The 54,695-nt window shown below is 60.0% G+C and carries 45 protein-coding genes and 11 pseudogenes; 16 read left to right on the forward strand and 40 right to left on the reverse strand.

Features of this window, described 5'->3' with window-relative positions; genetic code table 11:
- Together AC070A_RS32765 and AC070A_RS32770 are read left to right on the forward strand one after the other, a co-directional pair.
- A partial coding sequence (locus tag AC070A_RS32765) for an IS30 family transposase (RefSeq protein WP_494773629.1) occupies positions 1-297 on the forward strand: 297 nt, incomplete at its 5' end.
- A gap of 131 nt (positions 298-428) precedes the next feature.
- Positions 429-1,123 (forward strand): annotated as a pseudogene (locus AC070A_RS32770) (ISNCY family transposase); the annotation flags it as partial.
- Positions 1,124-1,164: 41 nt separating this feature from the next.
- Here AC070A_RS32770 and AC070A_RS32775 read toward each other — a convergent pair.
- Both AC070A_RS32775 and AC070A_RS32780 read right to left on the reverse strand, forming a co-directional pair.
- Entirely contained in the window at positions 1,165-1,530 is a 366-nt protein-coding gene (locus AC070A_RS32775; protein WP_093235778.1) for an HVO_A0114 family putative DNA-binding protein, read from the reverse strand.
- Positions 1,527-1,808, reverse strand: coding sequence for a toxin-antitoxin system TumE family protein (locus AC070A_RS32780; protein ID WP_492383972.1), 282 nt, complete (start codon positions 1,806-1,808; stop codon positions 1,527-1,529). The genes AC070A_RS32775 and AC070A_RS32780 overlap by 4 nt, the downstream gene beginning before the upstream one ends.
- A gap of 466 nt (positions 1,809-2,274) precedes the next feature.
- Between AC070A_RS32780 and AC070A_RS32785 the strand changes: the two are divergent.
- Positions 2,275-2,719, forward strand: a pseudogene (locus tag AC070A_RS32785) (helix-turn-helix domain-containing protein); the annotation flags it as partial.
- A gap of 143 nt (positions 2,720-2,862) precedes the next feature.
- Here the strand turns inward: AC070A_RS32785 and AC070A_RS32790 are convergent.
- From AC070A_RS32790 to AC070A_RS32805, 4 genes and pseudogenes are all read right to left on the reverse strand, one after another.
- Entirely contained in the window at positions 2,863-3,600 is a 738-nt protein-coding gene (locus tag AC070A_RS32790; RefSeq protein ID WP_492383971.1) for a hypothetical protein, read from the reverse strand.
- Positions 3,601-4,034: 434 nt separating this feature from the next.
- Complete coding sequence (locus tag AC070A_RS32795) at positions 4,035-4,343, reverse strand: HigA family addiction module antitoxin (RefSeq protein ID WP_492383970.1); 309 nt, start codon at positions 4,341-4,343, stop codon at positions 4,035-4,037.
- Between the two features lie 8 nt (positions 4,344-4,351).
- Positions 4,352-4,648, reverse strand: a pseudogene (locus AC070A_RS32800) (type II toxin-antitoxin system RelE/ParE family toxin).
- A gap of 446 nt (positions 4,649-5,094) precedes the next feature.
- Positions 5,095-5,793, reverse strand: coding sequence for a TetR/AcrR family transcriptional regulator (locus AC070A_RS32805; protein ID WP_492384404.1), 699 nt, complete (start codon positions 5,791-5,793; stop codon positions 5,095-5,097).
- A gap of 184 nt (positions 5,794-5,977) precedes the next feature.
- On the opposite strand from AC070A_RS32805, the gene AC070A_RS32810 reads away from it, so the two are divergent.
- The gene (locus AC070A_RS32810; protein ID WP_112994731.1) at positions 5,978-6,460 is read left to right on the forward strand and encodes a RidA family protein; all 483 of its coding nucleotides are present in this window, start codon (positions 5,978-5,980) and stop codon (positions 6,458-6,460) included.
- 122 nt (positions 6,461-6,582) lie between these two features.
- Here the strand turns inward: AC070A_RS32810 and AC070A_RS32815 are convergent, their stop codons facing one another.
- The 9 genes from AC070A_RS32815 to AC070A_RS32855 form a co-directional block, all read right to left on the reverse strand.
- A complete protein-coding gene (locus AC070A_RS32815) occupies positions 6,583-7,941 on the reverse strand; it encodes an MATE family efflux transporter (RefSeq protein ID WP_492383969.1) in 1,359 nt (452 codons plus the stop codon).
- Positions 7,942-8,520: a peroxidase-related enzyme gene (locus tag AC070A_RS32820; RefSeq protein ID WP_492383968.1), complete on the reverse strand. Its 579-nt coding sequence runs from the start codon at positions 8,518-8,520 to the stop codon at positions 7,942-7,944.
- A gap of 1 nt (position 8,521) precedes the next feature.
- Positions 8,522-9,028 (reverse strand): CMD domain-containing protein, encoded by a 507-nt coding sequence (locus AC070A_RS32825; RefSeq protein WP_112994733.1) that lies wholly within the window; start codon positions 9,026-9,028, stop codon positions 8,522-8,524.
- A gap of 33 nt (positions 9,029-9,061) precedes the next feature.
- Entirely contained in the window at positions 9,062-10,534 is a 1,473-nt protein-coding gene (locus AC070A_RS32830; protein WP_057251142.1) for an NAD(P)-binding domain-containing protein, read from the reverse strand.
- Between the two features lie 13 nt (positions 10,535-10,547).
- Entirely contained in the window at positions 10,548-11,618 is a 1,071-nt protein-coding gene (locus AC070A_RS32835) for an ABC transporter ATP-binding protein (protein WP_112994734.1), read from the reverse strand.
- A gap of 5 nt (positions 11,619-11,623) precedes the next feature.
- Positions 11,624-12,415: an ABC transporter permease gene (locus AC070A_RS32840; protein ID WP_113737847.1), complete on the reverse strand. Its 792-nt coding sequence runs from the start codon at positions 12,413-12,415 to the stop codon at positions 11,624-11,626.
- A 10-nt stretch (positions 12,416-12,425) separates the two neighbouring features.
- Positions 12,426-13,406, reverse strand: a complete 981-nt coding sequence (locus AC070A_RS32845) for an ABC transporter permease (RefSeq protein WP_082615841.1) — start codon at positions 13,404-13,406, stop codon at positions 12,426-12,428.
- 77 nt (positions 13,407-13,483) lie between these two features.
- Positions 13,484-14,584 carry an extracellular solute-binding protein gene (locus AC070A_RS32850; protein ID WP_057251145.1) on the reverse strand — a complete coding sequence of 367 codons (1,101 nt, stop codon included), beginning with the start codon at positions 14,582-14,584 and terminating at the stop codon, positions 13,484-13,486.
- A 23-nt stretch (positions 14,585-14,607) separates the two neighbouring features.
- Positions 14,608-15,642 (reverse strand): LysR family transcriptional regulator, encoded by a 1,035-nt coding sequence (locus tag AC070A_RS32855; RefSeq protein ID WP_110881189.1) that lies wholly within the window; start codon positions 15,640-15,642, stop codon positions 14,608-14,610.
- A gap of 260 nt (positions 15,643-15,902) precedes the next feature.
- On the opposite strand from AC070A_RS32855, the pseudogene AC070A_RS32860 reads away from it, so the two are divergent.
- Positions 15,903-16,057: pseudogene (locus AC070A_RS32860) on the forward strand (NAD/NADP octopine/nopaline dehydrogenase); the annotation flags it as partial.
- A 253-nt stretch (positions 16,058-16,310) separates the two neighbouring features.
- Here AC070A_RS32860 and AC070A_RS32865 read toward each other — a convergent pair.
- The 12 genes from AC070A_RS32865 to AC070A_RS32920 all read right to left on the reverse strand — a co-directional run bounded on the left by AC070A_RS32865 (position 16,311) and on the right by AC070A_RS32920 (position 26,366).
- Positions 16,311-17,354 (reverse strand): alpha/beta hydrolase family protein, encoded by a 1,044-nt coding sequence (locus AC070A_RS32865; protein ID WP_492383967.1) that lies wholly within the window; start codon positions 17,352-17,354, stop codon positions 16,311-16,313.
- Positions 17,355-17,524: 170 nt separating this feature from the next.
- Positions 17,525-17,857, reverse strand: a complete 333-nt coding sequence (locus AC070A_RS32870; protein ID WP_057251147.1) for a cupin domain-containing protein — start codon at positions 17,855-17,857, stop codon at positions 17,525-17,527.
- A gap of 10 nt (positions 17,858-17,867) precedes the next feature.
- Positions 17,868-18,872 carry a quinone oxidoreductase family protein gene (locus AC070A_RS32875; RefSeq protein WP_057251148.1) on the reverse strand — a complete coding sequence of 335 codons (1,005 nt, stop codon included), beginning with the start codon at positions 18,870-18,872 and terminating at the stop codon, positions 17,868-17,870.
- Positions 18,873-18,899: 27 nt separating this feature from the next.
- Complete coding sequence (locus AC070A_RS32880) at positions 18,900-19,778, reverse strand: beta-keto acid cleavage family enzyme (protein WP_057251149.1); 879 nt, start codon at positions 19,776-19,778, stop codon at positions 18,900-18,902.
- A gap of 39 nt (positions 19,779-19,817) precedes the next feature.
- Complete coding sequence (locus AC070A_RS32885) at positions 19,818-20,522, reverse strand: dioxygenase family protein (RefSeq protein WP_210334677.1); 705 nt, start codon at positions 20,520-20,522, stop codon at positions 19,818-19,820.
- Positions 20,477-20,686, reverse strand: coding sequence for a dioxygenase (locus AC070A_RS32890; RefSeq protein ID WP_200964178.1), 210 nt, complete (start codon positions 20,684-20,686; stop codon positions 20,477-20,479). The genes AC070A_RS32885 and AC070A_RS32890 overlap by 46 nt, the downstream gene beginning before the upstream one ends.
- Before the next feature lie 106 nt (positions 20,687-20,792).
- Entirely contained in the window at positions 20,793-21,566 is a 774-nt protein-coding gene (locus AC070A_RS32895) for a glutathione S-transferase family protein (protein ID WP_492383966.1), read from the reverse strand.
- Positions 21,567-21,577: 11 nt separating this feature from the next.
- Complete coding sequence (locus AC070A_RS32900; RefSeq protein ID WP_218374318.1) at positions 21,578-22,621, reverse strand: branched-chain amino acid ABC transporter permease; 1,044 nt, start codon at positions 22,619-22,621, stop codon at positions 21,578-21,580.
- Positions 22,621-23,499: a branched-chain amino acid ABC transporter permease gene (locus AC070A_RS32905; protein ID WP_057251151.1), complete on the reverse strand. Its 879-nt coding sequence runs from the start codon at positions 23,497-23,499 to the stop codon at positions 22,621-22,623. Before AC070A_RS32905 ends, AC070A_RS32900 begins: the two co-directional genes overlap by 1 nt.
- Before the next feature lie 11 nt (positions 23,500-23,510).
- Entirely contained in the window at positions 23,511-24,239 is a 729-nt protein-coding gene (locus tag AC070A_RS32910) for an ABC transporter ATP-binding protein (RefSeq protein WP_112994741.1), read from the reverse strand.
- Entirely contained in the window at positions 24,239-24,985 is a 747-nt protein-coding gene (locus tag AC070A_RS32915) for an ABC transporter ATP-binding protein (protein ID WP_492383965.1), read from the reverse strand. The genes AC070A_RS32910 and AC070A_RS32915 overlap by 1 nt, the downstream gene beginning before the upstream one ends.
- A gap of 97 nt (positions 24,986-25,082) precedes the next feature.
- On the reverse strand, positions 25,083-26,366 hold the full coding sequence (locus tag AC070A_RS32920) for an amino acid ABC transporter substrate-binding protein (RefSeq protein ID WP_492383964.1): 1,284 nt from the start codon (positions 26,364-26,366) through the stop codon (positions 25,083-25,085).
- A gap of 252 nt (positions 26,367-26,618) precedes the next feature.
- On the opposite strand from AC070A_RS32920, the gene AC070A_RS32925 reads away from it, so the two are divergent.
- Positions 26,619-27,659, forward strand: coding sequence for a LacI family DNA-binding transcriptional regulator (locus tag AC070A_RS32925; RefSeq protein WP_492383963.1), 1,041 nt, complete (start codon positions 26,619-26,621; stop codon positions 27,657-27,659).
- Between the two features lie 107 nt (positions 27,660-27,766).
- Positions 27,767-28,513: an SDR family NAD(P)-dependent oxidoreductase gene (locus AC070A_RS32930; protein ID WP_255571610.1), complete on the forward strand. Its 747-nt coding sequence runs from the start codon at positions 27,767-27,769 to the stop codon at positions 28,511-28,513.
- Between the two features lie 288 nt (positions 28,514-28,801).
- Here AC070A_RS32930 and AC070A_RS32935 read toward each other — a convergent pair.
- Positions 28,802-29,433: pseudogene (locus AC070A_RS32935) on the reverse strand (aldehyde dehydrogenase family protein); the annotation flags it as partial.
- Positions 29,434-29,691: 258 nt separating this feature from the next.
- Between AC070A_RS32935 and AC070A_RS32940 the strand changes: the two are divergent.
- A pseudogene (locus AC070A_RS32940) lies at positions 29,692-30,021 on the forward strand (hypothetical protein); the annotation flags it as partial.
- On the opposite strand, the pseudogene AC070A_RS32945 reads toward AC070A_RS32940, so the two are convergent.
- Both AC070A_RS32945 and AC070A_RS32950 read right to left on the reverse strand, forming a co-directional pair.
- Positions 29,905-30,222, reverse strand: a pseudogene (locus AC070A_RS32945) (hypothetical protein); the annotation flags it as partial. The pseudogenes AC070A_RS32940 and AC070A_RS32945 overlap by 117 nt on opposite strands.
- A complete protein-coding gene (locus AC070A_RS32950; RefSeq protein WP_082615845.1) occupies positions 30,141-30,998 on the reverse strand; it encodes a response regulator transcription factor in 858 nt (285 codons plus the stop codon). The gene AC070A_RS32950 and the pseudogene AC070A_RS32945, both read right to left, overlap by 82 nt.
- Before the next feature lie 423 nt (positions 30,999-31,421).
- Between AC070A_RS32950 and AC070A_RS32955 the strand changes: the two are divergent.
- Positions 31,422-31,821, forward strand: a pseudogene (locus AC070A_RS32955) (transposase family protein); the annotation flags it as partial.
- Positions 31,822-32,411: 590 nt separating this feature from the next.
- On the opposite strand, the gene AC070A_RS32960 reads toward AC070A_RS32955, so the two are convergent.
- Together AC070A_RS32960 and AC070A_RS32965 are read right to left on the reverse strand one after the other, a co-directional pair.
- On the reverse strand, positions 32,412-33,911 hold the full coding sequence (locus AC070A_RS32960; protein ID WP_246806133.1) for a lipopolysaccharide biosynthesis protein: 1,500 nt from the start codon (positions 33,909-33,911) through the stop codon (positions 32,412-32,414).
- Positions 33,901-35,196 carry a hypothetical protein gene (locus AC070A_RS32965; protein ID WP_492383961.1) on the reverse strand — a complete coding sequence of 432 codons (1,296 nt, stop codon included), beginning with the start codon at positions 35,194-35,196 and terminating at the stop codon, positions 33,901-33,903. Before AC070A_RS32965 ends, AC070A_RS32960 begins: the two co-directional genes overlap by 11 nt.
- A gap of 250 nt (positions 35,197-35,446) precedes the next feature.
- Between AC070A_RS32965 and AC070A_RS32970 the strand changes: the two genes are divergently transcribed.
- From AC070A_RS32970 to AC070A_RS32985, 4 genes are all read left to right on the forward strand, one after another.
- Positions 35,447-36,709, forward strand: coding sequence for an O-antigen ligase family protein (locus tag AC070A_RS32970; protein ID WP_113480111.1), 1,263 nt, complete (start codon positions 35,447-35,449; stop codon positions 36,707-36,709).
- 574 nt (positions 36,710-37,283) lie between these two features.
- Complete coding sequence (locus tag AC070A_RS32975; protein WP_162733751.1) at positions 37,284-38,825, forward strand: dTMP kinase; 1,542 nt, start codon at positions 37,284-37,286, stop codon at positions 38,823-38,825.
- Between the two features lie 24 nt (positions 38,826-38,849).
- Positions 38,850-40,007 (forward strand): glycosyltransferase family 4 protein, encoded by a 1,158-nt coding sequence (locus AC070A_RS32980; protein WP_113133835.1) that lies wholly within the window; start codon positions 38,850-38,852, stop codon positions 40,005-40,007.
- A gap of 110 nt (positions 40,008-40,117) precedes the next feature.
- Entirely contained in the window at positions 40,118-41,140 is a 1,023-nt protein-coding gene (locus AC070A_RS32985) for an SDR family NAD(P)-dependent oxidoreductase (RefSeq protein ID WP_057251161.1), read from the forward strand.
- 406 nt (positions 41,141-41,546) lie between these two features.
- Here the strand turns inward: AC070A_RS32985 and AC070A_RS32990 are convergent, their stop codons facing one another.
- The 5 genes from AC070A_RS32990 to AC070A_RS33010 form a co-directional block, all read right to left on the reverse strand.
- Complete coding sequence (locus AC070A_RS32990) at positions 41,547-43,517, reverse strand: Calx-beta domain-containing protein (RefSeq protein WP_494773630.1); 1,971 nt, start codon at positions 43,515-43,517, stop codon at positions 41,547-41,549.
- A gap of 199 nt (positions 43,518-43,716) precedes the next feature.
- Complete coding sequence (locus tag AC070A_RS32995; protein ID WP_057251164.1) at positions 43,717-44,283, reverse strand: hypothetical protein; 567 nt, start codon at positions 44,281-44,283, stop codon at positions 43,717-43,719.
- A gap of 392 nt (positions 44,284-44,675) precedes the next feature.
- Positions 44,676-45,428 carry a sugar transferase gene (locus tag AC070A_RS33000; protein ID WP_113133833.1) on the reverse strand — a complete coding sequence of 251 codons (753 nt, stop codon included), beginning with the start codon at positions 45,426-45,428 and terminating at the stop codon, positions 44,676-44,678.
- A 34-nt stretch (positions 45,429-45,462) separates the two neighbouring features.
- Positions 45,463-46,692 (reverse strand): DegT/DnrJ/EryC1/StrS family aminotransferase, encoded by a 1,230-nt coding sequence (locus AC070A_RS33005; RefSeq protein ID WP_113133832.1) that lies wholly within the window; start codon positions 46,690-46,692, stop codon positions 45,463-45,465.
- Positions 46,652-47,371: a nucleotidyltransferase family protein gene (locus tag AC070A_RS33010; protein ID WP_057251165.1), complete on the reverse strand. Its 720-nt coding sequence runs from the start codon at positions 47,369-47,371 to the stop codon at positions 46,652-46,654. The genes AC070A_RS33005 and AC070A_RS33010 overlap by 41 nt, the downstream gene beginning before the upstream one ends.
- A gap of 284 nt (positions 47,372-47,655) precedes the next feature.
- On the opposite strand from AC070A_RS33010, the pseudogene AC070A_RS33015 reads away from it, so the two are divergent.
- Positions 47,656-48,326, forward strand: a pseudogene (locus AC070A_RS33015) (IS5 family transposase).
- Between the two features lie 26 nt (positions 48,327-48,352).
- Here the strand turns inward: AC070A_RS33015 and AC070A_RS33020 are convergent.
- Positions 48,353-49,063 carry a response regulator transcription factor gene (locus AC070A_RS33020; protein WP_057251166.1) on the reverse strand — a complete coding sequence of 237 codons (711 nt, stop codon included), beginning with the start codon at positions 49,061-49,063 and terminating at the stop codon, positions 48,353-48,355.
- 583 nt (positions 49,064-49,646) lie between these two features.
- On the reverse strand, positions 49,647-50,978 hold the full coding sequence (locus tag AC070A_RS33025) for a polysaccharide biosynthesis/export family protein (protein WP_057251168.1): 1,332 nt from the start codon (positions 50,976-50,978) through the stop codon (positions 49,647-49,649).
- A 537-nt stretch (positions 50,979-51,515) separates the two neighbouring features.
- Between AC070A_RS33025 and AC070A_RS33030 the strand changes: the two genes are divergently transcribed.
- On the forward strand, positions 51,516-53,681 hold the full coding sequence (locus tag AC070A_RS33030) for a GumC family protein (RefSeq protein ID WP_494773631.1): 2,166 nt from the start codon (positions 51,516-51,518) through the stop codon (positions 53,679-53,681).
- Between the two features lie 251 nt (positions 53,682-53,932).
- On the opposite strand, the pseudogene AC070A_RS33035 reads toward AC070A_RS33030, so the two are convergent.
- A pseudogene (locus tag AC070A_RS33035) lies at positions 53,933-54,369 on the reverse strand (transposase); the annotation flags it as partial.
- A 9-nt stretch (positions 54,370-54,378) separates the two neighbouring features.
- Here AC070A_RS33035 and AC070A_RS33040 point away from each other — a divergent pair.
- Positions 54,379-54,549: pseudogene (locus tag AC070A_RS33040) on the forward strand (IS3 family transposase); the annotation flags it as partial.
- Positions 54,550-54,695 lie beyond the last annotated feature (146 nt).

Genomic DNA, 54,695 nt, shown 5'->3' on the forward strand with positions numbered 1-54,695 from the left:
GCCCGGCAGAGCTTCACCTTTGATCGCGGCACGGAGTTCGCCGGCTTCAGGGCTTTGGAAGATGGCATCGGCGCGCGGAGCTGGTTCTGCGACCCCAGCGCGCCTTGGCAGAAAGGTGCAGTAGAAAACACCAACAAGCGCATCCGCCGCTTCATGCCTGGCGATACCGATCTCTCCGCTGTCAGTCAGCAACAGCTCGTCGCCCTCGCCCACCATATGAATGCGCTCCCGCGCAAGTGCTTGGGCTATCGAACGCCCACCGAGGTCTTCATGGCGCATTTGCGCGAATGCGCGTAGTGCCCTACTCTTCACTCGTCAATGTTGCACTTGGATTAGATTCTCCCACCCCCCCGCAAAGTTAAAGTGTCCTGATCCTGCAAAGTTGGAATGTCACTCTCCCCGGGTTTTGATGACCTGGGAGATTGCGGATGGGATTGATTGCGATGAGCGAGCGTGACCTGCAGCGGATCGAGATTTTGTCGAAAGTGACCGCCGGGCGGATGACGTTGGCGTCGGCGGCGCATGTCCTGGGCTTAAGCACGCGCCAGGTGCGTCGTCTGCTGGAGCGGATCAGCACTGGCGGTGCAGCGTCGCTCCGGCACCAGGCGATCGGCCGGCCATCGAACAATCGGATTTGTGACGGCGTGCGCGATTATGCCATGGCGATCGTGCGCGAGCGCTATGTGGACTTTGGTCCGACGCTGGCGGCCGAGAAGCTTGCCGAGCGTGATGGTCTGACGGTGTCGCGCGAGACCTTGCGCCAATGGATGTCTGAGGCCGGCCTGTGGCTGTCGCGCAAGCAGCGGCGGACGTTTCATCAGCCACGGTTGCGGCGCGAGGCCTACGGTGAACTGGTGCAAATCGATGGATCCGAGCATCGCTGTTCGAAGATCGCGGTGATCCATGTTCATTGCTGGTGTTCATCGATGATGCGACCGGCAAGCTGATGCAGTTGCGGTTTGTACGATCGGAAAGTGCGTTCAGCTATTTCGAGGCGCTGGAACTCTATCTGAAGGCGCATGGTGCTCCAGTCGCCTTCTATTCCGACAAGCATTCGGTGTTCCGGGTTGCGAAGAAGGATGCCAAGGGCGGCCAGGGCATGACCCAATTCGGGCGTGCGCTTTAAGCTGGCGCCGATCGCTGCGGAAGGGGGTGGCGGCGCGATCAGGCCGCCTTTTCGGCCGTCACATCGAATTCGAAATGGATGCTGTCATACGGAAACTCGACCCCATTCTCATGCCGATCGATGACACCCGCATTGATAAGTGTTGTCACGTCGCGATGAACGGCCTGCACATCACGGTCCACGCGCCGGGCAACCTCGCGGATGGGAAGCGGGCCCTGTCCGGCCAGAGCCTTAACGATGGCGAGACGCAAGGGGGCTAGAATACGGTGCAAGTCATCATAGCTCGAAAACTCGACGGACGGTCTCGCTTCGACGGCTTTGCCGGACAGTGCGAGCTTGCCTGCCGCAACAAACCGGGCCCTGATGTCGTCGATCGTGCCCAAACGTACAGTCAATGTCGTCATCCCAGTATCCTTTCCATATCCGCCTGAAAGGCATCGAAGAGAGCCTCGAGGGTGGTGAACCCTATGGCTTCCTCGCGAGCACCGATGTGACGATGATCGCCTTTGCCGCGCTCGTTGTCATACCGGAGCACGCATTCTCCATTCACGACGAGCGCAAGCCTGTATTTGAACGGATGTGCGCTGCCCGGTACCGGTTCCGGCAGATGCCACAACACGACTTGGAAAAAGGTGGTGTCGTTGATGACCTTTCGGGATTTCTCGATCAGCACGGCTTTCATGTTGTTATCCATAGCAACACCTCGTCCTGTTGTCAATGTGAACAACAACGAAGGGATCAGTTGTTCAGTAACCGGTCGCGGCGGAGACGACCGCGACCGGTTAGCGGCTGATCACTCAGCTGCTTCAGCGCAGGCCTCGGCTTCGGTTTCTTCCTCGATGGGGTCGATTACCGTCCCATCGAACTGGTTCACCCGCCTCCCTTCCCTTGCAACCCGGTCCAGCCGGTCCGGTCGGGGGCTTGCCTCAGCGCCAGTGGAGATGTCGAGTGTCGCATGTCTAAATGGCTGACGACGCGCCGCCCAAAGTGACATTTCTACTTTGCGCCAACGTGGACAGTTCAACCTTGCTGCCACGCTGTGTGTATGCAGGTACATTTTAGAGGTGCGACAGTCGTCGCCTCTTGGGATGCTGGTCAAACGTCAACGTTTGGAAGGAAGACTGGCGACGTGAAGCGTGGTTGAGACCATGAGCGTTCGGAGTCGTCGAGGCGCAGAGTTGCTCGGCCTCTGCCGCAGTCAGGTCCACCGGCTGTTGCAAGCCTATGACCGGGCCGGCGCCGACGGTCTGGTGTCGAAGAAGCGCGGCCGTCCGAGCAACCGACGTCACAGCGAGGATTTCCGCAACCTGGTGCGTGAGCATTATGTCGATTTCGGTCCGACCTTGGCGGCCGAGAAGTTGATCGAACGCCACCGGATTGCCGTCAGCAAGGTGACGCTGCGTCAAATGGATGATGGAAGCCGGCATTTGGGTGTCGCGACGCGAGCGCAAGAAGCGGGTCTTCCAGCCGCGCGGCCGGCGCGATTGTTTCGGCGAACTCGTTCAGATCGACGGCTCGCTTCATTGGTGGTTCGAGAGCCGTGGTCCCAAATGCGCCCTGCTCGTCTATATTGACGATGCCACCGGCAAGCTAAGCCTGGCCGGCGGACGGATTTCATGAACGATCCGGCGGTGATTGCGCGACGAGAGACGGATCATATGTTCGGCATTCGCGATGGCAGCCAAGGGAATGGCTAGAAAGCGTTGATGAGGCAGCCAGCGGCGGAATAAAGAGCGTCAATGCACGCCGATGTCGCTCTGCGTATCCGATTCCAACTGCAGGCAAGCTGGCCAAAGTGGCGTCTTATGAAAGGCTCCATCCTGGAGGAGCGTGAGCCCCTCTCGCGCCTCATAGAGCACACCGAGCCAGCACAAGCGTCGAAAGACGCCGTATTGGAGATCGGATTTCAACTTCCAGGCTTCTATGGTCATTTCGGTGTCCGACAGAGGCGCCAAGTCTGGACAGAGGATCTTCACAACGTCCATTGGCGTGCACCCTTCTCTGGCCTTGATATTGAGAAGATTGAGGAACATGCGCCACCAGCGTAGCCGCGCTCGGACCTCCTCTTCCCGCTCGGTGGTGTGGACATACGAATAGAGATAATCCGTGGCGATCAGATCGAAGAAGGCTTTCGGGTTCACCAGGAACTCCCGGCCGCGTCTGGTTGGCAGCAGCACATCTTTTTTCCGGCGAAGAAGCTTCAGATGACGGGTCATGTCGCGCACGACCCAAAGCGGCGGCATGTCGTTTTCATTGAGCACCTTGTTCATGCTGTAGAGGTCTTCAGCTGTGAATCCTGGCCAGAGGAAGTGCACAGCGGCCCAATGCACGAACTTGCGGTTCATGGCGCCGGCCGCCGTCAATCCTATGCCGCCCTCACCGTCAGCATAGGCAACCGAAAGAAGCATACCGCGAAGAAGTGGGGACAGTGCGGCGACATCGACGTCACCATGCAGCTTGATTTCCGGAAGCATCGTGCGGCTGTGATCCCTACCTCGCCTTATGCAGGTGCAAGCGAGTATCAACCGGCGACAAAACAATTTCTACTGAGAAAGCTAAAGCCGAAGAGGCGGCCACCACCCGCCCCGATCTGATCTTGCAACCGGATCAGCCGGTCAGATCGGGCTGGTCGTCGTGCCGTAGGGCAGCTCAAATTGACATTTTTGCGCCAAAGCGGACAGTTCAACTGCCACACTGCATGTAGCGGGGCCCAGGTCGCACAATTGCGGGTGCCGCACAAGCTTCCTCAAACGCGGCCGCCGCTCCTTGCGGATATCGTCAGCAACCGTTGGGAAGTAGCCGCTATACAGACATTGCCCGACGAAAAAGGCGCTCTCTCGCCTCGATGCCGCGGAGATTTGCGTGCCATGGCGGTTTCGCTCAAGCAACCGGCCTAGAGGCGCTTCGGCTATGCCGCTGTCGCCAGCGGCTTCGCGCGCTCGATCCGCGCCAGTTCCTTGGGGCTGTGCATGGCATTCCATAAGTCGCTGCGCCGCTGCACGTTGAGCCAGAAGTCCGGGCTGTTACCAAACACGCGCGCCAGAATCAGCGCGGTTGCCGCCGTCACGTTGCGGCGGTCGTTGCACAATTCGTTCACATGCTTGCGCTGGACGCCCATTGCCTCGGCCAAGGCCGCCTGCGTCAGGTCAAGCGGCTGCATGAATTCTTCCGTCAGGATTTCGCCGACCGTCGCCGGCTTACGCTTGGTCATCAGCATCTGTCACCTCATCGATAGCTATGGTCGTCAAGATAGACCTCGGATGCCTCACCACGACTGCCATCCCATCGAAAGACCACCCGCCATTGCTTGTTGACGCGGATTGAATGCAAACCATCGAGATTACCGCGCAGTTTCTCGAAATGGTTGCTGGGCGGCACACGCAAGTCTTAATCTGTCGTCGCGTCGTCGATCATCTGCAGTTTGCGGAACAACCGGCTTTCGAGGTCGGCTGGAATGTTCCGGGAGTGGACATCCTCCACAAAGAAGCCCCGCAACCATTCGTCCCGAAAACCGACGATCATTCATGTCTCTAATTTCGAGTGAATGCACCACTCTATGGCTCATCCCGCAAGCGTGGAGAATAATCGTGTACGCTTTGCCGGAATTCTTAAGGAAGGTCAGTGATCTGAACTTCGCAATTTGCTCTCTCCTCTCTCTTTCTTTTTCTCGCGCGCGCCTGGGGAACGATCGACTGATCTGACATCCTAAAGCTTACGCCGAAGTGTGGGTCTCACCCGCCCCCTCCCTTGCAACCCGGCCCAGCCGGTCCGGTCGGGGCTCGCCTCAGCGCAAGCGGACATGTCGGCATTTCTAACTGGCTGAAGACGTGCCCAAAGTGACACTTTGCACAGAAACGGACAGCTCAACCTTGCCGCCACAGTCATGTAGCCCTCTTCCCCTCGCTTACAAGTGCTTGAGACGCCGCCGCTAACGGCACGTCGACAAGATTGCCTCGACGTGAACGTCCTCACTGTTTCGGGGTCAGGCCATCGAGCAGAAAATCGAGGCCCTTCCTGAATGTGCCGTCCCAATCGTTGTCCAGCAACAGCCGCGAGCGCTCGATCGTCGGATAGCGTTCACTGAGCTGCGTAAGGCGCTGCTGCGCGGCCGCTTTGTCTTCGTCCGATCGGTCGAAGCTCGCGAGCGTGACGGTGGCGCCCAGGACATGGTTCCAAAGCGACCAGATTGTCACGTTTAGATCCGCGTCTGCGACACCGGCTCTGGACAAGGTCGTGCCGAGCAGTTCCAGACGGCCGAGGACGTTTGCGCCAAGTGCCCGGCTCGGCAAAAGCAATGCCGACCAAGGATGACGCAGCATGCTGGCGCGCCAGTCTTCGAGCATATGGACGACTTCTGAACGCCAGTCCTGGGACTCACCTGTTTGCCAAGGGCCGCGATATTCGAGCACCGAGTCGAGCGCGAGATCGAAGACATCCTCCTTTGTGTCGACGTGCCAATAGAGGCTCATCACCCCCGAGCCGCAGCGATCGGCCAGCCGACGCATCGTCAACCCGTCGACGCCTTCAGCGTCAAGCAGTTCCACCGCGGTCGTTACGATACGTTCTAGAGAGAGCGAGGCGTCGCTACGCGGTTCCTGCCCGGGTTGGCGTTTCACATTTGCCCGTGGTGATCGTTTCGTCCGCGTGCCGCTACTTTTGGCCGCCATTCCGTCTTCCTCGTCAATCAGTCCATCGAATTTGGCCGGAAACACGATGAATGTCGACCCTCGCCCGTTGACTCGTACGCTGTACGATGCAAATAAATCGTACAGCGTACGAGTCATTCGTCAACTCATGGTCAAATCATGCCGGCGGGAGAGCCGTGCTCATGGCGTTGGGAGCGAGAAAATCATGTCACGCACAGTCAAGCATGTGCTTATCGGAGGGCTAATCATCATGAATATCGGAATCCCCAGTGCGGCAACGGCGAATGAGAGCAAGCTGACCATTGTCAATCCCAAGACCCTCTACGACCCCACGCCGAACGGCTATAGCACCGCGGTGGTCACGCCCCCCGGTGCTCGGGTGGCCTACATTTCCGGACAGGGCGGCCAAGACGGCACGGGCGCTTTGTCACCCGACTTCGCCGTTCAGGTTAAGCAAGCCTATGCGAATTTGCGCGCGGCCCTTGATGCGCTCGGCGCACGCCCGGATCAGGTCGCCAAGCTCACGATCTTCGTGGTTGACCACGACATGTCAAAGCTTGGCGTATTGACCGAGAACGTCAAGGAAATGTTCGGCACGGCGCTGCCGGCACAGACCCTGGTTCCCGTTCCCAAGCTTGCAATCGATCCTATGCTGTTCGAGGTCGAAGCCGTCGTCGTTCTGCAGTAGGAATGCGCGGACAAGGTCCGCGAGAAATTGTCTATAGAGCATCGCTTCCAGCGGGGCGTGAGATGCAACCCGCACCGCTGGAGTTGCGCCCTGCCCTGGAACGACGCACCCGAGCGACGCAATCAGCGAGGCGCTACCGTACCTGTCTGAAACGTACGGTCGGCCAACCGTGGCAGCATAAGTCGAAACGCAAGGCTGCGGGCACTTTGGAACAGGATCAGCGCGATCCATAGTCCGTCATTGCCGAAGACAGGCTGTAGGACCGCCCAGGCTGCAAAGTAGATGACCAGCGACGCCACCATCAGGTTTCGCATCTGTCGCGACCAGGTGGCGCCAATGTAGACGCCGTCCATCTGAAAGGCGACGATGCCGAAGATCGGAAGTGCTGCGACATAGGGCAAATACCTATGCGCGAGCGCGGACACGCTCTCCGTTGGGGCGGTGATGCCGATCACCCAGTCGCCGGCGGCAAGCAGCGCGAGTGCCACAAGACCGGCGAAGACGAAGCCCCACAATGTCGTCAGTCCCACCGCACGATCAAAGGCCGGCCGATAGCGTGCGCCGACCGCGCGGCCGGCAAGCTGCTCCGCCGCTGTTGCCACCCCGTCGAGAAAAGCGACGCCGAAGAAGTAGAAGCGTAGAAGGATCGTATTCGCCGCAAGAATCTCGATACCGAGCATGCCGCTCTGGCGCGTGAAGAAGGACAGGCCGATCAGAAGCGCGAAGGAGCGGATCATCATGTCGCCATTGACCGAAAAGGCGCGACGGAAAGCAGCAAGGTTCGGCAGGTTCCATGCGGTTCGGTCGGTCTTCGCCCAGACGAGATAAAGTCCAGCCAGCGCAGTAACCGCCTCGGCCACCAGCGAGGCGGCCGCAACACCCGCCACGCCCCAGCCGAGGCCCAGGGCCCAGGAGATGCTCAACGCTGCATTCAGCGCATTCAGCAGGGTTTGCAGGATCATGCCCCAGAGCGCGTCGCCACGTCCGATGATCCAGCCGAAGACCACGAAATTGAACAGCACGAAGGGTGCCGACCAGACACGCCAGGCGAAATAGGTGGCGGCCGCCTCGGCGACCTTTCCTTCCGCTCCCATTGCGGCAAGGCCAAGCGCGCCGAGCGGCTTCTGCAGCGCGAGCAGCGCCAACCCCGCGACGAGCGCAATAATGAGACCGCTGGCGAGCATGCGCTGCTCTTCGCGCCGGTCACCCGCCCCTAGCGCCTGCGCGGTGAAACCTGTGGTCGCACCACGCAGGAAGTTGAAGGTGACGAAGATGACGTCGAAAATGACGGTGGAAAGCGCCACGCCCCCGATCAGGGCCTCATCGCGCAACTGACCAATGACGCCGGTCGCGACGAGCCCGACGAGTGGGCTCGACAGATAGGCGATCATCATCGGCAGCGCGATGCGGAGCACGTCGCGATGGGCGATGTCGAAGCGGCGGACTGCAAGGCCCGCGTTGTCGCAAGGCGCGTGTCCCACTCAATCCAGCCGGTGCGGTTCGCCGAGCGTATGCATCAGCCGGTTGGCCCAGCCGAAGATCGCGACCGCATGAATGAGATCGATAATCTGGAGGTCGTCGAGACCGATCTCGCGCAAATGGTAGAACTGGTAGGCACCGACATTGTCGGGATGGGCCGTAAGGTCAACACCGAAATTGAACAGCGCCTGCTCGAATTCCGGCAGGTTCGCGTCGAGGCCGCGGTCATAGACTTCGTCCACCACCTCCGGCCGCCTTTCGAGCTGGATGTAGCGAGCCGCGTGGACGGACGCGCAATAGATGCAGCGATTGACGAAGGAGGCGGCGAGCGCTCCGATCTCCCGCCCGCCGCGGGAGAGCCCGCCCTCGCTATACATGATGTCGTTGAAGAGCGGCGTGCGCTCCTTCAAGGTTTCCGGCTCGTTGGCGAGCACCAGGACATAGTCCGAGATCTTCTTGTTGGAGGGCGTGATCTTCAGCGCATCGAGCTGTTCGACCGTCGCCGTTTCGACATCGACCGGTTTGACATAGGGCATCCAGTCGAGGGGCTCGATGGTGAATTCGTGTACGGGTTGCGACATCTCAGTTGTCCCTCAGCATCTTGAGGCCGGCCACCACCAGCACCTGATAGTTCACGAAAGCGATGAGGCCGGCGAGCGTAACGATGTCCCGGTCGTCGAGCCCTGCGGCGGTGAGCTTTTCGATGTTGGCGCGCGTCGCCTCCTTCGGGGAAAGCGTGACAAGATCGACATGGGCGAGGATCGCAACAAGGCGCGTATCCGCACCTTCGGCCCCGTTGCCTGGATTGGCGATCGACACCAGGGCGGAGCCCCCCTCCTCACTCTCGAGCAATTCCCGGAAGTGGGCGGCGAGCTCCTGCGACTTCCACAGTGCCGCCATGCGTGCGGCAAGCGCTGCCCTCAGCGCATAGGAGAAGTTGCGCGGTTCGGCGGGACGAAGGGCCGCCTGGTAGCTCGTCTGGCTCAGGTGCTTCAGCTTTGCCCGCTGTTCGCGCAGCGCCTGAAGGTCGGGGAAGCGATCAAGGCCTAGTACGGTATCGATCACGTCGTTTGTCGATGGAGCGGTCATTGGCTTTTCCAGTCGTCTGAAATTCGGAGGGGTTCATGCCGTCTTCTGTGCCGGCGTTGGCGCATCGGCATCGACCCATTCGGTCCCGTCGAGTTCCGGCTTCTCGTAGGCGATGAGCGCTTCCCAATGGTAATCAACGTCACGAATGAAGAGCGAGGCGGCAACACCGCGCGCCAACCACAGGGCGCCCTCGCTAATGGCAGGGATATCGCCGCTGACCTTGCCGACGCTGACGGATGCGCCGTAGTTGAAGCAATGGATATCCATCAGCCAGGGTGCTGCACCCGGCTCCTTCTCGGTGAAGGAGAAGTCTCCGTTCAGCCAGGGGAAGCGCCCAAGTCCGGGGTTCTCCTCGCCTGCCGGCGGCGTATAGCGGTGCTCCCAGCAGGCGATCTGGTCCTGATAGGGCGCTAGCTCGCCGCGGCTCCATGGATCGATGGTGAAACCCGTGCCGAGAATGACGAAATCGGTGCGGAAGACGCGGCCGCTGGTGGTGGTGATGACGACCTCGCCGCCCTCCTCCTTCATCGACCGAATACCGCAGTCGAAGTGGAAATAGGCGTTCGCATGCCGACTGACGCGCAGCGTCGAGTTGTGCGGCGCCGGCGTCTGCTGCTTGGCCGCATAATCCATCAGGCGCCAGCGCCATTCCGGTGAAATCTCGGCAAAACCTGCGGTGACCCCGTAGGAGCCGATGCCCATCAGCTTGTTGACCGTCGGCATCTCCTTGCGGCGGGCGAGAAGGCGCACCTCCCCTGCCCCCTGCTCCAACGCTTCTGCCGCATTGTCGACCGCCGAAGCGCCGACGCCGATGACGACGACGCGTTTGCCCTTCAGTCGATCGAAGTCGATGTCGTCGGCCGAATGCGCCCAGGAGGTATGCCGCTCCATGCCCCTGACGAAGTCGGGAATAGTCGGCTCACCCAGACCGTCGCGGCCGGTGGCCATCACCAATTTGCGGGTGACGATCGCAGGCTTTGCCCCACCGGCGATTTCAAGTTCCAGCAGCCCGTCGGCGCGCGGCACGACGCGGGTGACGTGCGTGTCGTTCTCGACCGGAATGTCCATCACATCGCGATACCAGCGCAGATAGTCCATCCACATCGGGCGCGGAATCCGGAACAATTCCTCCCATTCCGCTTCGCCATGGAGTGCCGTGAACCAGGCACGGAAGCTGAGCGAGGCAACCCCGAGCGCCGGGCCAAGAAGGATCTTCGGCGAGCGCAGCGTTTCCATGCGTGCGTAGGTTACCCATGGCCCCTCGAAACCCCTGGGCGCACGGTCGACGATGCGCAGATTGGCGATGCCGGCGCGCGTCAGGGCATGCCAGGCGACAAGCCCGCACATGCCGCCACCAATGACGACTACATCGCTCACCGGGTCGCCGGCCGAGGTGGTGACGAGCTTCGACCAATTGGCTGGCGGGTAGTTGAGATAGCTGAGATCCTGCCTTACCCGCGCGTTCAGCTCCGCAAGCCGTTGCTGTTGTTGTAGATTGTTGATCATCCCGGTCTCCAATTCAATTCGCCAGCAGGACGGCGTCCCGGTCGCGCCAGCCCACCCACACGTCGTCACCCTCAATATGCGAAAGCGCGACGGGATCGATCTGGACAAGAAGGCTGCTGCCGTTTTCGAGAGCGACGGTCAGCGTGGTGTGCGCGCCCTTGAAGACACGCTGATCGACGCGTCCCTTGAGCGCCGGCCGTCCCTCGGGCTTGCTCGACAGGCAGTAAAGCGCCTCCGGCCGAAGCGCCAACGTGGCGCGTTCACCGGGCACGGGCGACGTCCCGTTCACGTCCGCGTGCACGACATTGCCGCGCCATTCGACAGCAGCGATTCCGTCCGAAACAGAGACGACGGCACCCTCGAGGAAATTGCTCTGGCCGATGAAATCCGCGACGAAGCGGCTGCGGGGCCGGGCATAGAGCTCATCGGGGCCGCCCATCTGCTCGATCCTGCCCTTGTTCATCACGACGATGACATCGGACATGGTCAGCGCCTCCTCCTGGTCGTGGGTGACGAAGATGAAGGTCTTGCCGGTCTTCTGCTGGATCGATTTCAGCTCGATCTGCATCTGCTGGCGCAGCTTCGCGTCGAGGGCCGAAAGCGGCTCATCGAGCAGCAGCACGTTCGGATCGGGCGCCAGCGCCCGCATCAGGGCCACGCGCTGGCGCTGTCCCCCGGAGAGCTGGGCGGGCATGCGCTCGGCATGGTCCTGGAGCGAGACAAGGGAGAGAAGCTCGGTGACCCGTTTGTGGATCGCCGCGTGCTGCATCCCCTTCAATTCCAGGCCGAAGGCGATGTTGCGGCCGACCGTCAGGTGCGGGAAAAGCGCGTAGTCCTGGAAGACGATATTGACGTTGCGCTTGTTGGGCGGCAGGTGCGAGATCGGCTTGCCTTCGAGATAGATCTCCCCTGAGGTCGGGCTATCGAAACCGCCGAGCATACGCAGGGTCGTCGACTTGCCGCAGCCGGACGGGCCGAGCAGCGTGACGAACTGGCCCGGCTCTATCGCCAGGTCGAGATCGTCGACGGCGGTAAGGGCCCCATAGGATTTGTTGACGTTCTTGAAATGGACGACAGGCTGCATTCGCGTCAGCTCCTGGAACGGCGGGTGAAATGCTCGGCATAGATGCCGATGGCGGTGGTGACGACGAGAACGATCGTTGCCATGGCGTTGATTTCCGGCGACATGCCCCCTTGCACCTTGGCGAAGATCAGCATGGGCAATGTCGGCTGGTAGCCGCCGAGGAAGAAGGTGCGGACGAAGTCGTCGATGCTGGTCAGCATGCAGAAGATCATGCCGCCGAAGAGCGCCGGCATCAGATAGGGGATGGTGACGCGGAGGAAGGCGATGAAGGGATCGGCACCGAGATCGCGCGCCGCATCCACGAGATTGGCCGGCATCGAGCGCAGCCGCGTCAGCACCATGATGACGACGAAGGGCACGGCATGGACCGTGTGAGCCAGGATGATCGCGAAGGTGCCGGTCGGAATGTCGACGGTGCGGATGAAGATGCGCATGGAAATGGCGTTGATCAGCCCCGGCACCACGGCGGGCAGACAGGCGAGCGCGAAAATGACCGCCTTGCCCCAAATGTTTTCCGCCGAAACGAGAAGCGCGATCCAAACGCCGATGATCGTTGCCGAAACGGTGGTGGCGAGCGCGATGCCGATCGAATAGAGCGAGGCTTCGAGGAACTGCTTATCCTGGACCACCTTGGCGTACCAGGAAAGGGTCCAGTTGCCGATCGGGAAAGCGATGAAGTTCGCGTCCTTGAAGCTCATCGCCGTCATCAGCGTCAGCGGCAAGACCAGATAGACGGCGAAGATCCAATAGGACGCGCCGAGCGCTGTTTTGGGGAGATCGTTGAAATAGGTTCGCATCGGCCCGCCCTTACATCAGCCGGACCGAGCGGCCGCCGACGATCCGCATGAAAAGTCCGACGGTCGTCAGCGACACCACGAGCATTATCATCGAGAACGCAGCGCCTTCCGGCCATTTGTCGTTCGACCCGTGGAACAGCGTCGCGATGACCTCGGGGAAAATGACTGAATTCGGGCCGCCCAGCAGCAGCGGCGCGGCGAAGACGCCGACGGCGGTCAGATAGACGAGGCTGCAGCCGGAGACGATGCCGTCCTTCGAGAGCGGCAAGATGACCCGGCGGAACCGTTGGAAGGGTCCGGCACCAAGATCGGCCGCCGCCTGGATCAGCGGCGTCGGGATCTTCTCGATCGCCGAATAGAGCGGCAGGAGCATGTAGAGCGCAAGCAGATAGATGACGCCGAAGCTCAGCGAAAAGAAGGTGTAGAGCATCGGGATGGGCCGGTCGATGAAGCCGAATTCCCTGAGGAGCACGTTCAGCGCTCCACGATTGGCAAGCAACATGATGACCGAAAAGGTACGGATCAGCTCGCCGGCCCAGAAGGGAATGAGCAACAGCAACAATGCCCGCATCCGGTTCTTCGGCTGCACCACCTTCGCGACGTAGTAGGCGACGGGATAGACGATCACCAGCGTCGAGATCGTGACCACCGCGGCAAAGACCAGGCTGCGGACGAAGGGCACGAAATAGAGCCGGTCGGAAAAGAAAAGCCCGTAATTTGCCAGCGTGTACTCGCTGCTCTTGTCGGGTTGCGGCGGATAGTTGGCGAGAAGGCTGATATTGGCCATCTGCAAGATCGGCCCGATGTGCAGCATGGCGATCCACAGAAGCGGCACGCCCGCAAGCACGGCGAGACGCACACGTCGGCTGTCGACGAGAAGCCCGATCGTGTTGCGATAGAGTCCCGAACTCGCCGCCCTGCCGATCCATCCGGCGTAGCGCGGTGCCGTCGGCAAACCGACGGATCGCGGTTGCGTTGTCGTATCCAGCATTCTTTTGTTCCCGGCTCTGGAAGAGTCCATTTTTTATGGGTGACCGGCCGGAAGACCGGTCACCCAGAAGGCCGCAGTCAGGCTGCCTTGATCTCCGCAGCGGCCTTGTCGATCATGTCGTTCTTCATGTCGCGGTTGATCGAGCTGAAGAACTGGATGCGTTCGACCTGCTCGGGCGGCAGCGACAGGGCCGCGCGCTCCTTGTCGTTCAGCACCTTGTCGACCCCGTCGAAGGCCGAAGAGAAGCCGGACTGACGGGTCATCGCCGCGCCGATTTCCGGCGAGGACAGGATCGCATCAAGGAAGGTGTAGGCGGCGTCCGCGTTCGGCGCGTTGTTGACGACGTTGAACGAATAGAGGAAGCCGAAGGTCCCTTCCTTGGGCACCGAGATCTCGATCGGATGGCCGTCCATGACGAGCTTGGCGGCCGGCCCGGACCAGGCCTGCGCCAGATAGATGTCCTCGTTGACGAACATCTGCTGCAGCTCGGAGCCCGCATCGTAGTATTTGCGCACCTTGTCCTTGTGCTGGATCAGGAAGTCACGCGCCTGGTTCGTTGCGGTCTGCGCTACATCGGGCTTGTCGCCATAGGTCACATAGTCGCCGTCATTGCCCTGGTAGCGCATGACGATGGAGAGGAAGTCGCTGACGATGTACGACGTCAGGTTCTTGTTCTCGTCATCGAACATGATGCCCCAGCTATCGGAGGCCTTGGCGTATTCCGTGTTGCGTACGAGACCCTCAAAGCCCGCAAGCAGCGGCACGCCGAAGGTCTTGCCGTCCACGGTGAGCTGCGGCGCACCCTTGTAGGCGGCGGCAAGCTTGTCCCAGTTCTTGAGCCGCGCGGTGTCGAGGGACGCCAGCAAGTTGGACTTCATGAACTGAGACAGGCGGTGGCCGGTAACGGTCACGATGTCCGTGGAAGGCGTGGCACCTTCGGCGGTCAGCAGGTTGTACTGCTTTCCCTGGTCGTCGGTCAGCCGGATGCGGACCTCGATGCCCGTATCCTTCTGGAACTGGTCGATGAAGGACTGCGGTACGAATTTGTCATAGGTCGTGATGTTGACGACCTTACTCTCAGCAAAGGCGGGACGGATGATCGATGGCGCGGCCAATACGCCTGCGCCCGTCGCCAGCAGTTTCAAAGTCGAGCGGCGGGTTACGTCCAAATTTTTCATGTCGTTCTCCTCATTTTACGAGCTCAGTTTTCGTTCTCGGGCGTGTCGAGCTTTTGCTCCCCTTTATTTCGCTGCCGGTTGTCCGACAGCGTGCCATCGCCGGCATTTCGGCCGGCGAAGGTCTTTTCGGCGATGCGCGCCATCTGTCGCGGATCGTGGACGGTGAAATCCGGCATGCGCTCCGATGCGATCCGCGCGATGCGTTGAACCAGTTCCTGGACGCCGGCCGAGAGCGGGCGCGAGGCCGCCGACAGGATCGCCCAAAGGAAGGGAATCTCGACATCAAGCGGGCGAACTGCGACGGGCGCCGATTGCAGGCCATAGGCCGTCGCTGGCTCGATGATCGCGACGCCGAGCCCGAGCGATGCGATCTGCACGGCATTGTTGGCCGCATTGGTCGCGATGACGCGATTGGGCCGCACGTTGGCCGCCTCCAGTGCTTCATCGACACGGCGGCGCAAACGAAACGGATTGGCCATGGTTATGAGGGTGCGTCCGGCGAGGTCCGCGATCGAAATCACGTCCTTCGCAGCCAGAGGATCATGCGGCGCTACCGCGGCCACGCAGCGCCCCTCGAAAAACCCCTGCACTTCCAGCCCCGGCTGATCGGCCGGCAGAGAGGTCACGCAGAAATCCGCAGTGCGCGCGAGCACCGACTGCACGGCCGCTTCCGCCGGCATGCTGCGAAGCTGGATTGTGTGCGGCAGAAAATGCTCGGGTAGTTCCGCAAGCGCGATCGGGATGATGCCACTCGCAAAAGCCGGCGTTGCGGCGATCTCGATCGGCTCGGGTTCCTTGCCGGCAATCGCCTTGGCTCGATTGCGCAGGTGGCCGATGCCGCTGAGAAAGCGTTCGGCATCTTCGTGGAAGGCAATCCCCTTGTCGGTCGGGGAGATCTTAGGTCCATTTCGCTCGAACAGCGCAAATCCAAGCGACGTTTCCAGATCCTGAATAAGCCGCGTCACCTGCGACTGCGATCGGTCAAGCATGCGGGCGGCGCCGGTGATGCTGCCTGTCGACATGACTGCGAGAAAGGCCTCGAGATCGCGAACTTCCATGGACTATCATGCGCCCCATGCATTGTGACTGACTCATACTGCATAAAACGCATTCTATGCGCTAGTGACAAAAGACAAGTTTCTTTGTTGGAGCCGTTCGTAGAAAATCCGCTCAGCCGGCTCCTAACGGGACACATCGGCTCTTGGTCCGTTTCAATGACCGTGAGGGCCGATGTGCGAGAGCGACGGAAGCGATTGCAGGGAGGGGTTTATGCGTCTCGGTGTTCTCGGCGCGGGTGCGATCGCTTGCGACATGGCGCCTTTCCTCGCCAAGGCCGGTCATTATCAGTTCGCACAGCTCCTTCGGTACGCTCTATCTGCCGCGGCGGCTGGCACGGAGGGCGTAAGCTTACCCATCAACGTCTGGGGCATGACGCTTCTGACCGGCCGTCAGCAAGCTGACCAGCCTTCTCTGCCGCATCGTCGGCCAACCCGCATCGTTGCTCGAGGCCAGCCTGTTCTCGGCGGCGATGGGCCGCAATCTCGTGGGCGACAACGACCTTTTGCCCGACCTCGCGCTCGACAAGCTTTCGCCGACGGCACTGATTGCGCTTTGTGAGGAATGGCCGTCCGCGTAAAGCGACCGCCCAAGCGGCGTGCTTTGGTCGGGCGCCCCGGCCGGGCCAGCCGAGACGGCCATAATAACAGACCTTGCGGCTATTGCCCGCTCAAACGCTCCGCCACCCAATCGGCGACGAGCGGGCGATAGAGCCAAGGGATGTTGTTGCAGACGTGGTTGCCCTCCTCGAATATGTGTAGCCCGGCTCCACGAGAGCAGATGTCGGCACACTTCGCCGCTTCGGAGGATGGGAAGATCCTGTCACGGCCGCCGTGAAGAATGAGAGCCGGCACAGTTGGCGGAGCGCAGCCCCTAAGCGTAAAGCAATCCGCGCGCTCGCGGACGTTCTCGCCGCCAAGTGAGAAGCGCATGTTGTCTCGATAGACTTGCGGGAGTTCGCCCCAGAACCGGCCGAGATCGAAGAAGCCGTTGATGGAGACGATGCCAGCCACGGTCGGGACCGACGCAGCCGCACGCAGGGCGAGAAAACCGCCGAGGCCATGCCGACGAGGGCGACCTTTCCCGAAAGTCTCGGATGCGCTTCTACCGACGTGATTGCCGCCTGAACGGCCGGACCGATATCCGGGCGCAACGCTCCCATCGAACGCCCCTCGCCCTGCCCGGGACCGTCGAGAGACATGGTGGCAACACCGCGGGCATGGAAATGCCGCTCGAATGCCGGAAACTCCTCCTTGGTCGAATCCGAGCCGGGGATGATCAGCGCCAGCGGATAGCGGCTTTCTCCCTTCGGGATCCGCAGGGACGCCTGCAGGACCCCGCCTTCGAACGGTACGGCGATCATCTCGGCCGGCGGATCGAGCAAGGGAGCGGCGAGGCGGTAGAGTTCCACCTTCCGAGCGGCTGCCCTCGCCTTGGCTTCAAGGTCTTCGAACGCCATGAACTGTCCGAAATGATAGAAAAGGCTCGCGCGGGCATAGGCCTCGCCCGCTGTTAAGTGGCGACCGACAGCAAGAGCCATATCGCCGAGTTCGGCCTGACGCTCGCCCTCTTCGCTCCAAGTCGAAAGCCATTTTTGCCATGCTCCGGCGCGCTCGATCACCGCGCGCGCCGTCACCGACGGTATCCCGGCAACCTCCATGCGCGGGAGCCAGTGCTCGACGACGCTGGCCAACCGGTTTTCACTCTGCACCATGCACGTCCTCCCGTATGCTGAAATCTTCATCGAGCCGAACGTCACCGATCACCATTGCTCCCGGCGCGATACAAAATCGACCGTCGCTGGGAATGCGTGGCTCACGCACCCCCAGCCTGTACCGACCCGATGACCCCATCAATGCTCTCCACCAGTCTTCGGCGACGCTCTCAGGTCGGCATGGCGAGCAGGATGGACGCCGGCGCATTGGTGCGGTTGACGAGCGCGCGCGCCTCGCCGGGTGCCAGCCGGCAACTGTCGAGAAAGCCGAGCGTGGCGCTCTCGGTGCCGGTTTCGACCGTCACCTCGCCCGCAACGACGATGTAGATCTTTTCGACCGTGGCGTCTTTCAGCGACGTATGGCCGCCAGGCAGGAGGTGCGACAGGCCGATCCAGATCGTATCGGTCGTCGTCGCCTCCTTTCCCTGAAGCCGCAGACAATGCATGCCGTAATGCTCTGCCGCCTCGTATGGCTTGGCGCCGCCATAGCGTGTCACCTGCATCGCCCGCTCCTTAAGGTACCAGCAGCACGCGCTCGGGCGTGCCGCGCAACACCGAAGCATAGGCCTTGGCGGCATCGGAGAGGCCGTAGACGGTCGCCGGATTGATGGGGAACGGCTTGAGCTTGCCCTCTTCGAACTTCGGTTTGAGCCTGTCGAAGATGCGCGCGCCCTCGACGGAAGACAGTGCCAGCGTGTCGATGCCGATATATTTGTGGCGGCCTCGGAAGAAGTTGAAGATATCGAAAGGCACTGCGCGATCGAAGGTGGAGATGAACACCTGTCGAGCCTGCTTCGCCATCGCGTTGTTGGCGATTTCGAAATAGGGGCTGCCGACCGTGTTGAAGACGATGTCGGCGCCGTGGCCGCCGGTCTTCTCGCGCACGATCGCGGCGACATCATCCTTGGCGCTGTTCAGCATCTCGACGGGCGCGTTGCTATGCGCCAGCAGCGGCTGCTCGTTGTATTCGACCGCAAAGACCTTGGCCCCCGCCATGGTCGCCAGCTGGATGACCGCCTGCCCGACCTTGCCATTGCCGCCGCAGACGAGCACGACATCCGTCGGCTGCACGCCGCCGGCTTCGCGCAGGCCCTCATGGGCCGTGATGAAGGGCACGCCGATCGAGCCTGCTTCCTGCATCGTGAAATTCGCGGGCTTGGCACGCACGGCCTTCTGATCGAGCACCATCCATTTGGCGTGGCTGCCGTCCTGGGTGATGCCGAGCTCGCCGCCGCCACCCCAGATCTCCATGCCAATCATCGACGACGGTCCTTCGCGCACTATGCCGCCGAAATCGCGACCGGGCGTGCGTGGCCAGACGGCGTGCGGCATATGTCCGAGGGATGCTTTCACGTCGCTGGGGTTTACCCCTGCCGCCATGATCTCCACCAGCACCTGGCCCGGTCCCGGTCGCGGGACTGCAACGTCGACGACGTCGATCTTGAGATTGTCGAGATCGGGGGATTTTTCCGTCACCCTCAATGCCCGGGCGATCTTGGCGTCCACCTGAATGTTCATTCTATGCCTCCTTGGAGATGTCGATGCTTATGCGCGCAGTCCGAGGATCTCACGGGCCTGGGAAGGCTCGGCGATCCTTCCGCCGAGCTTCTCGATCAGGTCTCTTGCCCGTTCGACCAGTTCGCCATTGCCTTTGGCGAGCACGCCCTTGGCGATGTAGGAGTTGTCCTCCAGGCCAACGCGAACGTGACCGCCGAGCAGATAGGCCTGGACGGCCATCGGGAACGACATTCGACCGACACCGAACCCGGTCCAGACGGCGTCGCCGGGCAGCATTCGGGCGGCGGTCGCCATGACGTCGGTGGTCGACGGGAAGCCGTACTTGACGCCGGTCACGATCGTGAACATCGCCGGCGACTTCAGCACGCCCGCTTTCAAAAGGTCCTGTGCGAGCTGGATATGCCCGGTATCGAAGACCTCGAGCTCCGGCTTGGAACCCGCCTCGTTGATGATGTCGGCCATGATCTTTACGTTGGCCGGCGTGTTGATCACGACTTCCGACCCGAAGGTCATGGTGTTGAGATCGAGCGTGGCGATGTCCGGTTTCAGCGCGACGATGTGCTCGACCCGCTTTTCCGGCCGCATCAGCGTGGTTCGTGGTCCGGCGACCGCCGGGTTCTCGTCGCTCGGGTGATAGCGTCCGCCCGGCCCGGTCGTCACGTTGAGGATCAGCGCCGTGTTTTTGGCCCGTATGCGCTCGACGACCTCGCGGTAGTATCCAAGCTCCATGGAGGGCTTCGCCGTAACCGGGTCCCGCACGTGAATATGCGCGATCGCCGCACCGGCATCGGCCGCTTCCAGGCAGGAATTGGCGATCTCCTCGGGCGTGACGGGAAGTGCGGGGGTGTTCTCCCGGGTCGTAAGGTTACCCGTGACCGCACAGGTAATGATGACGTTCTGCTGCATCACAGACTCTCCTTCCCAAGGAATGATCCATTTGATCCGTCAGCCATGATGCGCCACCACCTTCTTTCCGGAGATCGGAGGCACCGGCAGGATCGATTGGCCCTCCACCAGTTTGAAGTGATAGTTGCAGCTGTAGAATGGCGCCTGGGCGCCCGGAAATCCGGAGTCCGGACTGTCGTGCCGGAAGAATTTCCCGACAATCTGCTGTTTCGCGCCGAAAACAACGTCGGTTAGCAGGGCTTCGTGACTGTCGGAAAAGATCTGGGTGACGAGAGTCTTGTAGCTGGGTGCCGAGACGATGAAGTGGATGTGGGCCGGACGCATCGGCGCCCGCTTCTGTGCCCGCAGGAGGTCGCCGACCGGGCCACCGGTTGGAACCGGATAGCCTGCCGGTTTCACGGACACGAAATGAAAGTTTCCATCGCTATCCGTCGTGAGCCGGCCGCGAAGGTTGAAGTCGTCCTGCGTCTCGTCCTGGTTCTCGTAGAGCCCGACTGGGGACGCCTGCCAGACATCGAGGGTTGCCCCCTCGACGGGCCGACCGGCGGGATCCGTCACACGACCCGTGAAATAGAGCTTAGGCCCAGGCGTATCGGAGCGCGCGATGCAGTCGCCGTTCACACATTTCGGCGCGCCACCGCGATAGAAAGGCCCGAGAAGCGCCGACAGCGTCTCGCCCTGCGTCCCGTCGATGTTGATCAGATCGATGAGCGTCGATGCGCCGAGCACGTCGGCGGCAAGCACCGTTCGTTGTGGGCCTCGTTGGTCGCCTGTCCGAGCGCCGTGATCCAGCGCAGGGCGTATTCGAACTCTGCCTCTGTCGGACGCGTCTCCAGCAGAAATGCATGCAGATGGCTGACCATCGCATCCATGAGCTGTTTGAGCCGCGGATCGTCTCCGTGCGACATGGCGGCAAGCACCGTCGGCGCGACGTCGGTTTCCTTCGAGATCAGTTTTTACTTCGGGGCTGATATGGCTGTTCATCCTGTTCTCCTTTCCGCATCACTGGCCTGACTAGGAGACCCGAAGTTCGGGCTTCGCCGACCTCAGGTGCGGGTATTTTTCGGTCAGCAGCGACCCGTAGTAGTAGGTCTCGGTGAACGCATCGGTTGCGCGGATGGCTTCGAGCCAACGCTGGGTCGCCGGCGCATCCGCCCACATCGAGGAGAGACCGATATCGTCCATCCGGACGATCACCGGCATGATCGCGATATCCGCCAGCGTCATCTTATCGCCCATGATCCACGGTCCGCCATTGTCGGAAAGCCAGCTCGCCATGCGCTGAACACCGCGTTGCAGGCGGCCGAGCGCTTCGTTCATTTCCTGCTCCGGGAAGCCGGTGCGCCCCATCTTCATCAGGAACTCGCGACGAAGCGGCTTTGCGTCACAGACCGCCTGGAACTCCTCTGCCGTCATCGCCTGGTAGTGCGGCAGGAAGGCGAGGTTGTAGGAAGGCACCCGGATCGCCGGCGTCGGTACTTCGTCGATGAAGCGCATCATCGCCCGCATCTTCGCCGCTTCGAAGGCGTCCCATGGTCGAAACGCACCTGGGAGAATGTCCTCGAGATAATCCATGATGACGGCGGAGTCGGTGACCGCACGGCCCTGGTGAACGAGCGAAGGCACCACCCCGTTCGGATTGATCGCGAGGTATTCGGGTTTCAGCTGATCGCCGGTGAACAGATCGAGCTTGTGCTCCTCGAATGCGAGGCCCTTCGCGTGCAGAACGTATCGCACCCGTTGGCTGCACGTCGATTGAGGAGCGTTGTAGAGAATGAAGTCCTGCATAGTCGCCTCCATCAATCCCAGTTGAGGACGCGGGGCAGCTTGCCCTTGCGGGCCAGCGTCCCGATCACGCCGTTGGGGAAGAACATCAGTCCCAGGACCATGACGAAACCGGTCGCCATGATGTTGATCTCGGACGCGCCGAGCGTCGCCACGAAGATTTCGTTGAAGGCGACGATCAGAATCGCACCCACGACAGGCCCGGCAATCGTGCCCTTGCCGCCGAGGATGCACATCAGCACCAGGTTTGCCGAAACGAGGATAATCAGGAAGATGTTCGGCCGGAGATAGGTGAGGTATTCGCCCCAGACAGCACCCGCCATGCCGACGAAGAATGCCGACAACGCGAAGGCAAGGACCTTGTAGAATCGGGTGTTGATGCCGGCGCTCTCCGCCTTGACCTCGTCCTTGGAGAGCGCGCGCAGGCCGAGCCCGAACTTGGAATGCTTGATGCGATAGGTCGCCCATACGGTGAAGGCAGCCATCAGCACAAAGGCATAGTAATAGGGCAATTTGGCAGTCTCGACCGGCAGGTCGGTAACCGGCAGCGACAAGCCATTGGCGCCGCCGATGAACTCCCAGTGATCGAACAGGATACGGGCGATCATCAGGAGCGCGATGGAGGAGATGATGAAGCTCGGGCCGCGAACCTTCAGCGTGATGAGGCCGATGAGATAACCGCAGACGGCAGCCACCAGCCCGGCGAGCGGTGCCATCAGCAGCGATGAGATCCCGTATCGCGCCAGGAGCACGCCTGAGAAATAGCCGCCGATCGCGAAGAAGACCGCGTGTCCGAGCGAGATGTAGCCGGCGAAGCCGCCGATGATGTTCCAGCCGCTGGCCATGACCGCATAGGAGGCGGTGAACAGCACGAGATGCAGCAGGTAGTTGTAGTTGCCGGTCAGCTGCAGGAGCGGCAGGGCGAGCAGGACACCGAGCACGGCCACGGGAAACCATGTGGCGCGGGTCTGGTCATGCTGGCGCGCAAGCTTCTGATTGTGAATGCGACGGGCCTCGAGCACCGAGCTCGCGTCGGCTTGTTGCAGGTTTGCGGCCATTATGCCAACTCCGGTTTTTCGCCGAACAGCCCCTGGGGACGGATCAGCAGGATGACGAAGAGTGCGAGAAAGAAGGTCATTGTCGACCAGGTGGCGCCCACCCAGGTGCCGACGAAGGCGGCGACGACCGAAAGAAGGAGCGAGGCGACGACGGTGCCGAGCACGCTGCCCATGCCGCCGAGGACGACGACCGACATCAGCATCGCGATCCATTCCCACTGCTTGGCGGGGAAGAAGCTGAAGACGAAGCTCACCAAAGAGCCTGCAGCGCCGGCAAGCCCGATCCCGATCGCGAAGGCCACCATGCTGATCAGGTTGACATTGACGCCGAGAAGCTCGGCAGCCTCACGGTTCTGGGTCGTTGCGCGGATGGCGTAGCCAAGCCGCGAGTAGTTGAGGAACAGCGTCAGCGCACCGATGATCGCCAGCGACACTACCCCGGCATAGAACTGCCCCTTCGGAATGAACAGGCTGCCGATGAAGAAGGCATCCGTCGCGTAATCGGGCGAAGTCACGCGCTGGGTGTTGGTGAAGGCGGCACCGAGGAAACCTTCGACGATCATGGCCAGTGCGAAGGTCAAAAGCACTGTCATTTCCGAGTAGCGCGCGCTTTTTGCCTGGCTTTCGAACATGAGGCGGTAGAGAAGCACGCCGATTGCAGCCATGATCAGTGCCGCGATTGGCAACGTCGCGATCGGGTCGAGACCCCAAAGCTTGAATGCCCAGTAACTAACATAGGCGCCGCAGATGATCAGTGAGGGGTGTGCCAGGTTGACGATGCGCATGACGCCAAAGACCAGCGAAAGACCGGATCCCATCAGCGCGATCACGCCGCCAAGGGCGAGGCCGAGTATCAGTATCTGAAGAATGTCTGTCATCATGTCCTCCGCTACGCGACCTTGCGGCCGCCGAGGTAAAGTTCCTGGATGCGCGGGTCCGCCAGTACCGCTTCGGCCGGCCCTTCGAAGAGGGTGCGGCCGAGGTCGAGGACAACGCCCCAGTCGGAATTCTTGAGGCCCATCATCGCGTTCTGCTCGACGAGCAGCACCGTGACGCCCTCCTTCGACATCATCTTCATGATGTCGAACATCTCCTGGACCACCTTCGGCGCGAGTCCGAGGGAGGGTTCATCCAGCATGACGATGTCCGGCTTGACGATCAGCGTCCGCGCCATGGCAAGCGTCTGCTGCTGGCCACCCGACATGGTTCCGGCATGCTGATCGGCCCGTTCGCGCAAGACCGGGAAGCGCTCGAGGATTTCGTCGATGCGGCGGTCGCGCAGTTTCGTGTCGTCGAGCACGTATCCGCCCATGCGCAGGTTTTCGCGCACCGTCATCTTCGGAAACAGCGCGCGTTCCTGCGGCACAAAACAGATGCCCTTGCGAAGGATCTGGTCCGGGCGCAGCCCGTTCAGACGCTCGCCCTTGAAGACGACATCACCCTTGCGGATCGTCAGCATGCCGCAGATTGCCTTCAACAGCGTGGACTTGCCGGCGCCGTTTGGGCCGATGATGCAGTGGACCTTGCCAGGCTCGACCGTCAGACGGGCGCCATCAAGGATGGCAGGGCCGTCGCCGTAGCCGGCAGTGATGTTGGTGACTTGCAAAAGATCGTTCATCAGGCCGCTTCCTCTTCCAGTATGCCGCCCAGATAGGCTTCGAGCACATGCGGATCGCGACGCGCCACATCGGGCGTGCCGTCGCAGATCACCCGCCCATGCGCCATGACGACGACGCGGTGCGAAAGCCGCATGATCAGGTCCATGTTGTGTTCGACGATGAGGACCGTCAGCCCCTTGGCGTTCAGCGCCTTGATGTGCCCGACGATCTCCTCGAGCAGCGTCGGATTGACGCCGCCGGCCGGCTCGTCCAGCAGGATGATCTTCGGATCGGCCATCAGCAGCGCGGCCAGATCCATCAGCTTCTTCTGGCCGTAGGACAGGTTGTGCCCGTCCTCGTAGGCAATGCGGTTGATCCCGAGGAAATCGAGGATCGACATCGCCTTGTCCCGCTCCTCCGCCGAGATCGCGGGCCGAAACAGCTCCGTGAACCCGCGGCAGCGCGCCTGGACGATCACGTTTTCCAGCACCGTCATGTCGGCGAGATTGCGTGAGATCTGGAACGTCCGGCTAAGACCCTTTGCGGTGATCTTGTGCGGGCGCAGATTGTCGATCCGCTCTCCGTCCAGCCAGACCTCGCCGGAAGTCGGAACAACGGTGCGGCTGATGCAATTGAAGGCCGTGGTCTTGCCGGCGCCGTTCGGACCGATGAGTGCCGTGATCGAGCCTTTCTCGACCGTGAAGCTTGCGCCATCCACGGCGCGAATTCCGCCGTAGTGCTTGCACAGGTTCTTAACCTCGAGCATGCGCGCGATCTCCTTTCAGTAGATATCTCAGTAGTAGATGCCTGCCGATCGGGAGGGCGCGCCGCAGGCGGAACGCCCTCCCCTATCTGGCAAACGGTCAGAAACCGGACTTGGGATAGCGGAAGGGCACGGTACCCTCGAACTGACCGGTCGGGTAAACGAAGGTCAGCTTGCCGTCCTGCCACTGCGTCATGATGTGCGCCTTGTCGACGGGTAGGCCGAGATCGTTCCAGCTGAAATTACCGAGAACCGTCTGAACCGGCTGCTCCTTGGTGCGGGCGTGCAGCCATTCGCCCATCTTGGCGTTATCCGTGGTACCGGCCCCGACGATCGCCTGCTCGATGCCCTGGCAGACGGCGAAGGGAATGGCGCTGTCCTCATCCGGCTCGACGCCGTATTCGGCTTCGAATGCCTTCACGAAATCCGCATTGTCGAACGGCCTTCCGGCGAGCGTACTCTTGAAGGGAACATCCTTGTGCCAGGTGGTGTGGATGACGACACCTTCGGCCGCATCCTTGCCGACACCCTCGATGAATTCCGTCTGCGCGCCCTGGCTGAGATAGACGAGCTTCGCTGATGCACCGACGGTCTTCAAGGCGCGCATGAGCTGAACCGCTTCTTCCGCAGAAGCCGTCAGGCCGACGATCATTTCCGCGCCGGAGCGCTTGATCGAATTTGCAAGGTTCAGCCAGTCATTGAACCCTTCTTCGGGCCACTTTTCCTCCATCACCACTTCGATACCAGCTTCCTTGAAGTAACCGGGAGCGAGGTCGGCGATTTCCTTGTCGTTGGCCGGATCGATCACCTTCTGGCCGAGGAGGCCGGTGGCGATCGCGTTTGCGAAGAAGTCGTCCGCGTGGACGACCGCGACAGTCTTCGGCGCATCCGCCGGGTCCTTGATCTCCTTCAGGAGGCCGATCACGTCCTTGCCTGTGTATTCGGCGGCATTGACCTGGAAGTAGAAGAGGTTCTTGTAGCCCTGGGCATAGATCCGGAGTGCCCCGCCCGAGGGAACCGGGTGAACCATGTTGTACTTGGACAGAACGTTGCCGACCGGAAAGGTCAGGCGGCTCGAAAAGGTGCCGTAGACGGCATCGACCTTGTCGACATTGATGAAGCGTTCGTACTGGTTGATGGCCGTTGCCGGATCAGAGCGATTGTCGCTGACAATCAATTCCACCTGCTTGCCGAGAATACCGCCCGCTTCGTTGATGAGCTTGTTGCAGAGCTCATAGCCCCGCTTGTGCTTCTCGCCGCTGACCGAAAGGCCACCGGTAATCGGCAGTGACGCTCCGATCCGTATTGTTTCCGCAGCGCTGGCAACGGTGCTTGCTGCAAGCACACTGATGGTTGCTGCCGCGATCAGCCGATTGATTCCCATTTCTTCTCCTCCCAGAGGTTTGCGTGCAATCGTTTGCATTCGAGTAAAAGACAAATCGCCCAGCTCCGCCGGACGCCACGCACGCCGTGTGTTCGATCGACGGCAGGGCAGCTCCTCCACTCCTTGCCGAAAACTAAGTGTGCAAACGATTGCACGTCCGCGATTATGCGTACCGCTTGCGCTTTGTCAAGCGCCCATGCGAACGATTGCAAAACTCCTGGCAAGATTTTAAATGGAGGAGCGAGGTGATACATGCAAAAGAAACGAACCACCCTGAAGGACATTGCGCGCGCGACCGGCGTTCACGTGTCGACCGTGTCGCGCGCGCTTGATCCCGCTGAGCGAAAGAGCATCACGCCGGAAGTCGTGGCAAAGATCCAGGCGGCGGCGGAACGGTTGGACTATCGCCCCAATCGCATTGCCTTCGGGCTCCGCACCAACAGGACGATGACGGTCGGCGTGGTCATCCCCGACATCACCAACCCCATCTTCCCACCGATCCTGCGCGGAATCGAAAGCGTTCTGGAACCGCTCGGATACGCGTCGATCATCGTCAACACCGATAGCGAACGCGAGCGGGAAGTTCGTCTTCTCGAAGTGCTCAGGGACCGTGGCGTCGACGGCCTCATTCACGCGGCGGTGCTCAGAAGCGATCCCTCAATTGCCAGAGCCGCCCAGGATGGTCTCTCGGTGGTGACGCTAAACAGACGCGTGGAACGTTCGAACATCCCCTACGTCATCAATGACGAGGACATGGGCATCTGCGAGATGCTGCGCCACCTGGCGAAGCTCGGCCACCGGCGGATCGCGCATCTTGCCGGACCGCAGGATCTCTCGACCGGCCAGCTGCGCCTCGCGGCGTTTCGCAGCGCCGCCGTGAGAATGTCGATCGACTTCGATCCGGAACTCATCGTTACCGCCATACGCTTCGACGAAGACGAAGGCGCCCGCTGCACGCGCGACCTGCTTGCCTCCGGGCACGATTTCACGGCCGTGCTCTGCGCAAACGACCGCCTGGCGCTCGGCTGCATCGACGTTCTGCGAGAGAATGGCCTCGATTGCCCGTCGGACATTTCCGTCAGTGGTTTCAACGACATGCCATTCCTCCATCTGGCGCGTCCACGGCTGACAACTGTCAGGATCCAGCAATACGATGCCGGCATCACCGCCGCGTCGATCTTGCTGCGCCTGATGAATTCCGGCGCAGACGGCGATATCCCCTTGAAGACCGTGTTGCCGGTGGAACTCATGGAGCGCGACAGCACAGGGCCGGTAGCTGCGCGAAGTCGCTGACAATCGTTCCCTGCCGAACGGTCGCGCGCTGGTTGTCAACAGTGTCGGATTTCATTGGAGAGCCCCTCTCCTCTCCAGGCTCAAGCCTTATGGCGTATCCGCGGTCCTTGGTTGGAAAGACAGTTCTCCTTATCGGCGGAAACGGTGCGATCGGCGCCGCGACAGGGCGCCTGTTTGCGGAGGCAGGCGCAACGGTTCTCATCACCCATACGCCGAGCGAACAGAGCGTCTTGAGCGCGGATGCGGCGCATTTTTCCTTTGCAAACGCGGAACGTCACGCGCGCTACGCCGCCGACATCACGGATTCCAGCGCCCTTAGCGGCCTCGCCAGCACCATCGAACAGAAATTCGGCCGGCTCGATATCCTCGTCAATGCGGCCGGTTTCACCAAGCCAATCGCCCACCGGGATCTCGATGCACTGACCGACGAACTGATCGACGACATTTTCAAGGTAAATTGGCGAAGCCAGTTCGCAGCCATCCGGGCCTTCGCCCCTCTGTTGAAAAAGTCCGGCGATGGGCTCGTCGTCTCCATCTCGTCGATCGCAGCCTTCACCGGCATAGGGTCGAATATCGCCTATTGCGCAGCCAAGGCTGGTATCGACGTCATGACCAAGCCCCTCGCCCGCGTGCTGGCGCCGGAGGTCAGGGTGCTTGCCGTTTCTCCCGGCGTCGTCGACACGCAATTCGTTTCTGGGCGGGGTTCGGGCTTCAATGAGAAGGTCGCGGCCTCGACCCCGCTCGCCCGCATCGGCGAGGTCGACGATATTGCTGCGGCCATCCTGGCCTGTGCGACGTTGCTCGGTTTTTCCACCGGTCATATCATCCAGGTGGATGGCGGTCGCGCGCTCTGACGCAGCAGCAATATCCGCGCGATGGAGCGACGGGGCCCGAAAGCCCGGCTCCGTCACCGTGTTCAATGTCTGGTTCAGGGAGAGCTCAGTCCCTCGGCGGCCAGATCGGAATGGTGCCTCTGCCCGAGGGGAACCGCACATTCTTGGAGCGCGTAAACTCCCGCAGAGTTTCCGCGGCGTTTTCCCTTCCAAAGCCGCTTCCCTTCTGACCGCCGAAGGGGGAGCCGAGGAAGGCGCGGCCATGTAGTTGTTGACGAAGATCATGCCGGCTTCGAGCCTGGCCGCACTCTTGCCGGCGTGGGCTTCGTCGGTCGTGCAGATTGCCGCCGTCAGGCCGTACTCGCTGTCATTGGCGATGCGGATTGCTTCTTCCTCGGTAGAAAACCGCATGATGCTGGCGATCGGGCCGAACATCTCTTCGCGCGCAGGTCTGGCGTCACATCGGCAAGGACCGTGGGGGCGACCCAGTAGCCGCCTTTCAGGCGTTCCTCGGTCGGAAGTTTACCCTGGGTGACTAGGCGGGCTCCTTCCTTCAGCGCGATATCGAGATAGGCCAGCACCTTGTCGCGGTGCTTCGCATCGACCATGGCCCCAATATCTGTCGCGGGGTCAAGGCCGTCACCGACGACCAGCTTCTCGGTCGCACGTGCAAAACGCTCGAGGAACTCGTCATGCAGCGCATCGTGCACGAGTATGCGTGACGTCGACGTGCATGCCTCGCCCTGGTAGAGCGCGACATCGATCGTGCGGATGCCGATCGTTTCGGCTCCCTCGAGGATCGAGCGCGGCAGTCGCTCGCCCGGGCTCATGTCCCATTCGCGCTGCCAGTTCGATCGAATGAAAGGCGTCACTGCGTCGTCGACGAACGCGCGGCAACTGTCGCGCATCAATCGCTGCTCCTGGGACAGGTGAGCCGTCATCGGCGTGAATCATTTCTCGCTCCCTTGGTTCTTCTGGCGGGTTCCTCTTCCTGCCCTCAGATTCGTAGCGTGCTGCCTCGGTGCCAGTGAGGTTCTCACCGTGCTCTTTTGGTGAACTATCGTCCAATTCGACGTGGATTTTCTGCGCGGCATCGGAAGCATTTGAGCGATGGGCTCCGTCTCAATCGCTCCACTCCCTCAGATTGCCCCGACGCCCGCGGATAACGACGGCGTGCAGATGGGGCCGGGCTACCAAAGGAGGCGCGCGAAGAACTCATGAAAGTCGCGCTTTTCGCCGCAGAACGGCGCATCCCCATCGAGATCCATGCCTATACCGATGACGCCGCAAACGCGATCCTCGACGTCTTCGAAGCGGTGCACAAGACGCATCCGTTCAACGACTTGCGCTGGTCGATCGCCCAACACCGGATCGGAACGGACGCTCGACCGGATGCAGAGGATGGGTCTCGCCTATACCGTGCAGATGGGCCCTATTTCGAGGCCCCTGCCATCAGGGAAGCGAACGGTGCCGCGGTGGCCGCGGTCTCGCCACCGACGCGGCTCGCAATCGACAAGGGAATCATGGTTGCCGGCGGCACGGTCTGGTACGACGAGAGTGTTGGACATATGCCAACCAGCCTGATCCATGATGAGGACGGCATACGCATCGTCGGCGACATGACGGGCAATTTCGGCCAAATGCTGTGTCATGGCGTAGGTGTCGCACCATGGCATGACCAGCGCTGCCGCTTTCCCAAGCTTCGGGCAGATGGCGCCGAAGATGTAGGCTGATCGGGTTCGCTGGTCGTGCGGTGCTGCGGATCGCGTTCCACGCTTCGATCGTTGGGCAACAGATCGTTTAACTTGTAGGCGACTTCGGTCCTGTTTGTCGCCTTGACCTTCTTCATAATGTTGCGGATATGAACCTTGACGGTGCTTTCGCGCAGGTTGAGTTCATAGGCAATGATCTTATTGGCCTTGCCGCGCCGCAGCGCCTCGACCACTTCGGCTTGGCGGGAAGTGAACATACCCGCCAGCGGGTGTGGGACCGTGTTGCTCGACTCGAACAGCTGGTGCATTGCGAACAGACAGCTGGCGGGAACGAAGACCCCGCCAACGAGAGCAAGATAGATCGCTTCGATGCAGACATCTATCGTGACCGAGGAAGGGATATAGCCCTTCGCGCCGCATTCGAGGGCTTTCATGATCTGCGCGAGTTCGTCCGTATCGGCCAGCACGATGACCGGCGTCGACGCGAATTCGGACGAGAGCCGGCGGATCTCCTCGGCCACATCCCGCTCGGCAATATTTCTGCCCCCGATATTCAAGAGAATCGCCGACAATGGCGGGTATTGCCCGCGATTCTGCCTCCATTCCTCAATTGATCCAAAGGCCAACACGAGCAGGTCCGTCTTGTGAGCAACAATGCTCTGCGCGAGGCATTGTCGATCGAGCGCACGGGTGTCGATTATCACAAGCAGGCGCTCCCGTTGAGGTTCCGCACGCACGCTGACAGCGCCGATAAGCTCATTGAATGGGGGATAGTCAATATCATTTTCTTTCATACGCCTTGCTCCCGGGATCTTGGAGATAGTGGTTATACTGCCCTCCGCCTTAAATATTATCGTCGCCGCGCAACAGTACTGCCAATCGCCCTCGGCTTGTACTAACGGATTAAAGGAATACTCGGCGAATACGCCAAGCCAAACTACCGCAGAAATTCTCGGCGGTACTCTACTGCCTAAAGAATAGCGTACTACAAAGGCTGGCGACAGAACACATACAAATTGGGGCGCTGCGAGTGAAAAAAGAAGTAGATTACACGATACTGCGGTGAAATTAGTATTATATATGCTACTTGCGTAGTAGAGGTCGGAACAAGAATTGTTTCCCTCAAACACGCGGCCTTTATCAACCAAAAATAGCAATAACCTTGATAGCCAACGACTTCCATGCGATTCTTCGGGCATGATCCGAAGGAGATGAGAATGTCGGAAACGATGCTTGCAGCGCTTACCAACATTCGGACGGCGGAAGATATGATCGTGGCCTTTCGCGATGAGGCGCAGTGTCGGCGATTGCTGGAAAGCATGGTGTGGCCGGCCGGAAGAGTTTGCCCTGCCTGTGGCTACAAGCGCTCGATCGCGATCGCCGGGCGCGATATGGGCAAGCGGCGTGCGCATCCGGGTCTCTATCAATGTTCCAGCGGCGGATGTCGGTTCCAGTTTACGGTGACGACACACACACCGCTGCATTCCACAAAGCTTCCTCTGCGTGTCTGGCTGAAGGGCATGTGGCTGATGCTGCGAGGCCGAAAAAGGTCTACCGAATACCCAGAAGACGCCTGTCATGGTGATCGTGCAGCGACCAGATGACGTCACAACCGGCGCCAATGTGCGCGAGTGGCTCTATGTCGACGACTCCGTCGAATAGGCCGTTCGGACCCGGATCGAGTTCGTACAAGGCCCTCGTGCCGGCGTCATCGGAGAAGTAGAGGTGTTTGTTGATCGGGTTGTAGGCGACACCGGTCGGGTCATCGGAAAAGGCGAAGGCGGTAAGCGGGCTCAGCAGCGCCCCATGATCAGCAGTGGGTTGGCGATGTAGGTAACGCCTGAAGAGTCGGTGCTGCGCGTCGACTAGGTCGAGGTTTCGGTGGTCCTCACCAAGGTCGTGGATGTCGGCAACTGACGAGGCGAGTCGCTCGTGACGTCTAAACTGAAGGATTCCACATCGCTGAATCTAGTCACTTGAAATCTCTCTTGGCAGGCCCGATCGCCACATCGCTAATGTGTCCGAGGGGACTGTTGTCATGCTGGTCGGGCCCGTCAAAGCGGCCAAGCATTTAAAGCGCCGCAGGCCAGCCGAGTGGGGACCCAGGCATGATAGGAAATGAGGCAAAGCGGCCCCATTTCAAATCAGGACTAGTCCTGAAGGGTGACAGGCATGGTGGGCCTCCTACCCGCCTTGCCGCCCCGCCGCTATGTTGGGCGGCGCTGGAGCCAAGCTGGGGCAAGGCTCATGAGGACTTGCAATGCCGACCTGCCATCGTGACCAAGGAACAACGCTGGTGCGCACCAGCACAACAGCGCGCTGGCAGGGGCCGTGGTAAGCACGATCATTCCCAGCAGGGAGAGCGGCGGCGTGTGAAGTTCTCGCAATAAATTCGCAAACATCCAGGCGCCGCCTCCTACCGTGACCGCTAGCGCCACGCCGGGTAGGTGCGCGACGGCAAAGTCCGACCACTTAAGTCCCGTAAGGCGGAGGCTGAGCTGCGCCATGAGAAGGAAGTTGCTCGCCACCGCTATGACGGCCCCAAGCGCCACTCCTGTCACACCCCAATGTTGCCCGATGAATGAGCCGGCCCCGACTGCGAAGGCGAAAACGGCTTGCCGCCACGCGCGGGCGTATACGGCCCCGGTTGCCCGGGTAATCGAATCACTGAGCTTGTAACTGGTGCGGAATAGCATTCCCGCCGCCAGGATCTGAAGCGGGAGTACCGCGTTCTCCCATCCCGGGCCGAGCAGCACCTGTACCAGTTCCGGCAGGACAGCCATTACCACCACGCTGGCGGGAAGCACAAGCAATGCACAGGACGCGACTGCGCCGCGAAATGCGCGTGCCAATCGCGCCGGCTCCTGCTGGATCAGCGCCATCGTCGGAAACAAGACCATATCGAGGGTCTGGCCAACAATGACTGCGGGTGCTGTCATCAGCTGCGATGCGAGCGCATACAGCCCCAGCGACTCAGCTCCTAGCCAACGCCCTACGACCGCTTTGTCGGCCTGACCGGCCAGGTAATTGAATATGCGAGCGATGGTAAAGCCACCTCCAAAATAGAGCAGGTGTCCGATCGCGCGTCGTTCCAGCAGAAGCCGTTTCGGGTGCGGCTGTCCGATGAGCAGCGCAAGCATGCGCACGAAATGCTGGCACACCAGGGCGCCAATAAGGGCCCAGATCCCAAGCCCCCGCCAGGCTAATAGGGGACCGACGAGAACGAACCCGATCGCAAAGGCGCCCGCCTCGATACCCGCGAGCCACCGAAACCGCAACGCGCGCTGGGCCGAGGCCTGCGCCACCATCGATATTCCACGACACAGGAATACGGCGCAGGCCGCGCGCACCACGGGAGCAAGTTCGGTTAAGCGGAACAGGTCCGCGATAGTTGGCGCTGCCCACCAGACGAGCCCAGCCATGGAAAGGCTGAAAATGAGCGACAGGGTGAACCCAACACGTAGATGGGATTCTTCCACAACAGGTCGCTGCACAATCGCCTGAGCGACGCCCAGACCTTCGAATATTGCGGAAAAATTAATGACGACCAGCGCTGCGGCATAGAGCCCAAACTCACTCGGAGCAAGCAATCTGGCCAAAACGATGAGGGCGACGAGTTCCGCAACGGCTAGCCCGCCCATAGAAAGGCCAGTCCACATCAGGCCAATCGCGCTGCGCGCTGCCAAGCCTCGCCGGTCACTCGTCAAGACGCGTTTCCTTCTTGGGAACAGGGGGGGGCAAGTGATCTGCCGTGATCGTTTCTGGCCAGGTAAGCCGGGCAATGTAAGCCGCAACAGGTCCACCGGGTTGCCCCCAATTGCTCGCCCAAATGATCTGCGAGCCATCAGGTGAAGGCGATGCATGCGCCTCGCTCAGATAGTCGTGTTTCACACTTCGATGATGGACGATACGCCGGATTTCGCCCCTTCCGTCAATTTTTAATGCGACGATTTCCCCATACAAGGGCGTCGTTCCGCTTCGCCCTGCCCGCTCGTGTGAGCCGCTGTATGTCAGGAATACCCAGCCCGGCCGGTTGATGCTGCGGGCTGATGCGTGCTGCGCAAAGCCGGGCGGTGTCAGGACCGTCACCTTACCGTCTGAGAGGCGCCTCTTGATGACTTGATATTTGTCCGGCTCGCTCTTGCTTATTCCGACATAGACATCGCTGCCGTCGCTGTCGATCGTCATGTCGCCGTGGCCAGGTCGATGATGCTCAGGCCAGTGCTGGATCGGATGGCCGTCAAAACTGAAGATGTCGGCGATGTCACTGCCGTCAGGCATGTCTTCATGGCAGAAGATGTACTGGCCCGAAGGCGAAATGGTGCAGTAGTTGTTGGTGCCCTCATGATCAAGCTGGATATCGGGGTATTTTGTCGCCGATCGTATGTCGTATGCAAAGGCGACCCGTTCGCCAGACGGTTTGACAGCCCGGATCACCAGTCGATCACCATTGCGCGAAAGGTTGTTCTTCCCGGGGCCGAATTCCAGTTTTCGGTACTCTGTGGGAGCATAGATCGTCATCCGCTCATCGCTGCGCACTATCCACCGAAATATCTCAGTATTGCTGACGCAGATCATTTGCTCAGGATCTGTCGGGTGCCATTCGCACACACCGGACGGGCGGCGCTGGAACAGCGGCCGATAGTTCTGCCCGTCCAGAAAGCACAGCCCCGGACAGCCTTTTTGGACAACCAGCAGACTCTGATCGGCATTCCATGCCTGCGCGCTGGAATAGCGATGCCTGCAAAAGGCCGGATCACACGCGATGCCCGTCATGAGCTCCTTGCCCGGATCCGTCACTCGAACGAAAGGAGTACCAAATACTGGATCGGTGCTCCGCTCGAGATAGCCAGGGGCAGCCATCTCTGGCACCGCGACCACCCGTGTGTCCGCCAGATTGTCGAAGGCAAGCACCTTGCCGCTGACCGACAGCGCCAAGATCGAGCCCGTCAACAAAATCAATCCCAGCAATCTGGGCTTGCCTGGGTTCATTGTGGCCTCCGGCGGTCTTTAGGGGTTGCTGCAACACTCCCATTAAAATGCTGGCGCAGCGTTGTGGATGTAAATACCCCCTTAGTGGGTAAGCAGCGTTGCGGCCTAGCCCTTTTTGGGCGTCGTCAGTATCCAATTTGCACATTCCAGACCGAGGCGAATGTGAGAAGATCGGGCCGTCGGCTCGTGCGCCCGGAGGCCAAAGGGCGGGCACTTGCTGCTTTGGGTTTGGTCTAATCAGGTCGTGTCAATGATTAATGATAGACTGCTCGCATTTGGACTGTTGTTGTCGACTGCGACGCAGCTCCGTCTGCCCGGCACGCCTTGGGGAGCCGGCGAAGCGCTGCTCACGATATGGATTATTGGAGCGCTGGCTGACCTCGCCTATCGGGGCGCTCCGGCGCTTACAAGGCCCCTTTCCCATATGCTGCTATTCTGGGCGGTGTTCACCTTCGCCCAGAGCATAGGTTTGCTTTTGGGATTGGCCACAGACAATATCTATCCATCGGGCGTCCTGCACACCGGACAAGCTTACGCCTTCGTGGCTATTTTGTCGCTTCTCTTAGTCATTCTCCCTGCTTGGCGGCTTCACCGCGTGGCGTGGACATTCTCGGTCGGCGGCGCCGTCGCGGTCATTCTGTTAATCGCCGGCGGCTATGGCATGGTTCCCATGCCAGGCCTTGGCTTTTGGGAGTGGAACCGGTTCATTGGCTGGTCAATGAATCCAAACCAATTTGGTCTTCTATGCACTGTCCTTGTGCTGCTGTCGCTTCAAAGGGCAGAAGCGGCGGCTCGCCCGCACACCAAAATTTTCGCGCTTAGCTGCATGGTCCCTCCTTTCATTGCCGGAATTCTGACCCGAAGTGACTCGTTTACCGTGGCCATTGGCTTTGCGGTACCGCTTTTCGTGGGGAGCAAGTTTCTAATCAGGTTCATGCGCGCCGAGCGTCACCCGTCTCTGGTCATGACCGTCGCCTGTCTGATAATCCTGTCACTTCCATTGCTGCTTGCGTCCGTAACCCCGTTCACTCCGAAGATCGCGGAGAATGCGCGCCAAGCGATCGTCGAGACCATGTCAGAAAATGATCAAGCTGAAGATCGATTTCGACTCTGGAGTGAAGCGGTGGATATTGGCCTGAAATCAGGAATGTTGGGCCTCGGACCAGGCCCGCATCTTCTCGGAAAGCGGACGAAACTACCGCCCCCTGAAAAAGCAGAAGCGCATAACACTGCCCTCGACTTGATCACTCAGGGCGGCATCCTAGCTATGCTGATCTTTTTCTGGATCATTACGGTGGCACTCATCGCTGCCTACCGGGCTGGGCTCACAGCGGTGGCAAGTCTGATTTTCTCGCTGTTCGTATATTCCAACTTTCACCTGGTTGTTCGTCACCCGATTTTCTGGTTCTCGGTCGTGCTCGGTCTCGCGGCCATGCACTCAGTTGCACCGCGAAAGTTGACGAGTGCGCGACCGCTCGATATCAGCCCCAGCGCCCCTCGCACCCGAGCCTAAATCAACTGACGAATATTCGCTCGCAGCGCTGCCAACGACGATCTACGGTCCCCGCCATCCACCAAATTGCACTCGTGGTGCCACTACAGCGCCGTGCATCTACAGCGACCTTTTGCGCGTTTGATAAGACGCGCGGCGCTGTAGGCGGTGTACGGGATCGTGTCGAGTGCGTCTTGCCTGCTCCGCCAATACTTCATGCTTACATTCGGGCTTAGTGAGCGGCACTCTTCTTGGGTATTCAGGTTTGCCAAAGCCAGCTGCCGGAAAAACCTTCTCACCCTTATTAGCATTAAGTTGATCGTTAGCCGGCGCGCTAGATTGGAAACGGCAAGGGGTCAAACTCGCCTCAGAGGCGGGTTTCGGAGCTGTGGCATCGGCCTGTTGAGCGGAGGGAGTCCATTGATGAAAGCCGTAATGCGATGTGGCGGTCAGGGAACTCGCCTGCGCCCGTATACCATGGTCCTCCCGATGCCGCTGGTGCCGGTTCAATCACAGCCGGTGCTCGAGTTGCTGCCGTCTGGCTCGAATTTGGCCGGATAGACGATTTCCACACCGCCCAGGAGCTCGATTGAGGATGTTCAGTCGCCGTCATTTGACGTCCATGCAGCCTAAAGCCTATCTCGCTGGAGCAGCCGGCCCCGAAACAACGTCGGCCCTCCCCCCACCGAAGGAGCCGATACGTCGCCTGCTCGCCTCGCTGGACCGTATGGGGCTGCGGTACTGCCACTGGAAGAGCAATCTGCGGCTTGGCGAGAGCCTTGCGGGCGAAGGGGATCTCGACCTGCTCATCGACCGCCAGGACGCCGCCGGCTTCCAAACCGCGCTGGTCGAAAGCGGGTTCAAGCTCGCGGTCTCAGCGAACGGGGCCGGACATCCCGGTGTCTTCCACGCCTTTGCTCTGGACCCCGATGCGCCGCAGCTGCTCCACGTGCACGCCTATTTCCAGATCGTCACCGGTGACAGTCTGGTCAAGGCCTACCATCTCCCGGTGGAATCGGCGCTACTGGCCAATACGCGTCGCTTGCACAGCGTTCCTGTCCCCACGGTCGAGGCCGAACTGGTGCTCTTTGCGCTCCGAATTGCGCTCAAGCATACCAGTCTTGCGGAGCTGTTTTTGCTTCAGCGCCACTACGACCTCGTGCTGCAGGAGCTGAAATGGCTCTGTGCAAGCGCGAACAGTGACAAGGCCGAGGAGCTCTGGACGGCCTGGTTTCCGGGTGCGCCTGTTTCGCTTCTTCATGACCTGATCGAAGCCATCGCCGAGCCGCGGGCCATGGTTCGCCGAATCCTGCTTGGTCGTCAGGTAGCGGGCCAGCTCCGTGGCTGGCGACGGCTCAACACACTCTCGGAAGCGCTGTCACGCATGCAACGTGTCCTACTGTTGCTGCTGAGGCGTCGCCGCAGGCTAATCCCTACGGCGGCAGGGCTCGTAATCGCTTTTGTCGGTCCCATGGGCACGGGAAAATCCACCTTGAGTCTGGCCTCCGCCCGCATTCTGGGCCATCATTTCGATGTCCGCGCCGTCCATGTCGGCAAACCTCCCGCGACGTTCGTTTCGCTCCTCCCGCGCCTCATCCTTCCTTTGGCCCGGCGGATCCTGCCCGGTCACCGATCCAGCGCGCGTGCGGAACGTGAGCAGAAGCAAAACGTGCCGCCTTCTTTGCTGAATACTCTGTGGCTCACTGTTCTGGCCCACGACCGCCGCGCGCTTCTGAGCCGTTGCTGGCGCTATGCCGCCGCGGGGTCGATTGTGATTGCCGATCGTTACCCTTCCGCAACCCTTGGCGCGGTCGACAGCAGTCGGTTCGATGATGAGGCGCTTGCGCGGTGCGGACGTGGCCCGAAGCAGTGGCTGATGAGGCGCGAGCGGGCGCTCTACACCGGGCTCCCGCAGCCGACGCTTGTCATCCGTTTAACTGCGCCGATCGAGACGTCGCTGAGAAGGGACGCGGTTCGCATTAAGAAAGAAGGACCCGATCCCGCAGCCGTAAAGAGGCGCAGAAAGATCGAGATGGAGACTGAGTTCCCCAATTCGCGCGTGATTTCCGTCGATACGGACCAGCCGCTCGAGGATACGGTGAAAGCCGTGATGCAGGCTCTGTGGAGTAGTGTCTAACTGTAGCTGTGGCCGGGGGTGCCGATGTCTATTCTAACGTCACACGAACAGGGGACGACCGAGCAGGTCGACCATCGTCTACGGATCGTTTTCGTGATTTCGCGCGGAGACGAAATCGGGGGGGCACACATTCACGTGCGCGATCTATCCACTGCGCTTCGTTCCAGAGGTGCGGAGGTGACGATTTTGGCTGGTCGCGACGGTCGGTTTGCCAATCACCTCAGAGAGTGTGGAATTCCCATTCATTGCATACAAAACCTGCATCGCAGCGTGGGGCCCTTCCAGGCCGTGAAAGCTGTACTTGAGATCCGAGAACTATTACGTCAGCTTCGCCCCGACATCGTATCGACGCACTCTACCACTGCGGGCCTGCTTGGTCGGATTGCCGCATACAGTCTTGGTATTCCGGCTCTGTTTACCGCCCACGGCTGGGGTTTCACGAAGGGGCATCCATGGATCCAGCGTGTTATTTTTTGGCTGGTCGAATGGGCCGCAGCACCGCTTGCGTCTCGTATCATCACGGTATGTGAATCTGACTTCAGTGCCGCCGAACGGAGCTTCCTGACTCGCAAAGATCGGCTCGTGGCAATTCCGAATGCCATGCCCGACGTCAAGGAATCGCTTCGCGCCCGACCGGAAAGATCGCCACCCAAGATTGTAATGGTGGCACGCATGGCCTGGCAAAAAGACCATGCGACGCTCTTGCGCGCTCTTGCGCAGTTAACGGACCTCGATTGGCAGCTGGAGCTGGTTGGTGACGGGCCCTTGCTCTCCTCTGTCGAGGGGCTTGCCGCCTCGCTGGGGATCGCGTCGCGCGTTCGCTTTGCGGGTTATCGGCAGGATGTGGCAGAGCGTTTGGCGGATGGGCAGATATTTGTGCTCGCTTCCAATTGGGAGGGATTCCCGCGCTCGATCCTCGAGGCTATGCGAGCGGGCCTGCCAGTGATTGCGTCAGACGTTGGAGGAGTGCGCGAGTCGGTTCGCGAGAGCGAGACCGGATTCGTTGTACCGCGGGGAAACATTGATGTCCTCCGCGACCGTCTGCGCTTGCTTATTGCGGCTCCACTGTATCGTCGCCAGATGGGAGAGGCCGGACGGGCTTGGTACGAGAAGCGCTTCTCGCTCGACCGCCTCGTGGCGGAGACAACTGCAGTTTATGATTCTGTGCTTTCGGATTCATGAATGGAGGTGGGGGACTCGGTGGCGATCCCCTGTCGCCTCCGTGGGTACGCCGCCATCTTGAACTTCGCGGGTTCAAGCAGAAATAACGCAACGATGGGGAACTGAGTGCTATGGCTATCGATACGCGCTACGACGGACTAAAGACGGTGATCACTGGAGCCGATGGATTCATTGGTTCGCATCTGGCGGAGAGCTTGGTACGTCAGGGCGCAAAGGTCACCGCGCTCAGTCTCTACAACTCTTTCGGGCAAAGGGGGTGGCTAGATGATACCCCCGCCGAGCTTCGCCAAGCCATGAATCTCGTGGCTGGCGATGTCCGCGACTCCCATTTCGTGCGCAAGCTGGTCGACGGCGCAGATGTCGTATTTCACCTCGCCGCGTTGATCGCGATCCCGTACAGCTATAGTGCGCCGCAATCCTATGTGGACACCAACATAACGGGCACGGTGAACGTGCTCGAAGCTTGTCGCGCAGGCGGGGTCGGCCGGATAGTCCACACGTCCACCTCCGAAGTCTACGGCACCGCGCTGTTCACACCAATCACCGAAGAACACCCACTTCAAGGTCAGTCACCCTATTCCGCCAGCAAGATTGGTGCGGACAAGATGGTAGAGGCCTATGCCCGATCATTCGAGACGCCCGCCGTCATCATGCGCCCCTTCAACACTTACGGGCCGCGTCAAAGCGAGCGCGCCGTCATCCCGACAATCATCCGGCAGGCCCTCCAGCCGGAATCGAAAGAGATCCGGATTGGTGACCTTAGCCCGATACGAGATTTCAATTTCGTTGACGATACTGTCAGTGCGTTTCTAGCCATCGGCCGAGCGGAACAGCTGGAATGGGGTGCCGCTTATAATGCAGGCTCGGGGTTTGCAGTTACCATTTCTGAGACCGTCGAACGCATTCGCGAACTAGTGGCTGGGCCCGCCAAACCGATAATCGCGGAAGACGTTCGCAAGCGGCCGGCTGCATCGGAAGTGATGGCCCTAATCGCCGACTCGGATCGTTTGCGAGAGTTGACGGGCTGGGCGCCTCGCGAAACGCTCGACAGCGGCCTCGAAAAGACGATCGAGTGGTGGCGCTACCGAATCGCAGCCGGGCGGGTTCGCCCCGAGTTGAGCTATCTGACGTGATAGGCTTGGCCCTCGCCGCTTTACGAGGGCAATGGCTTCCAGCGCCATTGCTTCGCCATTGCGCAGATGCGGCGTGGCCTTCGTGACCTGACGGGCGATGCGGTTGGACCTGGCATTGCGCAGCTCGTGCGGTGCGACGAGGAGACTAAGGAACGCAGGTCGCTCACTTGTCTCACCGCCACGCATGCCCTGCCGGGGTTTGCCACCGCCGCCATGCCGCTGGCTGCCGTGGTCGCCTGGCCCGCCTATTGCATGTCTCCTTAAATCGCTCTCGATTTAAGGAGACAGACATTGCGCCAATTCAAAGTGCTACCGCGAATTTTGCGCGTCTGATAAGACGCGCGGCGCTGCAGTGCCGAGCGCACCAGGCAATGGCGCAAAGCTCACGACAGCCGCAACTGAAGTGCTAAGCGACAATGAGCCAATCATTGCCCAAGTCGATTTCGATCACGCGCCCGTCATTCACATGGCTGTTCCCGTAGTCGGCGACATAGAGATTCATCTTACCCGGATCGTCATTGGGATCACTGCTCGGCGCGAATTCCAGGTCCTTGATCTTGGCGCTGGTGTCGCCAATCGGGTTACGGTAATCCTTAAGAAGGTCGATGGTCTGCAGGATGTTGCCGCCGTGATCGACAACCCAGATATTCTTGCTGAAGCCGCCGCCCACGAAGAACACGTTGTGCTGGGCGTCATAGGCCAGCGCCTCCGGATCCTTGATTTCCACGGGAAGAGTGATCCTGGAGAGAACCTGGCTGAATGCCTTGTCGATCTCGACGATCGTATGGGAAGTCCCGTTGACAATGAACACGTTGCCATTGTTCGGGTTGACGGCGACGTCCTCCGGATCGTCACAGTTGAGGGACTTTGCCGAGGCGGTCCCGAGCCTCGCTGTCGGGTTCTTCGGATCGACCCAGTAGATCGAGTACTTGTCATCGTCCGTGATGAGCAAATGACCGGTGACCGGGTTGAATGCCAGCCCCGTCGGCTCCTTCGTGAAGGCTGCAAGGCTGAGGGAGTTCTCCAGGACACCACTCGTGCTGATCTGGAACAGATTGTTCGCGCGGAAAAATGGACTCTCATCCACTTCCGAATCGGAAAGGAAGAGGCCCTGGCCCGGCACATAGGCCAGCCCTGACGGATCCGAACTGTTGATCCCGCCTGCCTTGATGCTGGTATCGATGATGTTGACCACGGTCGGATTCGAAGGCGGGCTGACATCATTGTCGGCGATACTGCCCGTTCCCGAGGAATCGGCAAGGGTGAGCGCCGTGCCGCTCGTGACGAGCTTTGCCGAGTTGATCAGAACCTTGAAGGTCTCGGTATTCTCCACGATGGTGTCGTCGCGCAGATTGATGGTGACTTCGACGCTTGTCTGCCCGGCCGGGATGTCGACCACGCCACCGCTCACACCCACGAAGTCCTCACCGGCTGTCGCCGTGCCGTCTTGCGTACTGTAGGTGATGCGCACCGCCTCGGACGCCGCCTCCGACAGCGTGATCATGAATTTGATCGTGGCCGTGCTGCCTTCCGTCTGCGGGTTGGGCGCTCCGTCCGTGATCGATATCTGCGGCGGTGGTGCTGAACCGCCAGACCCGGAAATCGTGAAGCGGTCGGCGCTCAGGAGGCTTGCAATATCCGTATCGAAGGTGGCGATCGCGATCCCGGCGGCGCCGCCGGCACCATCTCCGTCCCACATCAAAGTCCGAGTCCCACTCGAGTAGATGAACTGCCCGTGAGACGTGCTCGCCTGATTGCCGGAACTCACAATGGTAAAGTAGTCGCTCGACAGTTTCCCATTGGTCAGACCGCTGCCCTCGCTCAGGCCGTAATCGGCGGCGAAGAATCCAAGTCGGTCGTCCGCGTCGAAGTCCACCACCCGGTCCGTGCTACTGACCGCAGCTGGACCGAATAGGAACGTGTCGGCGCCGCCACCGCCAGTAAGTATATCTTTTCCCCCGTCTCCAGTCAGGACGTTCGCAGCGGCATTTCCCTTGATCTTGTTGTTGAGTTCATTGCCTGTTGCGTTGACGGCGTCCGTTCCCGTCAGCGTCAGGTTTTCAAAGAACTTGGGAAGGGTGAACGTGACGGAACTCTCGACCAGGTCGATTCCGCCATCATCGATGCCGTCGTTGTTTTCATCCTCGCTGATCACATCGCCGACATTATCGATCCTGTAGCGGTCGTTGCCTGCTCCGCCGTACATGGCGTCCGCGCCGGCCATGCCGTCGAGCAGGTCATCCCCACTCCGGCCATAAAGGATGTCATTGCCATCCTTGCCGTAAAGCCTGTCGTTTCCCCCCTTGCCATCGAGCAGATCGTTTTCAGCGCCGCCAGTGAGGTCCTCGCCAGCATCCGTGCCGATCTTATCTACCATAGCTGGTTCTCCTTTCTGCAACCGGCTCCGAAAGCCGCTATGGCGGGGCAGCTCTTGCATCACCCGCGGCAATTGTTTCCGCAGTGAGCGTTGCGCTCGGTCAAGCGGTGCCGGAAGCGACCGATGAAAACGGCCCTGTTTGCTCCGTCAATTCTCAATTCAGCGTCGCGGGTACAAGGCGATTTCGCGCTAAGTCAGGTCATCGCGATCCGTGTCCCTTCTTCAAGATGATTTCGTCCGCGATCGTCTCAACGGCCATTGCGAGGGTGTCTTGGTCCCGCCAACTCACACGCATCGAATGCCGGCCGACCGCTTTCAGCAAATCATCAATCATCGAGGAGATCTCGATCTGCCGAAGCGATCTTTGGATGTCGCTCTCGAACAGTCGCTCAAACACCCCTTGACGACGCAGCCGCTTTTCAAGGCGCGCCTGAAGCACTTCGCGCGGCGTCTCCACGCGAATGAGCAAATCGGGCGCCGGCACAAGCGATAGTCCTCGCGACAGGGCATGCTGGCTTAGCGCACCGGAAAAGAGAGCGAGCGAGCAGAGTGAATTCATAAAACCCTGATCGAAGATGACGACGCTGTCCGAGGTCAGCGCCGCGCTCCAGGAGCCGCAGATATTCCGCAGATAACGTCGAGCCCGGATGGCTCTAGTCCAGCTCTTTGGCGGCAGGATCTCCATCAATTGCCCGACGAGCGGGTCGATGGAGACGCCTGGCACCAGCGCGTCCAGAGCGGTGAAGACTTTCGAGGCGCGGGCCAAGGCTGCGGGCAGTGCGGAGGACGGCCTAGCTCCTGCTCCTGGTGGCTCAGAACCTTTTTCTGCGGGACGCGAGCTCCCGACGAGCCGCACCGCGATGCCCCTAGCATCGAGCGCAGCCTCGAGGCCTCGGGCAAGGGTCGTCTTCCCGGAAGCAGCTGGCCCGAAAAGCTCAACGATGACGGTGTTGCACCTTGGCGCCATCGGTGTCCTTGTCCACGACGATGGAATCGCGCCGGGATTGCATGCTCGCGAGGGGATTGGGCTTTCCGCACCGAGGAGCACGCCCGAACCCCACCTCTCCCGAGGCACTGGCGTTGCCGCTGTCCGGTGTGATGATCCCTGCGTCGCGTCCGCGGGACCCTGCTCAGAGGGCCTCTGCGGAACTACCCAGCTCATAGTTGCATCCTCCTCGCGCGGCTCCAGCTCGAAGGTGGCGATAGAGCGCCTTCCGTCACAGGCGCCTGGCTGGTCCGCAGCGTGGGCAGCTGCGTCGGAAGCTTGGTCAATGTTGGATGGAGGCCAGCCACCGCCATGACTCCGCGAACAATCCACACTAGGTCCTTGAGCATGGTCTTACGCGGGTAATATTCGAGATCGAGACAGGCCTTCAGCGGGAAGATCACCTCTCGATAAACCTTAATCAGGTCGGTATTCACCGGGTACAGGCTCGCCTCATTGCGAAACGCTGCCTGGCTGGGACCGAATATTCCAGGCCTATAGTCCAAGATTGCCCGGTGCTTGTCGTCGAAGCAGTCGGCAAAAGCGAGGCTCTCTGGCCGCGGGCCGACAAAGGCCATATCTCCCCGGAGGATGTTATAGAGTTGCGGGAGCTCATCGAACTTCGTTTTTGCGAGTAATCGTCCAATTCTGGACGTTCGACCGTCATTATTGACCGTCAATGGAAGGCCGAAGGGGCTGCAGTCCGCACGAAATTTGCGAAACTTGTAAATCCGAAAGTGCCTGCCGCCCTGTCCAAGGCGCACCTGCGAGAAGAACACCGGACGGCCGCTCTCCGCGATGATCGCCACGGCAATCAGCAGCATCACGGGGCTTAGAACCGCCAAGCAGACGGCGGCGAAGAGAACGTCGAAGGAGCGAGCAATCCAGCCGATAAGACGTGCTGGCAGACGGTCGTCGTGGCGCATTACGAATCTCCTCACATTTGTTTCTTGACGTCCTTCATGCCTGCGCAGCAGCGGCCAGAGCGGCGACTACGCGCTCGACGTGACCGTCAGCCATGCCGGGATGCAGCGGGAGCGTCAGCTCGCGACGAGAGAATTCCTCCGTCTTCGGGAGCCGAAGGTCCGGTCGCCGAGATCTGTAGAAGGAAAAGTCGTGAACAGGCGGGTAATGGATGCTCGTTTGGATGCCATCGCTTCTCATGGAAGCGATGATCCGATCGCGGTCGGCTTCGGCCGGCAAGACGACCGGCATGATATGATGAGCCGAATCGCAACCCTGCAGGCTGGGGACGAGGATGGTCGGGCAATCGGCTGCCAGACTATCTGCATATCTGGCCGTCAGGACGCGCCGGCGTTCATTCCACGCTGTCAGGTGACCGAGTTGGACCAGACCCATGGCAGCTCGGAGTTCATCCATTCGGTAATTGTAGCCGAGCATTGTCACGTCGTAGCGCGGTGCGCCACTGTGGTGGCGCTGGAATGTGCCGCTTGTCATCCCATGGCCGCGCATTTGCCGGACTCGCTCCAGAAAGTCGGATTGAGTCGACACCACCATGCCGCCTTCTGCGGTCGTCATGTTCTTGTTGCCGTAAAAGCTGAAGGCAGCTGCGTCGCCGAAGGTTGCGGCGTCCTCAAGACCCACTGCATGCGCCGCGTCCCCAATGAGGAACAGGCCCCGCCGGGAGGCGAACTCGCGCCATGCGCTGCGCTGCGCGACACAGCCAGCATAGTGCACGACAATGACAGCCTTTGTTCTCGGAGAGCACTTTTGCGCAGCGTCCTCCAGGGACATCAGCGGCATGGTGAGCGACTCGATGTCGACAAAGACAGGCGACGCCCCAGTATACAAGACGCTGTTGGCCGTCGCCACGAATGTGAGCGAGGGCACGAGGACTTCGTCGCCTGGCCCTATCCCCAGTGCATGGAGGATAAGATGAAGTGCGGCGGTGCAAGAGCTGACCGCCACGGCATCATCCGTGCGATGCCGCTCGGCGAAGGCTAGCTCGAAATCGCGTACACGCGAGCCCATCGTGACCCAGCCGTCGTCCAAGACTTCGCAAACGGCGACCTGCTCCTCACGCCCCAAGATTGGTCGCGCGACGTAAATCTCTGAGCGATCGTCGGGCTCGCTGCCGGGACGCGCCGTTGCGGCACCTCCGCCCTGGGCGGCATTCAGCAGGACAGCCTCAGGCTGCGTGGACGCGTTCAAACGGTGGTGACTGGACATCCCAATCAAGCTCCTGAGCGGTTTGGAAATCTTCGATCCGGCCAATGTCGAGCCACATGCCCTCGTGAATGTAGCTGTGGGTCGGAACGCCTCGCCGAAGGAGGCACAGGATCAAATCATCGAAGCCGAATGGGACGCCAGCAGGAATGTATTGAAGCACCGAGGGCTCCATGCAGTAGACACCCATGCTCACAAGGTTCGAGAGTATCGGTTTTTCCTTGAAGCTGGTGATCCGCCCGTCATGTGCCTCGATGACGCCGAAATCCATTCGAGTCTGCCGGTGCATGGTAGCCACCGTGAGTATTCCGCCCGTGCTGTGATGGTACTGCGCGAACGCACCGAGGCTCAGATCGGTAATGACATCCCCATTGATCACCAGGAAGCTGGTGTCGAGTTCATCGCGCAGCAAGCCGAGTGGCCCGATCGTCCCCAGGGGTGCCGCTTCATCCGTATAGCGGATCCGGATGTCCCACCGCCGCCCGTCGCCACAGAAGCTCTTGATCAGCTGGCCGAGATAACCGGTGGTGATATAGACCTCTGTCAGGTCGTTTCGTCGAAGCCATTTCAGCAGAAGCTCAAGTACCGGCTGAGAGCGGACTGGCATCAGCGGCTTGGGTAGCACCATAGTGTATGGTCTCAGACGCGTTCCCTGACCGCCACACTGGATTACGGCTTTCATCGAATCTCTCCCTGAAGTTGACTCGGTACTGCCTCAAAATCCGCGTTTGCAGAGATGTGACAGATCGATGACAGGAATCTAACAGTCGATCAGTCCTCGGCAATTGCGCATAAGGATAGAAGGCAGTCGAACGGCAAAGCCATACTTTGTGGAGCATCCTTTTGTGGAGCCGCTACCCAAGCGGAGTGACCGCTCCAAAAGGGGTATTACTTGGACGTAAACTCTTAAAATCACTTGGTGTTTTTCGCCGTCGTGATTCAAGATTTCCGAATGAGGGAGCCTCTATGACGCGTCGCCGCTACGAACTCACCGATCACGAATGGTCGATCCTGTCGCCGCTGTTGCCCAACAAGCCCGCGGGGTTCCTCGGGTCGATGATCGGCGAGTGCTGAATGGCATCCTCTGGCGGTTCCGAACGGGCTCGCCCAGGGCGGAAATCCCGAGCGCTACGACCTGTGTCCGCGTTCACCAGCATGCGGCCACGGGAAAAAGGGGATGGAGATGATGGCGGCATGAGACGTTCCCGCGGCGGGCTTACGAGCAAAATCCACGCGCGCGTCGGTGCCGAAGGTCGCCCCGTTACCCTGCGCCAGACCGGCGGACAGATCGCCGACTGCACCGAGGCCGCCGCGCTGACGAACGAACTCGGCAAGGAAGACATCCTCCTGGCCGACAAGGGGTATGACAGCAACGCCATTCGGGCCAAGGCCGCCGCGCGAAAGGCCTGGGCCAACATCCCGCCGAAGACAAACCGCAAGGCTCCTTCGTATTCTCGCGCTGGGTCTATCGGCAGAGGAACATCGTCGAGCGATTCTTCAACAGGATCAAACAATTCCGCGGCATCGCAACCCGATATGACAAGCGTCCCGAAACCCTCGCCGCCGTAAAGCTCGTCGCCACGAGAATATGGTGTCGACGGCTTTTAGATAGCCCTTATTATTCTAAGGCTTGCTGAGGCGGCTTGATCAGGACGGATATCAATCACTGCTGGTACGGTGAGGTCTGTTGCCCTGCACTCGTTGCCCACAAGGCCGCCTCGGTCCGGTTCTTTATCCGAAGCTTCCGCAAGATTGCCTTCACATGTACCTTCACGGTGGCATCCGAGATCTCGAGCTTCCTGGCAATCTCCTTATTGGAGTTTCCCCGACTAAGTGACATCAATACTTCAATTTCTCGCGACGAAAGATTAGGCGCCAGGGAAATTATATGAGTTGAATCCCCGTTGTGACCATTGTTTTGGTTGTGCTTCGGCAAGACATACTCCTTTGTGATAAGCGATGTCTTGACCGGAGCGGGGGGAGGGAAAACAGGTTCGCCGAGCAGGACCAATTCCAGCGATTTCACCATGGCTTCGACGCGCATGCCCTTGTCAATCAAACCATGAACACCCGCTTGGACGGCCTGGGTGACTACAGCTTCCTCAACAGAGTCCGCCATCAGAACAACAAATGACTTTGGAAATTGCGTTTTGAGCTTCTCGACGTCCGCTTTAAATCGGCAGATATTTTGCCCCACGTCTATCAAAAACAAATCGACTTCCTGACCCTTTTCTATCAACTCCCACAACTGGGCCATATTGGCGCATTCGATTTGTTCTTTGAATGCCGTTCGTGCAAATATTCGTGCCAGCCCTGCGCATACAATGTAGTTCGGCTCGACGATTGCAAAATTCCACGTTTTCTTCTTGTTCACGTTGCACCCCCTTCCGGAGAGAATTTTTCAAATAATTCCTCATGTCAAAAAAGAAATGGTACCACATACGCGCAGCGGGGCAATCAACCGGGATAGCCCCAAAAAGTCAACGATGACGTTTCAATGGTCATCTCTAGGGTTGTATACATAGCACAATGGATTTACACTTATTCGCCAATGCCCTTATACTGTTACCGCTTTTGACGTAGATATTGCCCAATGCCGGAAAGCAGGCTCTTGCTCGACGAGCGAGTTGTCGATGCGGCCACCGATCGCAAATAAAGCGACCGCGAGATGGGCACGGGGGTTGGAAGAGCTCTCGGTCCGACCGCAAACTTTGGCGAAGCGCTGCGTCTCGCCGTCGGCGGCCATCGCAAAGCCTTAAGGTCCTGCCGCAAGCGCTTCGACCACGGAAATGGACAGCGGTCCGGCCAACACCAGCAGGTTGACGAACTCACTCAAGTTGGCGGCAGAGATGAAATGACAGCGGCCATCGCCGAGCGAAGACTCGGGCTCTTCGTCTATCCGCGCCCCGCTCGAGCATCGATCCGGAAGACCAAGTAGAACTTGAGGGATTGAGAGGTTATTTCGCGCTCTGGGCATATTGAGGCCGGTCAATGCCAAGTGCGCCGACATCAGTGCCCGTCGATAAGGACCCTTGGCGTAACGCGACTTCCACGATATCGCCCGGCTCGACCTCTTCATCATACCCCGCTTCAAAAGCGACGGGCTTCATTTCGATCCTGCGAAAAATGGTAACCGCCGGGCTGGCCTCCTGGCTGGCCTCCTGGCCGCGCGGGACGGCGATGCCAGCGAGGTCCAATTTCGCCCGCAGACTCTTTAGGCGGGCATGTTCGTCGGCCAGTTTCAGATCTATGGACCGCAGTTCTTCATGGATGCCGAGCCGGCGCTGGTCCTCGAGCTTTTCCAACGACCGGCGCGCCTCGTCCAGCCGTCTGCGCATCTGCATGAGCTCGCTTTCCGTTTGCAGCCGGCGCGTGGATGAGAAAAGCACCGAGCGTCGGGCATCCACTACCCGCAAATTGGTGAGTTTGCCTTGCCGTAGAAGTTCTTTCGCGGTCTCGTAGACTTGAGTGTCCTCGCGTTCGCCTTGAGTCTCGAGTTCGACGCGTTGGGATAGCGACTTGATCTGCTCCTCAGCAAGAGCCGCGCTCCGGTCCAAAAAGGCCCGCTCGCGATCGAAATCCACCTGCCGAAGCTCACGAATCTGCTTCTCGGTCGCCAGAATGCGCGTCAACGCGTCTTCAGGCACCGGTGCGGCTGGAATTGATGTCTTGTCGAATTCGGCCGTCTCGCCGAGCTCGGTGCGGAACCTCCAGGCGCGGACGGCATGGCCAGCCAATGTGAGCCAGCTGGCAATGTAGTCGCTCTGCAGCGGGATCGGATCGTATTGCGGCAGCGTGCCGGTAGTCATAATCGGTGGACGGAGCCCGCCCGCAGACGCGATCGCCTGGCGTACCGTCATCCGTGGCTGGAAACGATGCTCGCCGGTCTGAACAACATCTCCGGATACCCATATCGGCGCATATTGCACGATTGCTGCCGATACATCCTCGCGTTCAACCGTACGCGTCAACTCCCGACCATCGGAGGCATAGAGGGTCAGGAGCCGGCTGGTGTAGGCAGCCTGAATAAGTTCGCGAACATTGGCCAACGTGACGCCCTCGACGTCGAGCGTGCCGATGGTCGGAATTGTGATGCTGCCATCGAGCTGAACCGGCGCGCGTTGGCCGAACTGCGGAAGCCCAGCGAGCGAGACCTCGATCACATCGCCCGCATGCAGCCGGTACTCGGAGGCCTCCAACCACGACAGCCCCAGGGCCAGAGCTACTGCGGTGCGGGCCGCCAGACCCAACAACTTGAAAAACGTGCGCGGTCGGGGACGAATGACCATCGGCGTACTCCAATCTGAAGATTTGCTGGAGTCAGTGCATCTGGCCGGCAGACTGGCCCGGCGCGCTTCACCAACATCATCTAAATGATCGCAAAAGCCCCAATATCAATAAATGGAGAATAGGTATGCTCATTCAGGCAGAGCGACATAAGGGGGTACGCCACAAGCACCATGATTAGGTAATCCCCGCCGGATCCTTACTCAATTTGCATCAATTTACGCGTTGTACAAATGATGAAATTCTATACGCTGGAAATGTTGTGAATGGGGGATGAGCACTCGCATTCCCATCATCGCATTTGCCGCCGGCTAGTCAAGCAGCCGAGAACCGGGTGGATGGAATGGTGGAGGAGTGGCACGACACAGGCTACCAAGGTCCCCTCGCCGACCAACGGCGTTGACCGTGGTGTTGCCCACCCGCTCACGGGCCCACTCTTCCGTGGCATCCAATGTCTACTCAAAACGCTTTGATCATGCCGACGAACCGCAAAATTAACAAGAGCGACGCCTTCGCGCCCTTTATCTCCAGGACGAGCAATGACCTACGAAGAAGACCGTACGCTCCATCTCTTGGATCTTATTGCACTGTTGGGACGGCGATGGAAGCTGGTCGCCGTTTGCGCCGCGAGTGGTGCGTTGATGGCCTTGTTGATTGGCACCAGCATCCCGGCCCGCTATACGGCGAAAGCGCAGTTGCTCGTGGCGCGCTCGGAGTCCGGGCCGGAGGGCTCTTTCGATGAGGCTGTCGTCGACACCCACGTGGAACTCATCCTGTCGCCCAGCCATCTGCGTGCGGTGCAGAAAAGCCTCGCCGAGGATCCCGGCACCAGCGGTCCCGCAACCGTTGCGTCCCCGCCCCCGTTTAGTGATCGGGCGCAGCGGCCATGGAGCAAGATGCTTTCAGACGCCATCTTTGGTGCAAACGACGAGCCGCCCTCCGCCCCAACGACGGGTTCATCGGGAGAAGCCGTGCCCGAAGAGTCGGAGCCCATCGATTTCGAGGACCTCCAGCAAAACCTCAATGTTTATAAGGAACAGCACTCACGTGTAGTTGCCGTAACCTTCACTTCAGAGAATCCACAGATGGCCGCAGTCATTGCGAACCGAGTGGCCGAGATGTACGTAAATAGAGGTCGCGACCGCCTTCAGGCGCGGCGTGAGCGGCTGGAGAAGGAACTGGCCGAACGCATTCCTTCCGCGCGGGACGCTGTCGAGCGTGCGGAAGCAGCCGTTCGTGACCATCGAATGGCCTCAGGACTTATTGACCAGAAGAGCGTCGAATCGATGGATCAGCAGATTGCCGAACTGAGGCGACAGCTCGCAATTGATCTGGCCAGACTTGGAGAACGGGGAGTGCGTCTCTCAGCCTTGCTGACCCAACAGGATCAGGAAGGGCCTCGCGTCGACGTTTTGAGTGACGGCCAGTCCGCAAATGCCTTCCCACTCGCTACGGAGGCCGAAACAGACGCAGCCGATACCCGTCACCAAGCAGTTTCGTTACAGCGTGAAGAGTTGAGTCGGCTCCTCGATGAGGTCCTTGCCGAACTGCCCTTCGATCGTAGGGCGCTTGGGGAGCGCCTCCACCGCACTCGGGAACGCCTCGATTCACTCGACCAATCTCGGGAAACACTCCGCGAAGCTGAGGCAAAGCTGCGCGAATTGGAGCGTGAGGCCACTGCATCGGCGCAGCTATACGAGAGCCTTCTGCGGCGACAAACCGAAATCTTTGTCCAAGACCGAATTCAAGAGGAAGCACATATTGTCTCTGCTGCATTGCCACCCGCATTTCCGAGCTCGCCTTCGGCGGCCCTGTTCGTGCTGCCGGCATTCGTTGCCTTTGGCATCGGCGGCGGATTGACGGCTGTGCTGTTGGAGCGTTTCCACCGTCGCGTGCGCAGCGAGCGCGATGTCGAAGAATCGGTTGGAGTACCGTGCATCGGGCTCGTGCCCAACCGCTTCCGGATGAGCAGCGCGCGACGCGCGTTGATTGACGATCCGTTCAACAGCTATGGCGAGGCGGTTCGCTCAGTCGTGGCGACGGCCCTGTCGCGACGGCGTATTTTCCCGCATCAGGGCCGAGTCCGTGATTCTGCCGTCTTCGCCATCACATCGAGTGACAAGGACGACGGAAAGACCGCGCTTGCTCTTAGCTTTGCCCTGAGTGCGGGCACGATTGGGCGGAAGGTCCTGCTCATCGATCTTGATTTTCGCAACCCCAGCATCGCGCATAGTCTTGAGGGATTCGGAAAGGACAGGGCGACGTATTTCCGCGAGGAAACGGTACCCGCTGAGGAAATTGTCAAGACGATCGCCGAGTTCGGAATCGACTTTCTCCCGCTTTCCTGCAGGCGGGAATATGCTCTTTCGTTCCTTTCAACAAACCAGCTTACAATCATGCTGGACAACTTCAAGGACCAGTATGATTGCATTGTGATCGTAAGCCCACCGCTCCTTGGTGCAACGGAAGCACGCGTCATTGCTTCCGTTGTAGATAACGTCATCCTTGCACTGGAGTGGAGCGCTACGGAGGTCGACGTCGCCCGCCGCGCGATAAGTCAGCTCGGACATGTCGGGATCAAAGATGCACACGAGCGGGTGTTTGGCGTACTGACGCAAGTTAACATGCGAAAGCACCATTTCGGATTCTCTATTCGGCGTGGTGAGGTCAAGCACCTTCTGACTACCCGTACCTCTGGTGATTGATGTCTTCGCAGTATCGCGCTTCTCTCCGGGCTCGGCCTGTGTGGCCCTCCCATTATGCGACCAGAAGAATGGGGCGGAACAATCCAATCGGCGACCTGATCGCGATGAGCGAATATAACAGACAACCACGCGAGCTTACCCCATCCATCGTACTGCGGAGGACATCTTTCCACCGGCGGCGGAATCTTCTTGTCTCCTCTGGCGCTCTCGTCACTCTGGTTGCTAATTAAGCAGCAATAGGCAAGCTCTCCCTCTTCGAATTTGACCTTACCGACCAATCCGACTTTCAGGCCGAAGTTTCGCAACAATCCGCGAATGTCATACTCGATGGCGATGGCTTTTTCCTGCAAGAGTTTGCGCGCGGTCAGCAATGCCCGGTGCTTCTGGCTCGTCAGTGTCTTCACATGCACAGGCCAATAGAGATTGACGCGCATCATCTGGGCGATTCCACGCGCATCATTGCGGTCCGTCATATTTGATTGAGCTTCAAAAATGCCTTGGCATGCCTGGTCTCAATGCAGATCACGGGTAATTCTGCCTTAGCCAGTCCTTCATAAAACCATTGCGACAGTGGTCGGGCTTCAAGACCGACCCGCTCAATCTGCCACTTCGGATCCTTCATCACCAAGATCAAATCTTCGGGGTGAGTAGCAACCTTTGTCTCCCGGCAAATCTTGCCTGTTTCATCAGGGAGCTCTCAGCCTGCGAGGGCTTCTTTGGACGGTTAAAAAACGAGATGTACTACCACCGGATCAATACGACGCTTGACGACTTCATGCAGCAAGTGGATTCCTATATCTGGTGGCACAATCAGCATCGCACAAAAATCTCACTCGGTGGCCTTAGCCCCGCGGAATACCGCCGGAACCATGCTGCGACGGCGATGGAAGTTGATCGCAGGTTCCGCGCTGTGCGGCGCGCCGATGTTGGAAAATCTGTGAAATAGCCCCCGAAAGGCCCGGACATGCTCCCCCATTTAGCTAAGTGGTAGGAGTAATGTTGGTATTATGACTG

It is taken from the genome of Ensifer sp. GW101-20A05, from assembly GCF_059424735.1.

What these genes read in the sequence shown, in the direction of transcription:
- AC070A_RS32780 (WP_492383972.1), bottom strand. Translation starts at nt 1,808, where the DNA reads ATGAAAGCCGTGCTGATCGAGAAATCCCGAAAGGTCATCAACGACACC.
- AC070A_RS32950 (WP_082615845.1), bottom strand. Translation starts at nt 30,998, where the DNA reads ATGAAAGAAAATGATATTGACTATCCCCCATTCAATGAGCTTATCGGC.
- AC070A_RS32910 (WP_112994741.1), bottom strand. Translation starts at nt 24,239, where the DNA reads ATGAACGATCTTTTGCAAGTCACCAACATCACTGCCGGCTACGGCGAC.
- AC070A_RS32825 (WP_112994733.1), bottom strand. Translation starts at nt 9,028, where the DNA reads ATGACCGCTCCATCGACAAACGACGTGATCGATACCGTACTAGGCCTT.
- AC070A_RS32980 (WP_113133835.1), top strand. Translation starts at nt 38,850, where the DNA reads ATGTCTATTCTAACGTCACACGAACAGGGGACGACCGAGCAGGTCGAC.
- AC070A_RS33010 (WP_057251165.1), bottom strand. Translation starts at nt 47,371, where the DNA reads ATGAAAGCCGTAATCCAGTGTGGCGGTCAGGGAACGCGTCTGAGACCA.
- AC070A_RS32875 (WP_057251148.1), bottom strand. Translation starts at nt 18,872, where the DNA reads ATGAACATTCAGGTGGACGCCAAGATCGCCCGGGCATTGAGGGTGACG.
- AC070A_RS32820 (WP_492383968.1), bottom strand. Translation starts at nt 8,520, where the DNA reads ATGTCGCAACCCGTACACGAATTCACCATCGAGCCCCTCGACTGGATG.
- AC070A_RS32920 (WP_492383964.1), bottom strand. Translation starts at nt 26,366, where the DNA reads ATGGGAATCAATCGGCTGATCGCGGCAGCAACCATCAGTGTGCTTGCA.
- AC070A_RS32865 (WP_492383967.1), bottom strand. Translation starts at nt 17,354, where the DNA reads ATGGTGCAGAGTGAAAACCGGTTGGCCAGCGTCGTCGAGCACTGGCTC.
- AC070A_RS33030 (WP_494773631.1), top strand. Translation starts at nt 51,516, where the DNA reads ATGACCTACGAAGAAGACCGTACGCTCCATCTCTTGGATCTTATTGCA.
- AC070A_RS32805 (WP_492384404.1), bottom strand. Translation starts at nt 5,793, where the DNA reads ATGGCGGCCAAAAGTAGCGGCACGCGGACGAAACGATCACCACGGGCA.
- AC070A_RS33005 (WP_113133832.1), bottom strand. Translation starts at nt 46,692, where the DNA reads ATGTCCAGTCACCACCGTTTGAACGCGTCCACGCAGCCTGAGGCTGTC.
- AC070A_RS32985 (WP_057251161.1), top strand. Translation starts at nt 40,118, where the DNA reads ATGGCTATCGATACGCGCTACGACGGACTAAAGACGGTGATCACTGGA.
- AC070A_RS32845 (WP_082615841.1), bottom strand. Translation starts at nt 13,406, where the DNA reads ATGCTGGATACGACAACGCAACCGCGATCCGTCGGTTTGCCGACGGCA.
- AC070A_RS32870 (WP_057251147.1), bottom strand. Translation starts at nt 17,857, where the DNA reads ATGCAGGTGACACGCTATGGCGGCGCCAAGCCATACGAGGCGGCAGAG.
- AC070A_RS32975 (WP_162733751.1), top strand. Translation starts at nt 37,284, where the DNA reads ATGTTCAGTCGCCGTCATTTGACGTCCATGCAGCCTAAAGCCTATCTC.
- AC070A_RS32795 (WP_492383970.1), bottom strand. Translation starts at nt 4,343, where the DNA reads ATGCTGATGACCAAGCGTAAGCCGGCGACGGTCGGCGAAATCCTGACG.
- AC070A_RS32855 (WP_110881189.1), bottom strand. Translation starts at nt 15,642, where the DNA reads ATGGAAGTTCGCGATCTCGAGGCCTTTCTCGCAGTCATGTCGACAGGC.
- AC070A_RS32850 (WP_057251145.1), bottom strand. Translation starts at nt 14,584, where the DNA reads ATGAAAAATTTGGACGTAACCCGCCGCTCGACTTTGAAACTGCTGGCG.
- AC070A_RS32775 (WP_093235778.1), bottom strand. Translation starts at nt 1,530, where the DNA reads ATGACGACATTGACTGTACGTTTGGGCACGATCGACGACATCAGGGCC.
- AC070A_RS32900 (WP_218374318.1), bottom strand. Translation starts at nt 22,621, where the DNA reads ATGGCCGCAAACCTGCAACAAGCCGACGCGAGCTCGGTGCTCGAGGCC.
- AC070A_RS32965 (WP_492383961.1), bottom strand. Translation starts at nt 35,196, where the DNA reads ATGAACCCAGGCAAGCCCAGATTGCTGGGATTGATTTTGTTGACGGGC.
- AC070A_RS32790 (WP_492383971.1), bottom strand. Translation starts at nt 3,600, where the DNA reads ATGCTTCCGGAAATCAAGCTGCATGGTGACGTCGATGTCGCCGCACTG.
- AC070A_RS32810 (WP_112994731.1), top strand. Translation starts at nt 5,978, where the DNA reads ATGTCACGCACAGTCAAGCATGTGCTTATCGGAGGGCTAATCATCATG.
- AC070A_RS32905 (WP_057251151.1), bottom strand. Translation starts at nt 23,499, where the DNA reads ATGACAGACATTCTTCAGATACTGATACTCGGCCTCGCCCTTGGCGGC.
- AC070A_RS32895 (WP_492383966.1), bottom strand. Translation starts at nt 21,566, where the DNA reads ATGCAGGACTTCATTCTCTACAACGCTCCTCAATCGACGTGCAGCCAA.
- AC070A_RS32835 (WP_112994734.1), bottom strand. Translation starts at nt 11,618, where the DNA reads ATGCAGCCTGTCGTCCATTTCAAGAACGTCAACAAATCCTATGGGGCC.
- AC070A_RS32830 (WP_057251142.1), bottom strand. Translation starts at nt 10,534, where the DNA reads ATGATCAACAATCTACAACAACAGCAACGGCTTGCGGAGCTGAACGCG.
- AC070A_RS32990 (WP_494773630.1), bottom strand. Translation starts at nt 43,517, where the DNA reads ATGGTAGATAAGATCGGCACGGATGCTGGCGAGGACCTCACTGGCGGC.
- AC070A_RS32840 (WP_113737847.1), bottom strand. Translation starts at nt 12,415, where the DNA reads ATGCGAACCTATTTCAACGATCTCCCCAAAACAGCGCTCGGCGCGTCC.
- AC070A_RS33000 (WP_113133833.1), bottom strand. Translation starts at nt 45,428, where the DNA reads ATGCGCCACGACGACCGTCTGCCAGCACGTCTTATCGGCTGGATTGCT.
- AC070A_RS32925 (WP_492383963.1), top strand. Translation starts at nt 26,619, where the DNA reads ATGCAAAAGAAACGAACCACCCTGAAGGACATTGCGCGCGCGACCGGC.
- AC070A_RS32880 (WP_057251149.1), bottom strand. Translation starts at nt 19,778, where the DNA reads ATGCAGCAGAACGTCATCATTACCTGTGCGGTCACGGGTAACCTTACG.
- AC070A_RS32970 (WP_113480111.1), top strand. Translation starts at nt 35,447, where the DNA reads ATGATTAATGATAGACTGCTCGCATTTGGACTGTTGTTGTCGACTGCG.
- AC070A_RS32915 (WP_492383965.1), bottom strand. Translation starts at nt 24,985, where the DNA reads ATGCTCGAGGTTAAGAACCTGTGCAAGCACTACGGCGGAATTCGCGCC.
- AC070A_RS32890 (WP_200964178.1), bottom strand. Translation starts at nt 20,686, where the DNA reads ATGTCGCACGGAGACGATCCGCGGCTCAAACAGCTCATGGATGCGATG.
- AC070A_RS33025 (WP_057251168.1), bottom strand. Translation starts at nt 50,978, where the DNA reads ATGGTCATTCGTCCCCGACCGCGCACGTTTTTCAAGTTGTTGGGTCTG.